Raw genomic sequence first — 57,671 nt, 5'->3', positions numbered from 1 at the left:
AGGCCGAGACTACCGCTGTTTCATTGGATAGATCGACTCCGTCCTCAATCAAGCGCCAGGTAACCGCACGGTACATCGCGCCGGAGTTCACCATGACGAGACCCAGTCTGCGGGCGAGCTCTCTGGCGAGGGTACTTTTTCCCGAAGCAGCCGGGCCATCGATAGCAATTGCGAAATGGGAACTCATGATAACTCTTGGGAACGACTCTTCTGATGAAGGGATTTGGCTTTTTCCAGCCATAGTTTGATGGATTCGTGATCACCTTGCTTGAGTGAGCTCTGGATCTCACCGAGCACGCTCATGGCCTGCTCGACGGAGTGGGAGACCGCATGGCGATTCTCCATCAGGATCTCAGCCCACATTTCGGGATCTCCGCCGGCGACTCGGGTGGTATCACGGAGCCCGCCCCCACCAAACCGTGCATCTGAGGGATCGCCCAAGCTCACCAGGGCTGCCGCGGCGGCAATCACGTGGGGAAAGTGGCTGATCCTCGCAACAAGTTCGTCGTGGCTCGCCGAATCGGTCCAGCAGATCCGGCAGTCCAGACCATTCCAAAATGCCTCAAGTCTCCCGGTCCAGGGTTCACCGACCTGATCGTCATCGGTCAAAAAGCACATCGCCCCAGCAAAGAGATCCTTCCTGCTGGCTTCCACCCCCCGCTGCTCGGATCCCGCCATGGGATGAGATCCGATGAAAGGAATCCCCTTGCGTTTCAAAAGTGAGCCGGGATTTCGATGCACCGCCCTCTTCACACTTCCCACATCGCTAACCAGCGACGACGAATTCAAACCGCATTCCAAAGCCTTTTCGATCAGCGATTCCATCGCACCGACGGGAACCGTCAATATCACGAGATCAGCTGCTGCAATCGTCGATTTGAGATCAGTGCTGGCGCACTTGATTCCCAGTTCGCGAGCGCTTTCCACGGCTTCGGCACGACGAGCCCACAGACACGTTTCCAAACGGTCCTGCATGGCCATCGCCAGAGAGCCACCGAGCAGGCCTCCACCGAGGATTGCGATCTTTTCAATTTCTTTCAATTGCCTTGGAATAGAATGAGCCGGACCCGGAGGCCCGGCTCAAATGAGTCAGGGAAATCCTCAAATTCAATCAAGGCACGCGGAAATACTTCTTCTCGGCAGGCGGATAAGTCGGGTCCGCTACCATGGTGCCGCTCGCGAAGTCCTTCACATCAATCATCTTGTTGTTGTAAGGGCTGAAGACAAATCCTTCACGGCCCGGGACCCGGCGGGCGACAGGCACTGCAGCCTTCGGCTCAGGCGTGCTCGGCTTGGGATCTTCCATGGTCTCAGTGATCTTCTTCTCCGTGCTTTCTGTTTTCTGCTTCAGTTCCTCTCCTTGGGCGGTCGTATCATCGGCCTTCTTCATGGCGGAGTTTGGGGGAACTTCAGACCCCGCAGCACGGTTCGCCGCGACGTCAGTTGGAGGAATCGGCGGTGCCTCGTCTGGAGCGGGCGTGCAGGATACAATCCAACCTGTGAGAAGCACAGTAGTGAGAGTTGAGGCAATTTTCATAGAGTCGAAGATTAGTCGGGCTTCAGCTGGCCTGAAGTTGAAGAAGAGTTTCAAACGTCCTTGGTCCAAGGTCAAGTCGCAGACGGCACGGATATCCTCTGAATTCTGATCGGATCCATGGGCGAGCCTCATCATCCGTGGGAGAAGCGTCCATTTGAGCGGATCGAGAAAGCCGGGGCTTGTCGCCCCCATCAGACAGACTCAGGATTCCCGACATGTATGAAGCCCCCATTCTGGTGACGGGAGAAATCGTGAACGTCCTGAAGCAAGAGCTGGCCGAGGTCAGACTGCCGAATGGCAAAATGACCTTGGGTCACCTATCGAAAACACTTCGCTCAAATGACCAGGAACTCTGCCAAGGTCAGACTGTCGAACTGGAAATGACGCCTTTCGACTTCGATTCGGGGAGAATCGCGCGGATTCTCGATCAAGGGGAATGATCCCCTGAGGGAGCTTCACGGAGCTTCAGAGGCGAGCGCCCTGAAAAATCCCGCAACCCGACCGCTGTACAAAAAAGAAGCGGTCCGACCGATTTACCACTGGAAAAACCCAAAACCAGAAGGCATCTCAGCCGGACCGCCTGCTAGATGTCGCGACACGGCGAACATAGAAACTCACAGGGACTGGTCAACCCTAAAATTGAGAAAAACGCGAAAAAAATCAAATTTCCGAGGATATGCAGTATGAAACGATTCCCCTTTGCCCGGAATCCATTTCCCACCTAGGAAATGCGCAGCATGACACCTGATAAGCTCCTAGCTGCGAACCGCGGCGAAATTGCGATCCGAATTTTCCGCGCTGCCAATGAACTTGGTCTCAAGACCGTTTCCATCTACGCCGAAGAGGATCGATTCTCCCGACACCGTTTCAAAGCTGACGAAGCCTACAAGTTGGACCAGACAAAGGGTCCTGTCGGCGCCTATCTCGACGTCGAAGGCATTGTCGCTCTCGCGAAGTCCAAGGGAGTAACCTTGATCCACCCCGGTTACGGTTTCCTCTCCGAGAATGCGGAATTTGCCAGAGCTTGCGCTCGCGAAGGGATCACCTTTATCGGTCCCTCGCCTGAACTCCTCGAGAATATGGGAGACAAGACGGCGGCGCGCGAACTCGCCCAACGTTTCAATGTCCCCGTTCTTCCCGGAACCGAAGAAGCCATTACCGATCCGAAGATCGCGCTCAAGGTTGCCAAGGAAATCGGCTTTCCCCTGATTATCAAGGCTGCCTTCGGCGGTGGTGGACGGGGAATGCGCGTCGTCGAAAAGGAAGAGCAGCTTGAGTCCCTCCTCGCCGAAGCTCGAAACGAGGCTCAGAATGCCTTCGGCAATCCCGCGGTCTTCCTCGAGCGTTACATCAAGCGCGCAAAACACATCGAAGTTCAGATCCTCGGGGATCGCCATGGCAATGTCGTCCACCTCCACGAGCGCGACTGCTCCGTGCAGCGGCGCTATCAGAAAGTCGTCGAGATCGCCCCCTCGATCGACCTCGATCCGGGTGTCCGCAACGCACTCTGTGATGCCGCGGTGGTCCTCGCCAAAGGCATTGGCTACGACAACGCCGGCACGGTGGAATTCCTCTACGACATGGATCAGAAGGACTGGTTCTTCATTGAGATGAACCCACGCATTCAGGTGGAGCATACCGTTACCGAATGCGTGACCGGCATCGACCTGGTGCGTTCGCAGATCCTCGTCGCCAAGGGCGAGTCCATTCACGGCGACGAGGTTGCCATCCCGCCACAGGATGAAATCCCCTGCAATGGCTATGCCATCCAGTGCCGCATCACCACGGAAGACCCCGAACGCAATTTTGCTCCCGACTATGGACGCATCCTCAACTACCGGTCTGCTGCAGGTTTCGGAGTTCGCCTGGATGCCGGTTCGGGTGATGCCGGTTCGGTCATCACGCCATTCTATGACTCGATGCTGGTGAAGCTCACCACCATGGGTCGCAGCTTCCCCATCGCCTGCACACGCATGGACCGTGCCCTCCGCGAGTTCCGGATTCGTGGCGTCAAAACCAATATTCCCTTCCTGGAAAATGTCATTGCCGACGAAACATTCCGCGAAGGTCAGGCCCACACCAAACTGATCGACAGCAAACCGGAACTCCTGAAGTTCAAGCAACGCCGCGACCGAGCGACGAAGCTGCTTTCCTACCTCTCTGATGTCACCGTAAACGGCAATGCGACTGCCAAGAACTGGAAACCGGAGTCACCCATTCCGCAGCCTCGGGTTCCCTCCGTGGGAAATACCGATCCCAACGCACCGCAGACCAAGCACCTTCTAACAGAGCTCGGCCCCGAGAAATTCTGTCAGTGGATTCTCGACCAGAAGCGTCTGCTGATCACGGACACCTCGATGCGCGACGCGCACCAGTCGCTCATCGCCACCCGCATGCGGACCACTGACATGCTGCGGATTTCCGAAGTCTATGCCAAGGGACTCCCGCAGCTGTTCTCCCTTGAAATGTGGGGCGGCGCGACCTTCGACACGGCGATGCGCTTCCTCAAGGAATGCCCGTGGGAAAGGCTTCGCCAACTTCGCGAAAACATTCCCGGCACCCTTTTCCAGATGCTTTTCCGCGGATCGAACGCCGTCGGCTACTCGAACTACCCGGACAACGTTGTTGCCGGATTCGTCAAGCATGCGGCCGATGCCGGCATGGACATCTTCCGCATCTTCGACTCCCTGAACTACCTGCCTAACATGCAGGTTGCCATGGAAGTTGCGCGTGAGCACGGCAAGGTGCTCTGTGAAGCGGCGATCTGCTACACTGGGGACATCCTCGATGACAAGCGCACCAAGTTCTCGCTGGATTACTACATCAGGAAAGCCAAGGAGCTTGAAAAGATGGGAGCCCACATCCTGGCGATCAAGGACATGGCGGGCCTGTGCAAGCCTCAGGCGGCCTACAATCTAGTGCATGCTCTCAAGCAGGAAATCGGCATCCCAATTCACTTCCACACTCACGACACCTCCGGCCTGAATGCCGCGTCCGTCATTGCGGCATCACGTGCCGGCGTGGACATCGCTGACCTCGCGATTTCTTCGCTCTCCGGTTCAACCAGCCAGCCGAACCTCAACTCGGTATGTGCCACCCTTAAGAACTCCGAGCAGGATCCGGGGCTCGATTTCGACACCTTGAACGACGTCTCCGACTACTGGGAAGAGGTGCTCGCGCAGTACAAGCCCTTCGACTCCGCTCCTCGCGCCGGCACCGCCGAGGTTTACGAGCACGAGATGCCCGGCGGTCAGTATACCAACTTGCGCGAGCAGGCGAATGCGATGGGCCTCGGTCACCGCTGGCGTGAGATCGCCCGCACCTACGCGGAGGTGAACCTTCTCTTCGGCGACATCGTCAAGGTCACCCCTTCTTCAAAGGTCGTCGGAGACATGGCCATGTTCCTCATCACCCGTGGCATCAAGCCGGCCGATGTGCCCAAGCTCAAACCCGGATCCATCGATTGGCCTGAGAGCGTCATCGACATGCTCGCCGGCGGCTTGGGGCAACCCGATGGAGGCTGGCCGGCAGAGCTTCAGAAAGTGGTTCTCAACAACAAACCATCAACCACGAAGCGGCCGGGCGAAATTGCCGAATCCGTCGATCTCGGTAAAACCCGCGAGGAACTCAGCTCGACACTCAAGCGGGAGGCGAGCACCGACGATCTCTATTCCCACCTGATGTATCCTCAGGTCTTTGCCGATTTCGAAGCCTCGCGATGCACCTACGATAACCTGAGTGGTCTTCCAACAGCCGCATTCTTCTACGGTCTGTCGCCAGGCGAGGAAATCGAAGTCGTCATCGACAAGGGCAAGGTGCTCTTCATCAAGCTCGTCTCGATTGGCGAAGCGGACGACGAGGGACGCCGGACACTTTTCTACGAACTCAACGGCATGCCGCGCGAGAGCGTCATCACCGACACGCGCCTCGCAGTGCATGCAGGTCCTTCCCGAGTCAAAGGCGATCCCTCCGATGCCAAACAGGCCTGCGCACCGATGCCCGGCATGGTCACCGAAGTCGCCGTCTCACCTGGCCAGGAAGTGAAGGAAGGCGACAAACTCGTCGTCCTCGAAGCCATGAAAATGCTGACGACCGTTTGTGCGGTCGCGGATGGCACGATCAAAGAAGTGCTCGTCAAGAAAGGAGACCAGATCGACAGCGACGATCTCCTGATCCGACTTGATTGAACGAGAGGAAGGAGCCCTCAACCGAGGCGCTCCTTCAATTTGGCCAACTCGGCCTTCCAGTCATCGAAGTCTTCACCTTCCTCCCATGCTTCACGAAGCTCGGACGGCATGTTGAAGACTCGATCGATGCTGCGGCGCGCTTTTTTGGCGAGGGATTCCGTGAACTCCAGTTCGTTGTCGTCCATCCAGCTCTCGATCGCATCGGAGTAATCCCCACCCTTGCCAGGCTGCCCGGCAAGCCAGGCAACCAGTTCGGCAGCGGCGATGGCTTCCTCTCCTGCTTGCAATTCCACAGGCTCATCTCCAGCGCCAAGCACCGTGTCAAAAGCCTCGAGAATCATCCCAAGATCAGAAGTCTCGACCACTTCGGCCAGCCAATCGGCCGCCGTATCATTTCCAAAAGCATCCGCGTCCCACGCATCCATGCCCATCCCTAGAGTGACGAATCCGGGGCTGTCAATCCGTTCAATCAATCTTAATTGAGCCCGGGTCCCAATCCGGCTCTGGAAACTCGAGATTGAGTCCCTTCAGGGTGTCTCGGAAAAGCCTGGCGACACAGAGGTTCCGGTACCATTTCTTGTCGGCCGGAATGACATGCCAAGGCGCATAGGATGTGCTCGTTTTCCCGATCATTTCCTCATAAACCTCCATGAATTCGTCCCAGCGGGCCCGATCCTTCAGATCATCCGGATTGAACTTCCAGTGCTTCCCCGGGTTCACCAATCGGGACTCGAGTCGACGCTTTTGCTCGTCCTTGGAAATGTGCAGGAAAAGTTTGATGATCGTCGTCCCCTCCTCCGCCAGCATTCTTTCAAACTCAACGACGTGCCGGTAACGGCGCTGCCAAACCTTGTCGTCGTAGAGCTTCTTCACCCGAACCGCGATGATGTCCTCATAGTGGCTACGATTGAAAATCACGATCTCCCCGTTTCCCGGAACGTGGGGATGGACCCGCCAGAGAAAGTCATGGGCGAGATCTTCCTCACTGGGTTTTTTGAATGACTTCACGTGAATCCCCTGAGGATCAACCCGGGAGAACACATGCTTCACGCACCCATCCTTTCCACCCGTATCCATCGCCTGAATCACGACCAGAATGCGATGCTTGCTCTGCGCGTAGAGGGTTTTCTGAAGCACCTGGATCTCGTTCCGAAGCTCATCGAAGAGTTCGAGCGTACTATGCTTGTCTCCATCAGGACAAAGTCTGGAGCTTCCGGGATCGATCTTCCCCAAACTTAGTTTTTCCCCCGCCTTGATTCGATACTCCTTCGCCGGATCTCCGATTTTCATTTCCTCCATCGTTCCCAGCTCGCCGATCAATTAAAGCCTCAAATAGTGGAAATCTTGTAATGTCACTTTTTCCGCATTGCATGCCGGACTCCCTCCATCACTCTTTTTTTCACAATGGCCGACACCTCCGCACCCGAACTTTCAACAGGCTCACTCGCCATAGCCGTGCACGTCGGCGCCAGTTCGGTCTCCATGCTGATTGCCGAGAAGGCCGATGACGGAAGCTATCTGCCACTCGATTTCCTGGAACAGCCAGCCCCTCTCGCTCGAGACATCTTCTGCTATGGCTCGATTTCCGCCTCGACGACCGAGCGGATTGTCGAAGTTCTCGACGGATTTCTCTCAGCTGCGGCGGAAGCAGGCATCAGCCGTACTTCTCGAGCCGTCGCCACCAACATTCTAACCGAAGCGACGAATCACGACGTCTTTCTCAACCGGATCCGGATTGCCTGCGGACTGACGATCAACCCGATCGATGATGGTGAGATGACCCGACTCATCTATCTCAAGACGCGTCGTCGGCTCCGAGACATCCCGGCGATGCAGCGACGGAATACGCTCGTCGTTCACGTCGGACCGGGCAACACCCGGGCGCTGTTCTTTGAAGATGGCGCGATCACTCGCTACACCAGCTACCGCCTTGGCGCCCACCGAACCCGTGAAGCGGTCGAAAGCTCCCACGCTGGGGGTCCGGCGCTTCTCCGGGTGATTCGCGAAAACGCGTCAGGAAACCTCAGCCAGCTTCGATTCGACTACCGCGATGTGGAACTCGAGGCGCTCGTCGTCATCGGATATGAAATCCAGCAGGTAAGCACGTTTCTCTCCCAGCAGAGCGGGATTTGCCCGGTGAAGAACCTCCGCAAACTCTCCGAACAGGCCGCCAACATGAGCGACCTCGAGCTGGTGCAGTATTTCAAGATCGACTATCAAACGGCCGAAGCGCTCGTTCCGGCCCTCGAAACCAATCTTGCCATCGCAGAAATTCTTGGGGTCAAGGAGCTGCACATTCCCCACAGTGACTACGAACAGGGCCTCCTCCAGGATCTGCTGATCTCTGGGAATCTTTCGAACTCGCTCGATGCGGAAGTACTCCGATCCGCCCGCATCCTCGCCTCAAGATATCAGTCCGACCCCCGCCACGGCGAGCACGTCGCCCGCATCTCGCTCCATCTCTTCAACGAACTTCAGGACCTCCACGGCATGGGGCCCCACGACGCGATGCTCCTCAATGTAGCGGCAATCCTTCACGAGGTTGGAACTTTCATCAGCCCCCGAGCCCATCACAAACACTCGGAGTACATCATTCTCAACAGCGAGATTTTCGGACTCGATCGCCAGGACGTCACCACCGTCGCGCTTGTTTCACGCTATCACCGCCACTCCGGACCCAAGCCCAATCATCCAAAATACAACGAGCTCGGCACCCATGAACGCATCCGCGTTTCTAAACTCGCCGCGATCCTCCGCGTCGCCGACGCGCTCGAACGCACCCACGATCAGCGAGTTCACGACATTACCGTGACGCGTCGCGACCGCCGACTCCACCTCAATCTCCCAGGCCTCAGCGACACTGCGGTCGAACGGCTTGCCATGCAGTCGAAAGCCGACCTTTTCGAGCAAGTCTTTGGCCTCGAAGTGGTCATCGATGACCCATCCTAATTTCTGAAACCTCTCTCACGCGACATCGTCCATGCCTATCGCCTACAACAATCGCGAACTCAGCTGGCTTGAGTTCAATCAGCGCGTCCTCAATGAAGGACTTCGCTCGGATCTGCCCCTGCTTGAGCGGGTGAAGTTCCTCGCCATCACCGCCTCCAATCTCGATGAATTTTTCCAGGTCCGGGTGGGTGGGCTGATGCTCATGCGGCGAAGTGGCAGGAAGACACCTGACTTGTCCGGACTCACACCACTCCAGCAGATTCAGGCCATACGGCGGAGGGTGCAGAAAATGATCGATGACCAGTACCGGCTTCTTTCCGACGAACTCCTTCCATCGCTGCACGCAGCCGGCATTCATCCCATGAATGTGGGCGATCTCGACGCCGTTCAGTCAGACCAGGTCTCCGCCTATTTCCATACCAACGTCTTCCCCCTCCTCACTCCCCTTGCGGTGGATGAGGATGGAGTTCCTCCGCTGGTTCCGGCCCTGCAGCTCACCGTCGCCTGCAAGCTCATCGACGAGGAAAGCAAGGAGATCCGCTATGTTTTGATCCCTATTCCTGACAACCTGAATCGACGAATCCCAGTGACGAACAGCTCAGGTGGTCATGCCTTCGTTCTTCTCGAGCAAGTGGTCGCCGCCCATGCAGGAAACATGTTCCCCGGCGAAAAGGTGGCGGCAACCGGGTGTTTCCGCGTGACCAGAAATGGAGACATCGCCGTGCAAGAAGAAGATGCCATCGATCTCGCCGGTGAGATGGAAGACGTGCTCGCGGCACGCAAACTTTCCGACACCGTGCGCCTGGAACTGCAGGTTCCCCTGACCCGCGATCTCACGCGCATCATCCAGCACGTTTGTCAGGCCAGCCCGCAGGAGATCTATCGCATCAATGGCCCGCTCGGCCTCGCGGCCTTCATGGATCTGGCATTCCTCCCCGATTTCGATCATCTGCGCGATCAGGAATGGCCCCCGCAGCAATCATCCTCGATCACGCCCGGCGAATCGCTGTTCGAAGCGATCGATCGTCGCGACGTGCTCCTCCACCATCCCTACGAAAGCTTCGAGCCCGTGCTGCGCCTGATCGAAGAGGCCGCCGACGATCCCCACGTGCTTTCGATCAAGCAAGTCCTCTATCGAACCGCCAAGCAGTCCCGAGTGATCGACGGCCTGATTCGCGCAGCGGAAAACGGCAAGCACGTCACCGTCCTTGTGGAACTCAAGGCACGTTTCGACGAAGCCCGGAACCTCCATCGAGCCGAAGAACTTCAACGCGCCGGCGCCCAGATCGTCTATGGGGTCAAGGGCCTCAAGACTCACGCAAAGATCTGCCTCATCATCCGTCGCGAGGCCGGCCGGATCCGCCGCTATGTCCACCTCGGCACCGGAAACTACAACGAGTCTACCGCCAGACTTTACACCGACATTTCCCTTCTTACCTGCCGTCCCGAATATGGTGCCGACGCGTCGCTCTTCTTCAATGCCGTCACCGGCCGCTCCAAGTTGCTGCGCTTCCAACGCTTGGTTCCGGCTCCAAATACGATGAAGCCGAAGCTCCTCGAGCTCATCGCCTCCGAAGCAGAACGCGCCCGCCAGGGCGAACCGGCACGAATTCTTGCCAAGGTGAATTCCTTGCAGGACCCCGAGATCATCGCAGCCCTCTACGAAGCCTCCAACGCCGGCGTTGAGATCCTTCTCAATGTCCGCGGAATCTGCTGCCTGAAGCCGGGCGGCAAGAAACGGGCAAAAAACATCCGGGTGATTTCCATCATCGACCGCTATCTCGAACACACACGAGTCTTCTATTTCCATCAGGGCGGCGACCCGGAAATCTACATTTCTTCCGCCGACTGGATGAGCCGCAATCTCGACCGCAGGGTCGAGCTGATGATTCCGATCGAGGACAGCCAGGCGAGACGGCAAGTCTTGAAGATTCTCGAGACCTATTTTAAGGACACCCGACAGGCATCGCTCATCCTTCCCGATGGCACTTCGGTGCGAATCGAACCTGAAAAGGGTAAGAAGACATTTCGCGCGCAGGAGTACTTCTTCCGTCAGGCGCGGCGGGCCGCCAAAGCCCGCGAGCACGAGCGGGCGATGATCCTTGAGCCGCACGTTCCTTCAGATTAATCTCAAGACAATTGACTCATCCATCAAAGATGACAGTTCCCTATCGGTCAGCACTCAAGTCCTCCCTTCCCCTCGTTTCGGCATTCCTGATCTGCCAGTGCGGACCGCCCTCACCACCATCCTGCCAGATCCTCCCCTACAAGTCGCGTGGCGACGCCGCCCTTCTCATGAGTGAAGCCCGGGCCGCATGGAACGACTTGGGAAAATCCGACAGCCAAAGCGCACGACAACGCTACAACCTCGCGATCGAGAAACTCATCGACCAACTCCGCTGTGGCCGCGGTAGCCACTACGACAAGGCAGCCGCCATGGGCACGTTAATCGATGATTCCCACTCCCTTGGGGCCGGCGTCACCTTCAAGGATCTGGATGCATTTGTCCCCGCATCCAGCATCGACGTCGATGATGTCGGAGGCCGCCATGTGGATCCGGGCATTGGAATCCCCATGGTTGGATGGGACGCCTACCATAGCGAAAAGATGGAACGCTATCCTTTCGCTCCCCCGACCGGCCTTCCGCTGAACCTCACCACCATCCTGGATTTCGACCAGGAACCGCCTACTTGGCGGGTTGTCTATCCAGGCAAGGCGGAAACGCTCAGTGTCAACGGCCAGGCCCAGGCTCTCGCCATCGATTGGTCAGCGCCCTCCGCGCTCTATTGGCAGATGAGCGACCTGGATGACCTCGACCTTGCCAAAGTCATCCTCCCGGGCCGCTTCACCAAGCAGACCGACCTCTACGCCGCGGCACCCTACGACCCCACGAAGATCCCGGTCATTTTCGTCCATGGTCTCTACTCAAGCCCTGGAACCTATAAGGTGATGTTCAACGAACTCATGGGGGAACCATGGTTTCGTGACAACTATCAGGCGTGGTTCTTCAGCTACCCAACCGGCACCTCGTGGGTCTACAACGCCGCTTTCTTCCGCGACCATCTCAGAAGAGCCACCGAGATGGCGAAGGAGAAAGGTGGGATGAAAACGTGGAACGAGATGGTGCTCGTCGGCCATTCGATGGGCGGCGTCCTATCTCATGCCTCGTTGATCGATCCGGGACACCGCTTCTATGACACCCGCTTTGATGCTCCGATCGATGAACTCAAGGTTTCAAAGGAAACCCGTCGGGCCATCCGCTGGACCACGCTCTACGAACCGGTCACCGAACCTTCACGCGTCGTCTTCATGGCCGCCCCTCACCGAGGCTCACCGTCGGCGAACCGCTTTTTTTCCCGCTTCATTTCGAACATCATCCGTTTGCCCAAAACGATGACCATCGATCTGGTCGACGTCACCATGAGCGAACTCGGAGCGGTTGTTAAGGGAGGGGCTGACGCGCTCCCCGAGAAGACTTCCATCGGCACCCTGGCCCCTAATTTCGACGGCTACCAAGCCCTCAACGACTCCCCCATTCGATCCGACATAGAAATCCATTCGATCATCGGTGACCGCGGGCGGGGCGACTCACCTGAAAGCTCGGACGGCATCGTCCCCTACTGGTCATCTCATTTCAAAGATTCGCGGAGCGAGCTCATCGTGCCCTACGGCCACTCGCTGACGCGAAAACCGGAAACGATTGCTGAGGTCAAACGCATCCTCCAACTCCACCTCAAGGAGCTCTGAGAAAATCAGTCCTGGAGGAAGCGCGTCACGGATGGTCGGTTCAGCAGGATGAGCGCGAGCACCGGGTAGACCATCCCGAAAATTGGCCCCAGCAGAACACCGAGCGAGCTGCCGACGGACATGAAGCCCGCCATGGTATCCGAGCTGCCCGCCATGTCCTTGATCAGCGCCTCCGTCATTTCGCGAGATGCGGGGAGCACGACAAGCAGTCCCACCACGATGCTCACGAGCTTGGTCGCGATCGACATCCACGCGTAGCGATTCGACCAGCGAAGGCCGGAAGCCTTCTTTTTCCACAGCTTGGGCCCGGAGATCAGCAGGAGAACCGAGAGCACGAGGATGAAAATCCCGGTCATGATGCTGACCCACCCCACCTCGGCGAGGTATCTTTGCTGAACTTCCAACAGCCTCTCCCGTTCCGGTCCGGCCGGCATGGCGATTCCATTCATCGATTCCGACAGATAGACGCCCACCACGTTCCAGACACCGATCAGGATCCCGAAGACACCGAAAATGATGTGGATGACTCCGAACGCCTGGGCAGCACCGGACTCCGCTCCTTCGAGCGGCATGGACGGCATGCCTGAGCTTGCCGGTGATTGGTAGGGAGAGGGCTCATCCATGCTGGGAAATGAGCCGCAACTCCCCCTTCATGTCGAGCCTTGAGCACCTCGCCACTTGCCACCTGCCTGATCCTCCCCTATTCCCAGCGCCGTGACGCCAGAAGCACAGCTTGAAATCCTCACCGCGGGCACCGCCAAGGTTCTCTCTGAGAAGGAACTCCTTGAAAAACTCCGACTTGGCCGCCCGTTGCGGATCAAGCTCGGCGTCGACCCGACTGCTCCAGACATTCATTTCGGCCACACGGTACCGCTGGAAAAACTCCGCCAGTTTCAGGAACTCGGGCATCAAGCGGTCCTCCTCATCGGAGACTTTACCGCCACCATTGGCGATCCATCGGGACGATCCGCCACCCGCCCCCCATTGACCCGCGATCAGGTTCTGGAAAATGCCAAGACCTACACCGATCAGGCTTTCAAAATCCTCGACCGCGAGAAAACCGAAATCGTCTACAACGGCGACTGGTTCCGAAAGATGAGCTATGAAGACGTGCTGCGTCTCAATGCCCGGGTGACCCTCCAGCAAATGCTCCAACGTGAGGATTTCCGCACCCGGATCGATTCCGCCACCGAAGTCCGACTTCACGAACTCCAGTACCCCGTCATGCAGGGCTGGGATTCGGTCGAAATTCGCTCTGATGTTGAAATCGGCGGCACCGACCAACTCTTCAACATCCTCGTCGGCCGCGACCTTCAAAAGGAAGAAGGACAAGCGCAGCAGGTCGTCATGCTCGTGCCTTTGCTCGAGGGCCTGGATGGCGTGAAAAAGATGTCGAAATCCTACGACAACTACGTCGGGGTCAACGACAACTCCCTCGACATGTTCGGCAAGCTCATGAGCGTATCGGACGACTTGATGGCACGCTACTACCAGCTGCTGCTCGGCGAATCACTCGACCCGAACACTCATCCGATGGAGGCCAAGAAGACCTTGGCGCAAAAACTCACCAGCCGCTACCACGATGATGCAGCGGGTCAGGCCGCACGTGACGATTGGGACACCCGCTTTTCCAAGAAGGACCTGGCGGCCGCCGAACTTCCCGAACTCAAAATGGCAGAACTGCCCGCGGACTTAACGGTCCTGAGTCTCAGCTCGCACGCCTTCGAGTCCGCATTCGGCATTGCCAAATCGAATGGCGAGCTCAAGAAGCAGTTCATTGCTCCCGGCTCCGTGCAACTCAATGGCAGCAAACTTACCGATCCCAACGCGGTGGTTTCGATTTCCGGCGGGGACGTCCTCAAACTCTCAAAGAAGCACGCTGTGCGATTTATCTGAACCATGAGAACTCTTTACATCAAACCCGGTTGCCCTTGGTGCGACGAGGTGGTCGCTTTCCTGAAAAAAGAGGACATCGAGCACGACACCGTGATCGTCTCGGGCAATCACGTCGCCTTGCAGGAGATGATCAACCTTTCCGGCCAGAGCAAAGCTCCCACCATGAACTGGGAAGGCGAAGTGCTTGCCGACTTCGGGGTCGACGAACTGGTCCCCTTTCTCAAGGAGCGCGGAGTGATCTGATCGCGCGGCGTTGAACGCGCGGTGGTCGGAAGATTTTCCCGACACCGAGAAAAAATTCGCGCCCTCGCGCTGTCTCCGCGCTTCTGGATTGGACCTTCGCGCAGCTTCGAGCATCTTAGCGGCATGCCTCGCATCGCCCTACTGCAATCCCGTGCATTCCCGACGAAGGAAGAATCCTTCGACCATCACGAGTCCCTGATCCGACGTGCCGCCGCCGAGGGCGCGAACATCGTGGTCACTCAGGAACTCTTCCTCACGCCGTACTTCTGCACGGTCGAAGATCCGGCACTCTTTGATCTCGCCGACGCGCTCCCCGGACCGGTCACCGACCGCCTCGGCAAGCTCGCAGGCGAGCTCGGGGTTGTCATCGTCTCGTCGCTTTTCGAGCACCGCGGTCCCGGACTCTATCATAACACCGCCGCCATCCATGATGCCGATGGATCGCTCTTGGGTTTCTATCGGAAATCCCACATCCCCCAGGATCCCGGATTCGAGGAAAAATTCTACTTCACCCCCGGTGACAGTGGCTGGCCCGTCTGGGAAACCAGGTTCGGCAAACTCGGCGTGCTGGTTTGCTGGGATCAATGGTATCCGGAAGCAGCGCGGCTGATGGCACTCGGCGGGGCGCAGCTGCTGATCTACCCCACAGCCATCGGCTGGCTGCCTGAAGAAAAGGAAGAACTCGGGGTCGCCCAGCACTGCGCTTGGGAAACCGTGCAACGCGGACACGCCGTCGCCAATGGCTGCTACCTCGCTGCGGTCAATCGCGTCGGCATCGAAGGCGATAGCGAATTCTGGGGACGCTCCTTCGTTGCCAATCCTTATGGCGAACTGGTCGCCAAGGCATCCACAGACCAGGAGGAAATCCTCCATCACGATCTGGACTTCAAAAACGTCGAGGACTTCCGCCGCATCTGGCCCTTTTTCCGTGACCGTCGGATCGACGCCTACGGCGAACTCACCACCCGCTGGCGCCAATGACCCCTGCATCCCTCGGATTTTCCATGCCCCCGGAATGGGCACCCCAGGAAGCCGTCTGGCTCTCGTGGCCCGTCGACGACCCACGCCATTGGGGCGGCGAAAAGCGCGACACGATCCATTCACGCTTTGCTGCCTTTGCCGCCGGCATCAGCCGCTTCGAAACGGTGCGGATCAACGCTCCCAGTTCCTCACATGAGGAAATCCGGCAGATCTGCAACAAGGCGAAGACCGTTCCGGAGCGCCTTGAACTGTTTGATCATTCGCACGACGATGTGTGGTGCCGTGACCACGGACCCATTTTCGTCAAGCATCGCGAAAGCGGCGAAGTCGCTCTAACAGACTGGGAATTCAATGCCTGGGGCGGCAAATTCAAACCCTGGGATGGCGATAACTCCATCCCCTCGCAGATTGCTGGAACCTTGAAGATCCGACGCTTCGAAGCCCCTATGATCCTTGAAGGCGGTGCCATCGAGATCAATGGATCCGGACAGCTCCTAACAACCGAGGCCGTACTGCTCAACAAGAACCGCAACCCGCAGCTCAGCCGCGAGCAGATCGAGCAGAACCTGCGCGATTACCTCGGCGTGCAGGACATTCTCTGGCTGGCGCGCGGCATCGAGGGCGACGATACCGACGGCCACATCGACGACCTTGCGAGGTTTACCGATGACCGCACCATCGTTGCCTGTGTCGAGAAGGATTCAAACTCACCCAATCATCGCGTTCTGAGCGACAACCTTCAGCGGCTATCCGAGTTCCGCAATGATTTCGGAAAGCCCTTTGAACTCGTCGAGATGCCGATGCCCGAAGCCTGCGAAGTTCCTGGATGGCGACTGCCGGTGCTTCCCGCTGCCTACGTCAATTTCCTCATCGTCAATGGTGGTGTGCTGGTTCCGACCTTCCGCCAGTCGCGCAATGACGACCGCGCCTGCGGGATCCTCCGCGAACTATTCCCCGGGCGCGAAGTCGTCGGAATCGACGCTCTGGACCTCGTCGAAGAAGGCGGAACACTGCATTGCCTCTCCCAACAACAGCCTCTCTAACATGTCTGCTTTCGAAAGCCTCAAACGCCTCGCCACCGAGGCTGCCATCGTTTCATCATCGGCCTCCGTTCTGGGTTGGGATCAGGAAACCTATCTTCCGGAACAGGCCCACGATTGGCGTGCCCGCCAATTATCCTGGTTGGCAGGTCGCAGCCACGAACTCTCGACCTCGAAGGAGCTGGGCGACGCCTTGAAGGCAGCCCTTGACGAAACCGATTCTTCCGACGAGCGCACGCTTGGAAACCTGCGCGAGATGCAGCGTCGTTTTGATCGGTCCACCAAGCTTCCCGCCTCACTCGTCGAGAAGAACTCTGAAATCTCCTCACGCTCCAAGCATGCCTGGGCTACGGCGCGGAAGACTTCCGACTTCAGTCTCTTTGCTCCCCATCTCCAGTCGGTCCTCGATATCAGCCGTGAGAAAGCTGAACTCTGGGGCTATCAGGACGAGCCCTACGATGCCCTGATCGAGACTTACGAGCGCGGTGCCACCACCGCCAGTGTCAGCAGAATTTTCGATGAGCTCGGTCCTGATCTCCGGAACATTGCAGCAGCGGCCGTAGCACGCACCGAGGCAAAGCCCGCGAAGCTTCCGGAGGGTCCCTACCCCATCGATCAACAGATGAGCTTCAACGAGAAAGTCGCGCGCTCCTTTGGCTTCGACTTCGACCGGGGACGCATCGACACCACCACCCACCCTTTCTGCACCACCCTGGGTCCAGACGATATCCGTCTAACAACGCGCTATGAGGTGAGCGACTTCACCTCATCGCTTCTCGGAGTTCTTCATGAAGCGGGTCACGGGCTCTACGAGCAGGGGCTTCGCGCCGGGGACTTCGGCCAAGCCGCCGGGGATTCGGTTTCGCTCGGGATCCATGAATCCCAATCGCGCCTTTGGGAAAATCACGTCGGTCGCTCACGAGAATTCTGGGCCCACTGGCTCCCTGTGGCCGCTGAGCATTTCCCCCAATTGAAGAACACGGATCTGAACGACTTCCTCGCCTACATTCATCGGGCTGAGTTTTCCTTCATCCGCGTCGAATCGGATGAGGCGACCTACGACCTCCATATCCTGCTGCGCTTCGAGCTCGAAAGAAGACTGATGAGGGACGAAATGAAGGTTGCCGACGTCCCGGCCGCCTGGAATGAAGCCTTTGAGAAAAGCTTCGGCCTGATTCCGCCTGACGATGCCCACGGATGCCTCCAGGACATCCACTGGTCAATGGGAGGACTCGGTTACTTTCCAACCTACACGCTTGGAAATCTGAATGCCGCGCAGCTGTTCGCGGCTTCCATGCGGGATGGGTCGATCAGAAGCGCCTTCTCGAAAGCGGACTATGCACCGCTCCTTCAATGGCTGAGAGCCAAGGTTCACGACCACGGCGCGACGCTCGAACCTTCCGAAATCGTCAAGAGAGCGACGGGGAGTGAGCCCAACGCAAGGGCTCACCTGAATCACCTGCGTGAGCGCTACAACCGGTAGCATTACTTGATTTCCATGCCGCTCTTCGGCCAGATCCACTTCTCGACCTTGCCGCCCTTGATCAGGGCTTGAGCCTGGATGTTTTTCACGCCGAAAATGGTCTCAGCCTTATACGAGGCGAGGCCGGTCTGATAGGTCTCGCCGCCGGACTCCTTGTCCTCGTCGGCCTTCCAGCCAAGAACCTGGTCGAAGGCAAACTCCTTGATCTCGCCCGCCTTCACGCTGGCCTGCATGACGGCGACGATCTCCTCCGGAGAAAGTTGCTTGTCGGCCACGGCTGGAGCGGCAGGGGCTGCAGCTTCGGGCGTGGCTGGCTCAGCTGGAGTCGCTGGATCAGCCATCGCCGGAGCCTCCGGAGCCGCGGGAGCCGCGGCCACTGGTGGGGCTGTCGGGGCTTCAGGCGGCTTGTTTCCGAGCACTTGGACCAGATCGGTCGACATCACAGCCACTTTGCCCTCTGCCGTTCCTCCGAAGTTGATAACCAGCTCGTTTCCCTCGACTCGGACGGGTTTAACCTGAACGCCAGCCGGAACAAGCATGGGGGCAGATGCTCCAGCAATCGGGAGTGATGCCTCACTCTTCAGTTTGACCGCCTCCGGAAGTTGTTCCGGGGTCAATGTCGCGACCCAAGCCGGTGGCGCGGGGGCGATCGGGGCCGCGGGAGCTGCGGGTTTCGCGGGTGATTCGATCTCCACCGGGGTGGAGCTGCCGTCGGCCTTCTCGACGACTTTTTTCGGAGTGGGTAGCAGAGCCGGGCGGACCGAAGGCTCTAAAAGATAACCTAAAACACCTGCGATAATGATTCCAATAACTGAGGGACCGAGCTTCATGTGAGGGGACTACGTAAGAAGCTTCGGCATTCTTTGCGAGAGTTTTGTCAGCCAGCTGGAGGCAGGCGTCTTCTTCACTGGACTCCGACCCGCTCGCTCTGGTCTCTTTCTCCCATGCCCCGCCTGTTCCTTCTCGATGGCATGGCGCTCGTCTACCGAGCCCATTTCGCCTTCATTACCAATCCCATTCGGAACTCCAAAGGGGTCAACACCTCCGCTCTCTACGGCTTCACCAATACGCTGCTGACCATCCTTGAGAACGAGAAGCCCTCGCATATCGGCGTCGCCTTCGACACCTCGGCCCCCACATCCCGACATGAGAAATTCCCGGAATACAAGGCTCAGCGGGAGGACATGCCCGAGGAACTCGCCGCAGCCATTCCCCACGTCAAGCGTCTCTGCCAGGCCTTCCAAATCCCCGTCCTCGAAAAGGATGGCTTCGAAGCCGACGACCTGATCGGCACGCTCGCCAAAAAGGCGGAAATTGACGGCTTCGAAACCTACATGGTTACGCCCGACAAGGACTTCGCCCAATTGATCAGTGCCAGTACTTTCATGTGGAAACCCGGCCGCAAGGGCAACGACCACGAAGTCGTCGGACTGCCCGAGCTTTCCTCCATCTGGGGCGTCGAACAGCCCGCTCAGATCATCGACCTGCTCGGCATGATGGGCGATTCGGTAGACAACATTCCCGGCATCCCTGGAGTCGGTCCAAAAACCGCTCAGAAACTCATCTCCGAATACGGCTCCCTCGAAGGCGTTCTCGCCAACACCGACAAGCTCAAGGGCAAGCAGAAGGAGAAAGTGATCGAGAATGCGGATCTCGCACGACTCTCCAAAGATCTCGCCACCATCATCGTCGATGCCCCCATCGACGTCTCCTGGGACGACCTCGTGCTTTCATCGCGCGATGATAACAGGGTCAAAGATCTATTTACCGAGTTTGAGTTCCGAACTCTGAGCAAACGCCTGTTTGGCACTGACACCCAAAGCGAATCCCCCAGCTCGGCCGAGGAGAAGAGCCCCGACATCCAGCCGACGCTTCAGGAAACCTTCAAAACCATTGGCGATGTCGAGCACCACTATCAGCTGGCCGATACTCCGGAAAAGCAGGCGGAGCTATTCAAGCATCTCGCCGCCCAGAAGTGTTTCTGTTTCGACACCGAAACTACCGGACTCGATCGCTTCGAGGCGCGACTGTTAGGCATCGCCTTCTCATGGAAAGCAGGAGAAGCCTGGTATCTTCCCTATTCCAATTCGATCAAAACACCGCTCGAAGAAATTCTTTCCGGCCGCGCCGAAAAGATGGGTCACAATCTCAAATACGACCTCTCGGTTCTCCAGCAGCACGGCATTGCCACCAGCGGGCCTTACTTTGATACCATGCTCGCCCATGCGCTCCTTCATCCCGAGCAGCGTCATGGCATGGACTATCTCGCCGAAAGCCTGCTCGGCTATTCCCCCATCAAACTGGCCACCATCGCCAGCCAGACAGAGCCCGAAGGGGACCCTGATGACCTCTTCGCCCACGCGGCGAAGAAGAAGGCGAGCAAGGAACTCGACATGGCATCGATCCCACTGGAGAGCCTGGCAGAGTATGCGGCGGAGGACGCCGACATCACCTGGCAGCTATCCGAGCACCTCCGGCCCCAACTCCGTACCGCCGGACAAGATGCCATCTTTTCCGATCTTGAAGCCCCCCTCCTTCCCGTTCTCGTGCGCATGGAGATGGAAGGCATTGCACTCGATACCGGGTCACTGTCCGACATCAGCTCTTCGCTGGAATCCCGCATCGGGGAACTGAGCCGTTCCATCTCCGAGCAGGCAGGACGTCCCTTCAATCTCAATTCGCCGAAGCAACTCGGAGAGATCCTTTTCAACGACTTGAAGCTCGTCGAGAAGCCGAAAAAGACCAGGAAAGGTCAGTTCAAAACTGACGAACAAACGCTTTCATCCCTGGCGGGAAAACACCCTATCATCGACTCCATCCTCGAATACCGCGAAGCGACCAAACTCAAGTCGACCTATGTCGACGCACTCCCCGCCCACATCGCTCCATCGACAGGGCGCATTCACACTCACTTCCATCAACTTGTCGCCGCCACCGGACGTCTGGCATCAACCGATCCAAATATTCAGAACATCCCGATTCGCTCCGCTGCGGGACGGGAGATTCGAAAAGCCTTCGTCCCCCGAGAAGGATTTACCCTTTTGAGCTGCGACTACTCCCAGATCGAACTTCGTGTGATGGCCTCGCTCGCCAACGACGAGTCGATGATCGATGACTTCCGCAATCAGCGTGACATCCATACCGCCACGGCAGCTCGGGTCTGGAGTGTCAGGGAGAGCGAAGTCACCCGCGAGCAGCGCAGCGGCGCCAAGATGGTGAACTTCGGGATCATCTACGGCATCTCCGCCTTTGGACTCAGTCAACGACTTGGCATCGGTCGAGCCGAGGCTGCTGAACTGATCGACAACTACTTCAAGGAGTATCCTGCCATCAAGGAGTTCATGGACCGCACCATTGCCGAGGCCCGTGAAAGCGGTTATGTCCAAACCCTCAGCGGCCGACGCCGCTACTTCCCCGATCTAACATCCGGCAACCAGACCATCCGTGGCAATGCCGAACGCGCCGCGATCAACACACCCATCCAAGGAACGGCCGCCGACATGATCAAGTTCGCCATGATCAAGGTCGATGCCTTGCTACGAAAGAAGCAGTACCAAACACGAATGCTGCTCCAAGTTCACGACGAACTCGTCTTCGACCTTCATCCTGCCGAAGAAGCCACCCTCATTCCCGAAATCATCGGGCTGATGGAGACCGCCCTGCCCCTTCCAAACAAAGTTCCCATCCTCGTCGAACACGGAACCGGCGACAACTGGCTCGCCGCGCATTGAATCATCCCGGCAGGGATGAAAGTCGATAGCCGATCATCCCGGCAGGGATGAAAGATGATAGCCGAGCATCCCGGCAGGGATGAAAGATGATAGCCGAGCATCCCGGCAGGGATGAAAGATGATAGCCGGGGGTCAAGCGCAGCGACCACCCCCGGGTTTAAGGCCGGAGAAACCAAGCATCCCGGAGGGATGCCACCCGGATTGCTGAACCTAAAGACCTTCTCATCTATTTAGCGTGGCATGCCATTCACCTACGCCGTTCTTCGCCACCACTTGATCTTCGCGACAGAAAGCCTGGGCCGGGAAGAACTGGTGGAGTTTCGCTCGAAGTCGGGAGTGGGTTTCGAAGAGCGTTATCTCGATTAGGCGACAATAGAGGGCCGGCCCTGATGGCATCCCTCCGGGATGCAATAACTCTCCTCTCGAATCCGGGGGTAGTCGCTGCGCTCGACCCCCGGCTAACATCTGCCATCCCTCCGGGATTCATTCATCGTTCATCTCCGTCCCTGGGGGTGACACGCACCGCACACCGCACACCGCACACCATCCACCATCCACCATCTTCCATCTTCCATCCCTCCAAGACGAAAAAAAGCGCCCGCCCCTTACGGGCCGGACGCTTAAACATCGAACGAGAACGAAATCGATCAGATACCCTTTTTCACGATGTCGTCGAGAAGGTCGACAACACGGTTCGAGTAACCCCATTCGTTGTCATACCAGCTGACCAGCTTGAAGAAGGTGCTGTTGAGTTCGATCGAGGAACCCGCATCGTAGATCGAGGAAAGCGGATCGTGGATGAAGTCGGAGGAGGCCACTTCGTCTTCGGTGTAACCGAGGATGTCCTTGAGGTAAGTCTCGGAAGCCTTCTTGAGAAGTTCGTTGATTTCCTTGAGTGAAGTTTCCTTCTCGGTCTTCACGGTGAGGTCGACAGCCGAAACGGTCGGAGTTGGCACGCGGAACGCCATACCCGTGAGCTTGCCGGCCACTTCCGGGCAAACGAGACCAACGGCCTTGGCGGCACCGGTGGTCGATGGGATGATGTTGATCGCAGCACTGCGGCCACCCTTCCAGTCCTTCTTCGAAGGTCCGTCGACCGTCTTCTGAGTCGCGGTGTAGGAGTGAACGGTGGTCATGAGACCTTCCTTGATGCCGATGCCTTCCTTGAGGAGGACGTGGACAAGTGGGGCAAGGCAGTTGGTGGTGCAGCTTGCGTTCGAGATCAGGTGATGCTTCGCAGGATCGTATTGGTCGTCGTTGACGCCCTGAACGAAAGTCGCGACGCCGTCTCCCTTACCAGGAGCGGAGATGATGACCTTCTTGGCACCAGCGGTGATGTGACCCTGGGCAAGCTTGTCTTCGACGAAAAGACCCGTGCTTTCGATCACGATGTCGACACCGAGTTCCTTCCAGGGAAGGCCTTCTGGAGTGCGGGCGCTGACGACTTTGATTTCGTGGCCGTTGACGACGATGATGTCATCTTCAGCGAGGTCAGGTGAGGACTTCTTCGAGGACACTTCACCCTGGAAGCGGCCTTGGGTGGAGTCATATTTGACGAGATAGGCGAGGTTATCGGCAGGAACGAGGTCACCCACGGCAACCACATTGAAGGTCTTTCCGAGGTGGCCCTGTTCGACGAGTGCGCGGAAGACAAGACGTCCGATGCGTCCGAATCCGTTAATTGCGATGTTAGTCATGATCGTGTTGGTGGGTAATGGTGCCGCCGGATTTGGCAGCTCTGAAAACCCGATGGACACTTATTGCCGCCGGGCGGCGGGATTATTCACCCGGAACCCCATCCGTCAACGCTCCACTTTCCTAGGAGGAAAGCTCGCGCACTTTCCAGGTTCCACAGAGCCAGAGCACCACTGCTGCAAGCATGATCCCGGCCAATCCGACGTGAAGAACCTGAACCACCGCAAATACCCGGATCTGGGACATGACGAGTCCAAGGACCATTTGAACTCCAACCAAAGCCAACAATACTTTGGCGGGCTTTCCCACTTCTCCCCCAGTTGCCTTGCCCGTCTGCCACCAGGCGAAAAAGGAAACGACCACGATCGCCCAGGAAAAGCTTCGATGGATCAGGTACACAGAGGTTCCCTCCAATTCGCCGATCCACTCTTCTCGGGGAGCTCCGTCGTGGGACTTCGCCAGGAGGTCGGTCATTTCCCGAATCTGGGTCCCCATGATCCCCTCGACCACGATCAAGGCAAGCAAGGCAAACACCCAGGCCCGAACGGAGAGGATCGAGCGCGAGTCCAAGCGGAGCGACCACGGCTGATCGGTCCCGCGCCAGGCAGTATAGGTCAGGAGCCCGACCAGCAGCATCGCCAGAGCCATGTGCAGCGTGAGCACTCCGGGTTTGAGCCCGCTGTAAACCACCATCGCTCCGAGCACGGCATTCGCGCCCACAAGGATCAAGGAAACGAGGGCACTCCACCAGACGATCCGTCGCCGTCGAGGCTGCCCGAAGGCCGCCACCATGGTCGCCAGGGAAAAGAAGGCAACCGGTAGAGCAAACAGGCGGTTGACGAACTCCGTCCAGACGTGACGCGGATTGAAATTCTCGAGGATGTGCTCGGGAGTCACGGTTTCGGGATCCCGTCCAAGTCGCTCGGCCTTGCGCTGGAACTTTTCAAAATCAATCCGTCCGAGGTCCACCTGCTCGACTTTCCATGGAGGAATGATGCAGCCCCAGCACTTCGGCCAGTCCGGGCAACCAAGGCCCGCGCCAGTGACTCTCACGATCGCTCCGACGAACAACAGGATGACCACCGAGACGAGCGCGGCGGTGGCGAGCTTTTGGAAACGGTTCATGTGGCGGCGGCAAGATGGAGAGACCGCCGTCACATTCCAGCGGAAAACGCCGCCAATCTAGGGCTGACCCGTAGCTTCGGCCGTTTCGGCCGGGATCGCTTCCCCGTCGCGCTTCTCCGCCGCTCCTTCCTTGAGAATCCGCTTTTCCTCATGAAGACCGTGAGTCTCCTTTCCTATCGCCACCGCGATCCACCGGAACTCATTGCTGTTATCGAGCACCACCTTCACCATCATCGTCAAAGGCACGGCCAGCAGCATCCCAATCGGACCCCAGAGCCAGCCCCAGAAGAGCACGGAGAGCAGGACGATCAAGGTCGAGAGGCCAAAGCGGCGTCCCATCAGCATCGGTTCGATGAAGTTCCCAAGGAAGGTATTGATCAACACGTAGCCGCCCATGATCGCCAAGGCCTCTGGTGGGCCATTGACCAGCAGTGCGAGAATCGTCGGCGGCAAACCGGCAATCACCGAGCCCACCACGGGAATGTAGTTCAGCGCGAAGGCAAGGATGGCCCACAACACATAGAAATCCAATCCCGCCGCCCAGCACAAGGTGCCGGCCAGGACACCAGTCGCCAGACTGATGGCCGTCTTGATCCCGAGATAGCGCTGGGTGTCCTTCAAGGCACTCAGCAGACGCTGAATGTTCGGCCCGCGAGCTTCGCAAATCGCATCGAAACGCCGCCCGAACATGCGCGCTTCGGTCAGCATGAAAACCGTCAGGATCAGGATCACCAGGGAGGTTCCGAAAAAGGAGACCACGCGCGCGACCACATCCGTGCCGACATTCCAAACCTGGGCAAACTTCAGCTCCCGAAGCTGGGCAAGCACTACGCCTGCGGCCTGGGTCAGGCGCGACTCCTTCTCAAGTCTCTCCAGTTCGATCCGTTCCCCTTCCGGAACAGGGATCGCCTTCGGAGCATCGATCTCCGGAATTCCGGAATCGGCGTCCTGGGAGTTCTGACCTTCGCTCCAGAAGCTATTCACCTTGTCCCCCATCGCCGCCACGCCATCGACCGCCTGCTCCAGCCTGGTAATGGTCAGCGCCGAATACTCGGAGTTCCATTTTTCCTGCAGGTCACCAATGATCGAAATGGCCAAAAGTACCAGCCCGGCGAGGAAGGCGAAATCGACGAGCACGGTCAGAAGCACTGCTACGGCCCGCGGCACCTTGTGGTTTCTCAGCCAGTTGGTGATCGGGAAACTCACGGTTGCGAGGAAGAACGCCAGCAGCATCGGCACGAAGAAACCCTGAGCCGCCTTCAGTCCGGCGATCACGACAACCAACGAACCGAGGAGAATCAGCATCTGTGCCGCGCCGGGCTTACGATGTCTTGTTTCCAATCCGCTCATCTCAGTGCGCGGTCAGAGTAGCCCCTTTGTGCGAGCACGACAAAGTAAACCTTTCGACATCAGCGAATTTTCGACGCCCCCCTCATGCCGTCCTCAATCCTTTCCCCGTGGTCCACACTTTCGACCCCGCGGCCCGCCTCTCGGGCACGTGGAAAAACCCCTCCAATCCGCGTCGCGATTCGAGATCAAAAAGTGCCGATCCCATCTCAGGCCAGCGCCAGCGGAAGCCTTCGGCCATCAGCCGACCCGGCTTCACCCAACGGCTCTTCAAAACCAATTCCGTCTCAGTCCCCATCACCAGCGCCCCCAACTCCAGCATCCACTTCGCCGACGGAAGCCCGAGCGGCATTCCAAGCATCTCGCGGAAGCGCTGCATCAACTCCGCATTGGTCGGCGCATGGGGTGCCGTCAGATTATAGACCCCATCAGCAAATCCGTCGGCTTCAAGCCTGCTGATGATCTCCAGCAAGTCATCCATGTGAATCCAACTCACCCGTTGTCTGCCACTGCCCATTCGCCCTCCAAGTCCCCGTTGCACCAGGCCATTGAGCACATCGAAAACCGTCTCGGGCTCGTTCGCCATCACCATCCCGATGCGCAAAGCCAGCTTCCGCGTCCGGCCCGCGACCTTCGCCGCGAAGAACTCCTGCTCCCAACGCTGCGCCACACCAACCGAGAACCCCTCGCCCGGCTCGCCGGTCCATTCATCCTGCGGTTGGTCCTCGGCGTGACGATAAAGCGTCGCCGTCCCGGCATTCATCCACACTACCGGCGGCACCTTGCAACTCGCAATCGCTTCGCCAATCACCCGCGTCGCTGCAACCCGCGACTCCATGATCTCATGGCGGTTCGCCTCGTTGTAGCGACAGTTCACACTCCTCCCCGCCAGATTGATGACCAATCCCGCCCCTTCGAGAGCCAGCGCCCAGGGCCCAATGGTCTTTCCATCCCACTCGAGAAACATGCCATCGCCCGACCAGCCGTCACGCCGCCTCCCCACCGCGACCACTTCCCGACCCTGACGGGCAAAGTATCGACAGAGATAGCGACCGATGAAGCCATTTGCTCCAAAGATGATGACGGGCGTTTTTGTTTCCATGGCTGGTGGTGCCTCCTTGTATTTAATTTTATATTTTCAGTAAATCGTGAAATTGATGGGCAAAAAATAACCGCCTATTTGAGAAGTTTGGCCGCCAATTGAATGGCGAACCCATGCTTCATCGAGGCGATCTTGTCGGCCATCGTCGAGGCGAAACCGACAAACTCCTCCAACTGGCGCATCTGCTCGTGGAAGACCTTCCCCTCCTCGCTCGTCATTTCCTTGCTCTCCTCCGCGCATTGATGAAGGACCGCGATGGCCGGCTCAATCTCGCGACGCTTTCGCTCTTTTGCAACGGTCGTAAAAATGGACCAAACATCCTTCTCTGCTTCGAAATACTCCCGTCGCTCGCCCTTTTTCACGACGCTCCGGATCAGCCCCCAGGCGATGAGCTCCTTCAGGTTCGTGTGAGCGTTTCCCCGGCTGATCTCCAGCTCCGCCATCACATCATCCGTGCTCATGGGGTCCGGGACTGTCATGAGAAGGGCATGAATCTGGGCCATCGTCCGGTTAATCCCCCACTGCGTCCCGAGCGCCCCCCACTGGGACACGAACTGCTCCCGCGCCTGCTTCAACTTGTCAGCCTCGCCCTTCATTGTTTTCTATTATTTCTGAAAACTAAGAAAGCGCAAGAGAAAACCGCGATGAGCGAAAAGCGTAGGCCATTTTCCCATCGCCTCTCCAAGTGCGACGGTCTATGTGTCGTAAAGGCCATAAAGCAGGTCGTGTGTCGATTGCGGCACAGCTCATGCTCCCGGCTTTGAAATCCATCGGAAAGCCAGCAGTTTCATGAAAATCCGCCCCCTTGCCCTCGTCGCCTTCGGTTTGTCCCCCATCAGCGCTTTTGCCCTCGGCCCAGGTGACATCGCCTTCACTGGATTCAATGCGGACGCCAATGACGACCTTGCCTTTGTCGCCATTGTGGCGATTCCCGGGAATGAAGTGATCACCATTACCGACAACAACTGGAACGGAACCGAGTTCGCGAGCAGCGAGGGCTCCGTGATTTGGACAGCGCCTGAGAGTGGCGTGGCAGCAGGAACGGTCGTGACTCTCAACTCCCTCGGCGACGCGCTGACGGCAAACATCGGGACTTTGACGACGGGGGGGAGTTTCAATCTTAGTTCAACGGGCGACGCCGCGATCGCCTTCCAAGGTGAAGCCGCCGCGCCCACGAGTTTTCTCGCGGTCATTTCTAATGGAAATGAGTCCTCACTCGGAACGCTGGAAGGAACCGGCCTGACGATTGGAGTCGATGCCAACTTCACCGCAAACGGTGCCGATGTCATGGCTTACAACGGGGCTCGTACGGGCGAAGCTTCGCTGGCGGACTACCTTACCCTCATCAATGATAGCACCTTCTGGATTTTCGGTGATGGAACAGGTGACCAGTCGAATGATGGGACCGCCCCTGATGTTCCTTTCGACACCACCGCGTTCGTAACGGGCGGCACACGACCCGTGACGGTCTTCCTTGCGCTTAGCGAAACCGAACTCGCGGAAAACGGGCAGTCCACGACGCTTACCATCTTCCGCGACGGCCCGACCACTTCGGCCGCCACGATCGACCTTTCCTCGAGCGACACTGGCGAAGCCATCCTCCCCGCCACCGCTGAATTCCTTGCCGGTGATGACACGGTCGATGTCACCGTCACTACCGTAGACGACTCGATTTTCGACGGCTCGCAGCTCGTCATTCTCACCGCTGGTGGGAGCGGCTTCTTCGATGGCACGGCTGAACTCATCGTTGCGGATGACTTCGCCGACACCACTCCCCTCATCATCAACGAAATCTATCCTAACAACTTCGATCTCGATCTGAATGGGGACGGGATCGCCAATGGGAGCGACGAGTTTGTGGAACTCGTCAATACATCGGGCGGGCCGCTCGACATTTCGGGTTGGACAATTTCCGACGCGGACTCTGTTAGACACACCTTTGAGGCGAATACGATTCTGGATACGGATTGCGCGATCCTCGTCTTCTCCTCGCTCTCTCCAAACATCAGCGGCATCAACGGAACGTCGGCAGTCGCCGCTTCCGCAGGAACCCTGTCGCTCAACTCATCGGATACCCTCACCCTTCACGACGACTCGGCGACCCTGATCATGACCAGTTTCTATGAGTCACCCTTCGTAAGTGGTGTCCCGCTTGACGCGCTGAATCTCGAATCCGAGATCACGCCAAGTGCCTATATCGATCACTCGCTGGTCACGGGGAGCGGTGGCGCCCAGCTTTCGCCAGGCACCAAGGTGGATGGCTCGGCTTTCTGCGCAAGCCCGGCCCTGACCCTGAGCGCCTCTCCAGCCTCGTTCACCGAAGATACCGTGGGCACTGCGTCGACGGGAACCATCGTGGCAAACCCCATGCCGACCGCGGACCTCACGATCAGCCTCGCCTCCAGCGACACTTCGGAAGCGGTCGTCCCCGCGACCGTTACCATTCCCGCCAATACTTCGAGCGTCACCTTCTCCATCACCACCCTCGATGATCTCGAGGTCGATGGAGACATTCCCGTGACGCTTTCAGCATCTGCCCCGAACTATGGCGGCGACACCTTCATCGTCACGGTGCTCGATGACGGCGACTCCGCCATCGCTCCCAACCTGACACCCGGCTCAATCGCCTTCACCGGCTTCAATTCCGACTCTGGAAAAAACCTCGCATTTGTGGTGCTCGATCCCATCGACGAAGGACAGGTAATCTACTTTACGGACGATGAATGGAATGGCCTCGAGATTGGTTCTGGCGGGGGATTTGACGACGCTAATGAAGGCACCCTCAGATGGACAGCTCCTGCCGGCGGAGTGAGCGCCGGAACCGTCATCACTATCGACAGCGTGGATTCCTCCGTAAATGTCACCGCCAATATCGGAGCTGTCGCCCAGGAAGATGCGAGCTTCAATCCCAGTACCAGCGGGGACACGATCTATGTCTATCAGGGCACGGATTTCAGGACGGTCAGCTCCTTCCTCGCCGTGCTTTCCTCAACGACTGGGGCCGAACTCGGAGGAACCGGTCTGAGCGAGGGAACCACAGCGATCATGCTTCCCAACAGCACGGACGGTGCTGCCTACACGGGTTCCAGATCCACCAGTCCCAGCTACTCGGGCTACCTGACATTTCTCGGCAACGTTGACATGAACTGGACGACTGACAGCGACGGCGACTCGCTTGTTCCATTCAGCACTGTGGCCTTCACCCTTGGCACCGGCGACGCCTACGACGCATGGGCCAGCAACGCCGGCCTCACCTCCGGCGTTAATGATGGTGCCGAAGACGATGCCGAAAACGATGGCAGCGGAGACGGCATCGCCAACGTGCTCGAATTCCTCCTCGATGGTGATCCACTCGCCGTTGATCCATCGATCCTGCCCAGTGTTTCGGTCGACGCCACCGACTTCATTTTCGTCTTCAATCGTCGGGAAGATTCCATCGGCACCGTCACGGCGAACTTCCAGTGGTCCACCGATCTGAGCTTCCCTGAGACCCATGACGTGCTGATCACCCAGGATGGCTCGTCGGCCGACGAAAATGGCGTCGTGGTCAGCATTGATGAAGAGAGTACGCCCGACACCGTCACCGTCAGGGTCCCCCGCAGCAACGCTACGGGAGGCAGGATCTTCGGCCGTCTGAAGGCCAGCCGTCCCTGATTGACTCCGGACAAGCGACAACACTCTGGTGCCGCGGGAAACCGGGGCACCTTTTTTGTGGTTCGGAGCGGAAATTGGCGTTTCGGATCCCTCGCGGCAGGTTATCAGTGCGCATGGATTTGTCCGACTTCCGCGAGGAATACTCAGCCAAAGGTCTTCACCGCAAAGACCTCGCCGATCATCCGCTCGATCAATTCGAGCAGTGGTTCGCTCAAGCCGTCGAGCTCAAGCTTCATGAGCCCAATGCCATGAGTCTCGCCACCGTTGATGCCAATGGTTGCCCCCTCCTGCGCACGGTCCTCTTGAAATACTTCGATCGTGAGGGATTCCTCTTCTTCACCAACTACGAGAGCCGCAAAGCCGCGCAAATCGCCGCGAACCCGCAGGTCAGTCTGCTCTTTCCGTGGATCACGCTGGAGCGCCAGGTGATCGTTCAGGGCCGGGCCGAGAAGATTTCGACGGCCGAATCGCTCCGCTACTTCACCAGTCGGCCACGGGAATCGCAGCTCGGGGCCTGGGTGTCGGCTCAAAGCTCGGTGATTTCCTCGCGCAAGTTCCTGATGCAGAAGCTCTCCGAGCTGAAAGAGAAGTTCTCCCATGGTGAAATCCCCCTGCCTTCGTTCTGGGGCGGCTACCGGGTCATTCCCGAAAGCATCGAATTCTGGCAGGGCGGCCCGGCCCGCATTCACGACCGCTTCCTCTATACCAGGGACGGGCAGAATTGGTCGATCGACCGTCTCTCACCTTGATTAGTGTCTTAATCTGCAAATTCGGCATTGGCCCAACCCTAGCCTTCCTTTACCCATTCGCTCCGCCCGCGCTTCCAACCCATGCCAACCCTCTTCATTCTTCTCCGAAAGGAGCTGAAAGCCTTCTTTCTCAACCCTTTCGGCTGGGTGATCCTTGCCGCCGTCGTCGTGGCGAACGGAGTCGGAATCTCCACGGCCATGAAGGGCTTTCTGGACACGCCCTCTCAGGACAGCCTGATTTTTGTCACCTTCCATTCACCGGTTTTCTGGTTCTGGTTCCTCTTCATCTTCCCGCTGATCACGATGCGGTCCTTTGCCGAAGAAGAACGCTCCGGAACGCTGGAAACCCTGCTCACAGCCCCGGTGCGGACCTGGCAAGTGGTCTTGTCCAAGTACCTGGCCGCCTTTCTCTTCTACCTCTTCTTGTGGCTGCCGACTCTCGTCCAGTTTCACATATTCGACTGGATCGCCGAGCTCCCTGACTCGTGGACGCCCGGAGAAGTCGTCGGCACCTACGCCATCCTGATCCTCATGGGCATGGCTTTCACCGCGGTCGGCTGCTTCGCTTCGGCACTGACCTCCAGCCAAATCATCGCTGGCCTGCTGACGATCTGCTTCCTGATGATCCTCTTTTTCGTCGGCTACGTGCCCGTCATTTGGGGCGGTGCGTTCCAAGGCGTCGGGCTTTTCCACTACATCTCCTGCCAGGAGCACCTCGCGCTCTTTGCCAAGGGCTTCGTGGATACTCGGCCCGTGATCTACTACCCCACCCTGACCTTCGTCATCCTTTTCCTCACCTACCAGCTCGTCGACTACCGTCGCTGGAAACGCTAAGCCATGAGCCCTGAATCGAATACCACCGCCCGACCGGTGAAACGCTTCCGCATCGGCTTCCTGTCGGTGCTGCAAGTCGTGCTCGTCGTGGTCATTTTCCTCGCGGTCAATTTCCTCTCCTCCCAGCTCTATCGCCCCTTCGATCTGAGCGAAGACCTGGATTTCACGCTATCGACTTCCACCACCCGCTACCTCGCCTCCGAGAACATCACGGAGCGCGAAGACCCGATCGAGATGACCGTGGTCTTCCGAGCCGATGCGCCCTACTACAGCCGCATCCGGCCGATTGCCGAGGAATACGCCCGCCTTTCGAAGGGAAAGATCAAGCTGCGATTCGTGGATCCCATCCGTGCCAATGACAAGGCCGAGACCCTTGCCGCGGAATATGGCATCATCTTCCAGCAGGACCTCGTGATCATCGATGCGCGCAGCGCGAAAGAGCGCGAGACCTCGACGGAAAAACAGGTCAGCCCCCACGTCAACATCGTCAAGTTCGAGGACATGGTGGTTTACAAGACCGACGCCAACAACCAGCGCCGTGTCGTCGGCTTCCTCGGTCAGGACGCCCTGCGAGCCGGACTTGTCAGCTCCATCGAGGGCAAACCCCGCAAAATGTGGGTGCTTTCCGACAAGAGTGACCTCAATACCGAAGGAAGCGCCACTTGGTCTGTCCTCAGCGCCAACCTCGTCTCTCAAAACATTCTTCCCGAGCGGGTTCCCTTTGCCGGAGTGGACGAAATTCCCGAGGACATCAACTGCATTGCCATCATCGCACCGGCCTACGACCTCAGTGCCGACGAGATCAAGCTGTTAGAGAGCTTTTGGAATCGTCCGAAATCCTCGATTTTCATCACCACGGGAGAGAAGGACGTGCCGCCCCGACTCCGCGCCTTCCTCCGCGGAAACGGCATCACGCCACGCCACGATCGCGTTTTAACCGTCAAAGGCGGAGCGATTCAAACGGCGGTCACCAGCCGCTTCACATCGGGCACCGAGTTCACCCGCGATCTCTGGGAGAAGAACACGCTGTTCGAGGGGCACACCCAAAGCCTCGACGTGCGCGAGGGTGATAACGCCCTTCTGACCAAGGGCATCACTCCGTTGCTTTTGCTCGAAAGCTGGCCGAACTTCTGGGGTGAAACCAAGTTTCCCGCAGAGAAGATCGAGTTCGACCCGCGCGAGGACACGCCCGGTCCCGTGGGGCTCGCTGCCGCCGTCATTCGCGGCGCGCCGAATGACGAACTCCTCGCCAAAGAGATTTCGAAAATGGTCGTCATCTCGAACACCGACTTCCTCGAGCCGAAGAATGCCCAGGTTCAAAATCTGGACTTCCTCGGAAGCTGCGCCAACTGGCTCGTCGGACGTGAGGAACTGGCCGGCGAGGGGCCTCGCAGCCTGCGTCTCTACAAGCTTCCCATCCTCAAGCCACAGGTTGCTTTCATCAACCGCGTGAACCTCATTTTTGTGCCCTGCTTCGCTCTACTGATCGGAGCTCTCGTCTGGTCCTCGCGACGCTCCTGAATCCGTCATGCGCTCGGTCGTCTTCACTCTTTTCCTTGGTCTGCTCGCCTTCATCTCGGTGGGCCTAGCAGCGATCAGGATGGCGGATGGAAGCCTCGCCCGGGTCTTCGGCGCCCCGGCGACAGCCATCGGAGACACACTTTACGACTTCGATCCCGCCACGGTCAGCAATATCGGTCTGCAAGGCAATGGCGTGAAGGCCTACTGCCAACGCACCGAGAACGGTTGGGAAATCGTCTCTCCATGGAAAGACCGGATGGATCCCCGGATTGCCCAGCAGCTCGTTTCATTCACGCTGGGATCACGCGTCGAAGGTGCGCTCCCAATCGAGAAAGTGGAAAGCAACACCCTCGGGCTCGAGGACGGATGGATTGGCATCTGGATCAGGGATCACGATGGCGAAACCCTTTCCAAATATGTGCTGGGTCGTCGGACCGCTTGGCTCGGCACCGAAGCCGAAACCGGAGAAACCATCCCCACCATCTTCGTTCAGCCGCGCGACAAGAACCGCAAGGATTTCATTTACGCCTCCACTGACCCCAATGACATCCACTCGATGCTGACCGATGGCTTCAAGCGCCTTCGCGACCATCACCCCTTCCTTTTTTATCCGCCCCTCGTCCAATCCCTGCGCATCAAGAACCGCAGTGGCGAGATGCTCCTCTCCCGCGACAAGCCGAAGGAGCTTTGGAAAATCGTCAAACCCCTCGAGCTCAAGTCTGACCGCGATTCCATCTACCGCCTCGTTCAGGGCCTCTACGACCTTGAAGCCATCAGGGTAATGAATCGCTCCGAAGTCACCTTGCCTACGGATGACCCTTCGGCCGTCGACCAGATCGCCATTCAGCTCTTCGGCCAAACCACTGAGACCATTCTCGAAATTTACCCACCCGAATCACCCGGCTCTCCGACCGTGTTGGCTCGGATCAGCGATCGCCCGAATGCGGTTTTTGAGCTCCTCAGAAACACGACGCCAGCGACCGAGGATGAAAAAGCCCCCGTCGCCCTCGCCGATCTCCCCCTCTCCGTTAACGAGCTCCGTGACCCGACGCTGACTTCCATCAACCCCGCACAGATCCAGGGCATTCTGATAGCCTCGACCAACAGCGACAACATCTTCATCAAACGCGACGATCCGAAAGCCCGCTTTGAAGTGCTGCTCGACGGCGAAATGCGCGCCCCTAACGAAACCGCGCTCTTCAGTCTGCTGAAGACGATTACGGAAGCCAAAGTGGCGGGATTCGTCTCGGACACCGCCACCGATCTCAGCCCCTACGGGCTCGACCGACCATTCCTCAGCCTGCGCTTTCTTGGCTTCGACGACACCGTCATCCAGCTCGATTTCGCACAGAACAAGGATGGCGAGATCCTCGCGATGCGGGCTGGCACAACCACGGTTTTCAAGATCGATCCGGCGATGCTGGGGCTCATTCCTCTCCAAAGTTGGGAATGGCGGGATACCCAACTCTGGGGCATCTCGGAGTATGATGTTCAGGGCCTCGTCCGAAAGCTCCGCGACAGCCCGGAACTCACTCTGGTATACAAGGCACGCACGCAAACCTGGAGAGCCATCGAGGACGGCAAGGATCGCACTCCGGAGCTTGCCATCGATCGCGCCAATCGATTCCTCAAGCATCTAACAGGACTCAAGGCACGCTCCTGGCTCCGCCCCGATCACGAAGCCGCCCGCAAGGCCTTGGCGGATCCCGACATGGTGATTTCCATCAACGCCAAACTGATCAATGCCCAAGGCGAGGACGCCGGCTTCGGAGTCAAACAGCTCACGGTCGGCTCCGTCCCCGTCGGAACGAACCGCATCTACTACGGATCGATTCAAGGGGAGACCAACCCTTTCACCATCTCTGCCGAGAGCTTCGAACTTCTCAGCGTCGATCTCTTCTCCTTCGACTGAAGAGGATCAGGCCACCGCGGCCTTCACCCGTTCGAGGACTTCCGCGTAGGCCTCCATCACGCCACCGAGATCACGGCGAAAGCGGTCCTTGTCCATTTTCTCCCCGCTTTTCAGATCCCAGAGGCGGCAACCATCCGGGCTGATCTCATCGGCCAGCACGATCTTCGACGGATCCGACTCGAGCCGTCCGAACTCAAGCTTGAAGTCCACCAGCTTCAGACCGCACTCACCGAAAAACTTGCTGAGAATTTCGTTCACCTTCAGTGCCGAGCTTCTGAGAAACGCCAGGTCCTCCGGTGATGCCAGCTTCAGTTCACGAATGTAATCATCGTTCACCAAGGGATCACCCAACTCATCGCTCTTGATGCTGAACTCAATGATCGGCTGGGAAAACGGCGTGCCTTCCTCGACACCCGTCCGCTTGCAAAAACTACCTGCGGCCAGATTCCGAATAATCACCTCGACCATGATGATGTCGACTTTCCGGACCTCGACATTGGTTGGATCGATCTGACGGACAAAGTGTGTCGGCACTCCCTCCTTTTCAAGAAACCCGTAGATCAGTGTGCTGATCTCGTTATTAAGGCGGCCCTTGTCCTCGAACTGAGCCTTCTTTTCGCCGTTGAATGCGGTGGCATCGTTCTTGAACTCCATCCGAAGAATGTCCGGATCTTCCGTGGCCCAAAGTCGCTTTGCTTTACCCTCATACAGCGGTTCCATGCCGTTTCCTAGGGTTCGGCCCCGCCCGGGTCAAGCGCGGCCTCTCAGAAGAGTTCCTACTCGTCGAAGCGCACTCCCGACATCAGCTCCTCACCACTGTTCAGGCGGCTCGAATTCCCATCATATATCTCAGCCCGAAGACCCTGTTCCAGAATCAGTCCAGGACCGGAGTTCTTCTCAATCCTGTTTCCTTCAACGACCATGCTGATCGCGGCGAAGCGCACCACCACGCCTCCCATCATGTTCGCATAGCAGCTGTTGTTCGCGACTTTGCCGGAGGCCCCGGCATTCAGGACGATGCCATACTCGCGGTTCCCGAAAAACTCGCCACCACGAATCTCAATGCCTTCCGCCGCAGAGTCAGCGAGCACGCCATTGCGACTGTTCCGGGATCCCTTGGAATCGCTCAGCACCGCAGACGCTCCATCCCAGATTTCATACCCGTGACCAAAGTTCCCGGTCGACTCGCATTCATGGATCGTCATCCGGCTTCCCGCACCACTCGCCGCAGCGCCATCCCAGCCATTGGTTCGAAAGACGCAGCGTTGGGCAATTGCATGTCCGCCATCCACGACAGCCATTCCATGGCCGGAAGCCTCGAGGAACTCACAGTCGGAAAACTCCATTTCCGAGCCCCGCACCAAAGCGACGGGATAACGGCTTGTGCCGGCGTCGAAGCCCTCGTGCTGAAGAACCACACCTGTCACCGTGGCGCCCTTGGAACCCGGGCCAAATGTCAAAACCGGTCCTTCCTGCGCGGCCATTTTCAGGATCGTTTTCCCTTCGCCCACCCCTTCGAGCTGGACCGCGGAATTCACGACAACACCCGCCTCGAAGCTCCCCTCTGCCAGGACGATGCGATCGCGGTCGCGAGCTTCGCCAAGGGCATCCGCCAGCGACTTGAAATCCTCGGGAATCCGCAGGGTCCTCGAATAGGAAGCCAGCTTTTCATAAAGTGCCTTCATCTCGGCATCATGCGGAGCGAGCGCCACCGCTTCACGCATCCACTCGAGTGCCAAGGGGTCATACTTTCCCTGATCGCGGAGACGAGCCGCCTCCGCCAACTCCCGAGCCCTGGCATGATCTTTCCGCTCTTGTTCCTTCTTTTCGGCAATGAGATCACCCAGCTCTTGAATCAGGGGGTCCTCAGGCAGCTCTGAGGAAAATGATTCCAGTGCGGACTCCGCTTCACTCCATGTCCCGCTCTCGATCGACGCCCTGATCTTGCCCTCCCATTCCTGACGGATTTTCACGAGCTTCTCCGCCTCGATCTTCGAGAGCAGCTCTGCTGCCTCCATTTCTTCGGGATACTTCTTGAGCACCTTTTTGGCGGCGGCCTCAGCCTCATCAATCCGTCCGGCCTCCAGTGCGGCCAAGGATTCGCCCGTCCAGTAGCCGACGAACTGCCTCTGCTCCTCCGCCATGCCCACTTCGATACTTCGAATGCCGTTCTCGGCGAGCTGCGAACCCGGATCCAGATCGGCGATTTCAGAGTAGGCCTGCGTTGCCTCATCCCATCGACGCGCCTCCACCATCTGGGCCCCCACTTCTTCGAGAAGCATGACGCGCTCGAGATTCCGCTGCTTACGCTCGGCCTCCATGCGGGTGTAAACCCAGCCCACACCCAGCCCGCCAAGCAAGAGGATGATCAGCGCATAGCCGGCCATCCGCCGACCTCTCCCCTTCTTTTCAACCTCAGGATCCTCATCATCATCATCGGAAACCGGCGCCGTCGCCGGCTTCCCCAGCTCGCCCGCCGGCTTGGTGGGAGGCGGCGGTGGGAGTTCGGATGGCTTGTCTTCCGGAAGGAGGATCTCCTCCAATTCCCCGGTTTTTGAATCCGCTTCCTCGGCCTTGCTTCCCTGCGAAATCCCTGTCTTCCCGGGTTCCGCCTTCGGCTCTTCCTTTTCTTCAAGGACCTCCGGCTTCTTAAATGAGACCTTCTGATGACCTGCGACCGCCCCGGGCACCAGGATCATGATCTGAGCCAGCTTCTCGCGCCTCTTGCGTTCGATTTCCTCGCGCACTACCGCCAGCGCCTTGTCGAATTCCAGAAGACTATACTGGTAGCGATGCTCAATGGTTTCGTTGGAAGCATTCCGCACCATTTCAGCAATCCGTTCCCGTGCCGCCGTGAATTCCTCCACGTGGCCCGCAGGATCCTCACTGGGACTCAAACCGAGCACCTTTTTGGCCTCATCAAGCGTCATCTGCCGGGGGCTGTATCATCGGCATTCCCACCCGAAAAGAAGCATTCCGGGAAAACACGCAATTTCATCCCAAAAAGCGCTGCACAATGGGCATCCGTCGGCCGATCCCAAATGCCTTCGAGGTCACGCGGATTCCCGGTGCTGCCTGCTGACGTTTCCACTCGTTGAGATCCACCCGCCGCTGGACCCAGCGGACCAAGGTCTCATCGAAGCCTAAAGCCACAATCTCTTCGGCCGAGAGCTGCCGCTCGACGTAAGCTTCTAGAATGCCATCCAGCACATCATACTCGGGCAGTGTATCCTGGTCCTTCTGGTCCGGCCTCAGTTCGGCACTCGGCGGTTTCTCGATGGTGTTCCATGGGATCACCTCACGCTCGCGATTCAACCATCGGCAGACATCGAAAACCCTCGTCTTCGGAAGATCGGAGATCACCGCCAGACCTCCACACATGTCGCCATAAATCGTGCAGTATCCCACCGCCAGCTCGCTCTTGTTTCCCGTCGTCAGCAGGAGATGATTGAACTTGTTAGATAGAGCCATCAGCAGCAGCCCGCGGGTTCGCGCCTGCATGTTCTCCTCCGTCACATCCTCCTTCATCCCCTCGAAAAGCGGAGCCATCGCCCGTTTTACCGCGCCGAAAATCTCCGTAATTCCCACCTCATCGCAGCGGATCCCCAAATTCTTCGCCAGCGCAAACGAGTCGTCCACACTGCCGCCCGACGAGTAGGGACTCGGCATTGTCAGGCCATGCACATTCTCCGGCCCCAGAGCCTCGGCAGCCACCGCCGCCGTCAGCGCGGAATCGATTCCGCCACTCAGCCCGAGACAAACCGAACTAAATCCCGTCTTCCCCACATAGTCCCGCAGTCCCAGAACCAGAGCCTTCCACAGCTGCTCTTCAGCGACCGCCTGCGGCAACAGCGTTTGGGCATTGGAAAATGGATCATCGAAAATTTCGACCACCCTGCACTCCTCCTCAAAGCCCGCCATCTCCACCACCCCGCCATCCGGCCAGGCAACCAGGGAATGTCCATCGAAGACGAGCTGATCGTTCGCCCCGATCGAATTGCAATAGACCACCGGCACGCCCGCCTCCTTGGCAACCCCAGCCAGCATCGCCCTCCGCCCTGCAGGCTTTCCGAGATGAAATGGCGAGGCTGAAAGATTGATCAGGACATCCACGCCTTTCGTCACCAACTCCTCGGCGGGATCGCGATCATAGAAAGGACGCTGAAGAAAATCCTCCGTCCAGATGTCTTCGCAAATCGTCACGCCGAGACGCTTGCCATTCCACTCCATCGGCTCGCATGACGGCGATTCCTCGAAGTAGCGACGCTCATCAAAGACATCGTAGGTGGGCAACAAGGTCTTCCAGACCTTCGCCTTCACTTCGCCATCCACCAACAAGGCCGCGGCATTGCGAAAGGGCTTACCGACCGCATCGCCATCGTTGTGGTCCACGTAGCCGACCAGCAAGGGAACCTCTCGGGTCTCGCTCGCCAGATAGTCGAGCGCCTGCAGGCATTTCGGCACGAACTGGCTTTTGAACACGAGATCCCTCGGTGGGTATCCCACCAAGCTCATCTCCGGCGTCACCACCAGTTCCGCTCCTTTTTCAATGCACTCACGATAAGCCTGGAGCAGGCGTTTCGCATTCCCGGGGAAATCCCCGATCACCGCATTGATCTGTGCCAGCCCGATCTTCATTTCTTTCCTCCCCAGGAATCCCGAAGCGCCACCGTGCGGTTGAATACCAATTTCTCGCCAGCCACATGGTCTCGACGGTCCGCCACGAAGTAGCCGACCCGTTCGAACTGATAGACCGTTTCAGGCTCGGCATCCGCCAGCATGGGCTCCACCCACGCGGTGACCGTTTTAAGGGACTCCGGATTCAACACGGAAACGAAGCCCTCGTCCGCTCCATCGGGGTCCGGGACGGAAAAGAGGCGGTCATACAGACGCACTTCCGCCTCACGACCTTCTTTTGCCGATACCCAGTGAATCGCCGCCTTGCACTTCACGCCTTCCGGCGCATCGCTGCCGATTGTTCCCGGCAGATACTCGCAGTGCACTTCGCTAACATTGCCTTCAGCATCCTTCTCAAATCCGGTGCACTTCACGATGTAGCCACCGCGCAGCCGGACGTAGCGATCGGGTCCTAGACGGAAAAACTTCTTCGGAGGGTCCTCCATGAAATCATCACGTTCGATCCACAGTTCGCGGGTCAGCAGAACATGGCGTTCGCCCATCTCGGGCTTGCCCGGGTGATTCGGCACGGGCACCTCCTCGCTACGATCTTCCTCGTAGTTCGTGATCACGAGCTTGAGCGGATCGAGCACCGCCATGCGGCGCGGCGCGACCTCATTGAGATGGCCTCGCACTTCATGCTCCAGCAAGGCGATGTCGGTCGTGCCCTTGAACTTCGTGATTCCCAGCCCCTTGCAGAAGGAACGAATTGCTGCCGCCGGATAACCGCGTCGACGAAGCCCTGATAGCGTCGGCATGCGCGGATCATCCCAACTATTCACCCGACCCTCCTTCACCAGCGTCAGCAACTTGCGCTTGCTCATCACCGTGAAGTTGAGATTGAGACGGGAAAACTCGATCTGACGTGGCTTCGCTGGAACCGGACAGTTCGCAATCACCCACTCGTAGAACGGGCGGTGAATTTCAAATTCCAAAGTGCACAGCGAGTGCGTGACGTGTTCCTTGGCATCCTCCAAGGGGTGGGCGAAATCATACATCGGGTAAATGCACCAGGCATCTCCCGTGTTGTGATGGTGGGCATGAAGCACCCGGTAGATTACCGGATCACGCATCACCATGTTCGGTGACGCCATGTCGATCTTCGCACGCAGCACCGCTTCTCCCTCCTTGAAATCACCTGCCCGCATCCTGGCGAAGAGCTCGAGGTTCTCATCCACGGATGCATCGCGGCTCGGGGATGCCGTTCCGGGCACTTGCAGATTGCCACGTGTCTCCTTGATCTTTTCTGGCGACTGCCGGTCCACATAGGCCAGTCCCTTCTTGATCAATTCAACGGCGCAGTCATGAAAGTAGTCGAAGTAGTTGCTGGCAAAATAGAGATTATCGCCCCAGTCGAATCCTAGCCACTTCACATCCTCCTTGATGCTCTCCACATACTCGCTTTCCTCCTTCTCGGGATTCGTATCATCGAATCGCAGATGGCACTTCGCTCCCGTCGAAGCATTTTCCTGCGCAATGCCAAAGCTCAAGCAGATCGCCTTCGCATGACCAATGTGCAGGTAGCCGTTCGGCTCCGGAGGAAAACGCGTTATCGTCGTCGCGTGTTTCCCACTCGCCAAATCGGCGGCGATGATTTCACGGATGAAATCGAGCTTCGGTGTTTCAGTTTCGGACATCTTGTTACTTTGAAAGTTCTTCCAGCAGAGCCTGATTCAGACGAATCCCCGACTCAAAGTTTTCGACCGGGAAATTCTCGTTCGGAGAATGGATCTGAGCATCGGCCAACGCCAGCCCCAAGAGCAATGTGTCGGCTCCGAGAATATCCTTCAGGTCCTGGATGATCGGAATACTTCCCCCTTCGCGAATCAACATCGGCTCCTTTCCAAAAGCCGTCTTCAGCGCCCTTTGCGCCGCCTTGCCGAATTCAGCCTGGGGATCGACGTGATAGGGTCGACCATCGTGCCCCGGCACGACTTCGATCCGGACACCCGCCGGGCGGTGCTTATCAAAGTGAGCCTGCACCTTCTTCATGATGTCAGCCGGATCCTGATCGGGAACAAGTCGGAACGAAAACTTCGCCATCGCGCTCGCCGGAATCACCGTTTTGGAACCTTCACCCTGATAGCCCCCGGCAATACCATTCACCTCCGCCGTGGGGCGCGCCCATGTTTGCTCAGCAGCCGAGTAGCCCGCCTCACCAAACGTCGCAGGCGAGCCCGTGACCTCGAGAAAATCGGCATCGGAAACCCCGGGCACCTTCGCCCACATTTCACGCTCCCACGCTTCCAGCGGACGCACGTCGTCGTAAAACCCTTCGACCAGAACCTTTCCCTCGGCGTCGTGCAGGCTCGCGACAAGTTGAGCTACGGCAGTTGCCGGGTTTGCCACCGCACCCCCGAACAATCCGGAGTGCAGATCCTTGTTAGGTCCATGCACGATCACTTCACAGCACGAGATTCCGCGCAGGCCATAGCCCATGGTCGGCACACCGGGTGCCACCATTCCCGTATCGGAGACCGCAATGACATCGCAGGCCAGCATCTCCCGGTGCTCCTTGAGGAAGGGAGCAAGGTTGGGACTGCCGATCTCCTCCTCTCCCTCGAAAAGGAACGTCAGGTTCACCGGCAGGTCACCCTTCTCGGCGATGGTCTTTCCTGCCCCCAACAGATGGGAAAACATCTGCCCCTTGTTGTCCGTGGCACCCCGCGCCCAGATCTTTCCATCGCGAATCTCTGGCTCGAAAGGCCGGCTCGTCCAGAGGTCAAGCGGATCGACGGGCTGCACGTCGTAGTGACCGTAGATCAGAACGGTCCGTCGGCCGGGCTGATGCTTGTTCTTCGCGATCACTACCGGATGGCCCGGGGTTTCGTAAAGTTCGGCTGACAATCCCAGCGCCGTCGATTTGCCAACCAACCACTCGGCACAGGCGCGCACATCACCCGCATGTCGGGAGTCCGTCGAGATACTCGGAAAGCGCAGAAACTCAAAAAGCTGTTCCAATTCAGAAGTCATGGCGCATCCATGCCCCCCACCCTTCGCTCGGGCAAGAGCAAACCCACTGACAGACTTCTTCCGACATCGGACTCATTCTTTCTTTCACCTCGGTCAATCCACCGCTAACATGAACCAAAGATAAAAGCTCAAGTGACTTCTCCAGCCAAACCTCCCGAAAAAACCAGGCCCCGAATTCTCGTCGTTACTCCCGAGATTACCTACCTCCCGGAGGGCATGGGCAATCTCGCCCAGCGACTCTCGGCCAAGGCTGGAGGGATGGCGGACGTCTCGGCCTCACTTGTCAAAGCCCTTTATGATCAAGGCGCTGACGTCCACGTCGCCCTTCCGAACTACCGGAAGATGTTCCACCTCGATGTCGCCCATGTGCACGAATACGAGTTCGGCAGGGTCAGCCGGGCACTCCCGGAACAGCGCATTCACCTCGCCGAAGACCGCGTCTTCTATCACCGCCAGCGAGTCTACAGCGCTAAGGAGAACCACCTCATCTCGCTCGCCTTCCAACGCGAGGTGATCAACCACATCATTCCTCAGGTCCGGCCCCACCTCATCCACTGCAATGACTGGATGACCGGACTCATTCCCGCCGTTGCCAAACGTCACGGCATCAAGTCAATCTTCACCGTCCACAACATCCACACCGAACGGATGACCCTCGAAACCATCGAGGATCGAGGCATCGATGCCGCCGATTTCTGGCAGTACCTCTATTACAAGCATCAACCCCACAACTACGAGGAGTCCCGTAATGCCAATCCGGTCGACCTCCTGGCCACCGGGATCATGTCCGCCGATCACGTCAACTCGGTCAGCCCGAAATTCCTCTCGGAGGTCGTCGACGGTGTTCACAACCACATTCCCGGCCACATCCGCCACGAGCTTTGGGCCAAGTGCCAGCACGGGGCCGCCAGCGGCATCCTCAATGCCCCTGATCCTTCTTTCAATCCGGTCAGGGACAGCTACATCAAGGATCATTTCTCCGTCGACACCGTGATGGCCGGCAAAGCCGCCAACAAAAAGCGCCTCCAGGAAACGCTCGGACTCAAAGTCGATCCCAACGCCCCGCTCCTCTTCTGGCCATCCCGCCTCGACCCGGTTCAAAAAGGCTGCCACCTCGTCACCGAGATCCTTTATCAACTGATCAACGATTATAAGGAGGACGGGCTACAAATCGCCGTCATCGCCAGTGGATCCTATCAACCGCACTTCAAAAACATCGTCGAAACCCACAAGCTTCACGACAAGGTCGCGGTCTGCGATTTCAGTGAAGACTTGTCGCACCTCGGCTATGCCGCTGCCGACTTTGTCCTGATGCCTTCATCCTTCGAGCCCTGCGGACTGCCGCAGATGATCGCACCGAAGTATGGAGCCATGACCATCGCCCACGACACCGGCGGCCTGCACGACACGGTCGAGCACCTCAACGTCGATGCGGAATCCGGCAATGGCTTCCTCTTCCGGGTCTTCGATAACGGCGGATTGCGCTGGGCCATCGACGAAGCCATCAACTTCCATCGACTCCCGGCCGAGGTCCGCGAAGCCCACTTGCAGCGCATCATGCGCGACGCCAAAACCCGCTTCAACCACAAGACCACCGCCGCCGAATACATCCGGCGCTACGAGGAGGTCCTCGGTCAATCGATCAGCGAACCACTTGGCGCCTCCAAGTAGGACGAGTAGGACGGCCCCAGCACCTGTCTCATTGCCGCTCGCGCTCCTCCTTCAATGTCGCGAGGGCATCGAAGAGCGCGAAAAGCAGCACGAACAGACAGAGTAGTCCGCAGGCACCCCAGTAGAGTCCGAAGCGCAGAATCGACTCATTCAACCAGTCGTCGATGCCCCACAGCCCGAGCGCCAGCATCCCGAGCATTCCAAAGGCAAAACCGCCAAGCGCACTCCGCCGCTGCCCGCGATCACGCAGGACCGCTTCCGCGATTCCCTTGTTCACCGCCCATTGACTCCCACGCTTCCGGCTCATCGCCAGAAGCCTAGCGTCACCGACTCAGCTGCCAAGCGGAATGCCCGAGGGTATGACCGATCACTCCTCCTTTTCAGCGAGATAGCGCTCTGCCTCGAGTGCGGCCGCACAGCCTTGGCCCGCAGCAGTAATCGCCTGACGGTAGACGTGATCCGCCACATCGCCGGCGGCGAAAAGACCTTCCGTCTTGGTCGTCGTCTTACCTAGGTTCTGAAGAATGTAGCCGTTCTCATCCTTGTCGACGAGATCACCGAGGAACGCGCTGTTAGGCACGTGCCCGATCGCTACGAAGACACAGGCCACTTCGAGTTCGCTCTCGCTGCCGTCCACCGTATTCTTCAGCTTCACCGCGCGCATTTCACCGGCATCATCGGTGAGGTAGTCGATCACCGTGCTGTTCCACACTGGCTCGATCTTCTCGTTGGCCAAAGCACGCTCAGCCATGATTTTCGAAGCGCGCAACTCGTCGCGACGGTGAATGAGATACACCTTGCTCGCAAATCGCGTCAGGAAGCTCGCCTCCTCACAAGCGCTGTCGCCGCCACCGATCACGCAGACCGGCACATCGCGATAGAAAGCACCATCGCAGGTCGCGCAGGAAGTCAGACCGTGACCGATCAGCTTCTGCTCGCCTTCGATCCCCATGTGACGCGGCGCCGCACCGGTCGAGACAATCACCGTTTTCGCTTCGAGCGTCTTGTCGGCCAACTTCACTTCAAAGTGACCCGCAGGCATCTTCGTGACCCCTTCCACCTGGGCGAACTCGATCCGCGTACCGAATTTCTCGGCCTGCTTTTGCATGTTCATCATCAGCTCGGGACCCATGATGCCCTCCGGGAATCCAGGAAAGTTCTCCACCTCGGTCGTCGTCGTCAGCTGCCCCCCCGGCTGGGTGCCGGTGAGCATGAGGGGATTGAGATTCGCGCGTGCCGTGTAGATTGCCGCAGTGTATCCCGCGCAGCCGGTTCCGATGATGATGACGTTTTCCATTGTTCTGTGAGAGAAATCCGCGGGGAGTATTCCGGGGAAAATCGGCATCGGTCAACCGCCAGTCTCACTCAATTCCTCTCGCGCGCTTCTGCTGGGCGATCCAGTCCTGATCTGCAGGGGAAAGATTCTTCTCCTTGGTCCGCGCGCGGGTTCCATCCGGCTCGACGATGACAAGCTCTCCATCCTTGTAAGCCACCAGTTTGGCAAAAATTTTCCGCCCGCGCGGATCCTTCCAGGTTCGATAACCCTTCTTCTCCATCTTCGACTTCCACGCCTGATGCTTTTTGGATGCCACCTCGGCCGCCTGACGAAGTTGCCCCCATTTGAAATTCGCCTGTCCCCGGACGTAGCCCTTTTCCCGCATGATCACATCCTCGGCGGGAGTCAGGACCACCAGCATCGGTGTGCCGAGCACCTTGAAGCGCTTCTTCAGCTCCTGGACGTAGTCCTTTCTGCGCGCGACCTCGTCCCCATTGTCGCCACTCACCCGGCTGTCCACCTGCAGTCGGACAAATGTTTCCTCTGCCCACTCCTCAAACTCCACATCACCGAAAAGCTCCTGACTCAGCATCTTGCAGTTCACGCTGTTCTGGGAATCAGTGAACCAGATGAGCACCGGCTTGTCTTCACGCCGCGCCCTCTTGAAAACATTCGTGTAACTCTTGCTCCAAGGCCCCTCCTGAGGGGCCTCTGATAGAAGCGTGTCCAGCTCGGTCGGCAAGCTGTCGGGATCCTCCGCATCCGGATCCGTGTAGACGATCTCATTCGGATCCAGTACCACTCCCGGATTGTTTTTCATCTCATCCGAGATCCCGCCCGGTGCGATGGGCGTGCCCCCCTGGCCATCACCCCGGCGAAGCGCCGCCGGTATGCCAGTGGCTCCGAAGGGGTTCGGCTCGGTCTCGAAAGGATCCTCGGAGGTTCCGCAGGAAGCTAGAATCAGGACCGAAGAAAGCCACGAAAGACGACGAATCATGGCGCGAGACTAAACAGCTCCAACGATCGATGCAATCCGGACCCGTTTTCCTTGCGAGATGGAGAATCAAGGGCACACTCGCGCGGTCTTCGTTTCCGGAACTTCCAATGAACACACGTCTCATTATCATTCTCGCCCTGATCTTCGCCTTCCTTTCGCCGTCGCTCTTTGCAGCAGGCGGCATGGCCTCGGAGCACCCCAAGTTTGTCGAACAAATGGGCAACTTCGCCGCCCAGGAGAAGGAGGCGGGCATCGTGAACATCATGGACAAGATCAAGTTCCGTGCCTCGCAAGCTCCCTTCCTTCTGGTTGCGACGATCATCTTCGTCTGTGCGATTATCCACACCTTCTTCGCCGTCCCACTCACCAAGAAGGCCCACCACGTTCAGCACGAACACGATGCCCGAATCCGGCGGGCCATGGAAAAGGAAGGCCTCCCCGCCCATGCCTCGGACATGGTGAGCTTCAAGGCCACCATGCTGCACTTCCTTGGCGAGGTCGAAGCGATCTTCGGAATCTGGGTCATCGCCCTGCTCGGCGCCATGTTCTACTTCTACGATGTCAACGCAGTAGAAGCCTACATGACCGGTGTGAACTTCACCGAACCGATGTTCGTGGTCGTCATCATGGCTCTCTCATCCACCCGCCCGGTTCTCAATTTCGCCGAAGACTGCCTGAGCTTCTTCGCCCGATTCGGAAAACAGACACCTTCCGCCTGGTGGCTTTCGCTGCTCATTGTCGCTCCCGTTCTCGGATCCTTCATCACCGAGCCTGGGGCCATGACCATTGCCGCCATGCTTCTCGCCAAGAAGTTCTACCGCCTCAAGCCGTCACCCAAATTCGCCTACGCCACGCTCGGTCTGCTTTTCGTCAACATCTCGGTCGGCGGTGTGCTCACCAACTTCGCCGCTCCACCCGTCCTGATGGTGGCCTCACCTGAGAAGTGGGATCTGACCACTCCTGAAATGTTCATCCACTTTGGTGAGAAGGCCATCGTCGCCATCCTCGCTTCCACCCTACTTTACTACGCGATCTTCCGCAAAGAACTCCAGGAGATGGGCAAGAAACTCGCCGATACCGATGGCGACGGAAAAGGCGACCTTAACGAAGGCCACGGCCCCATCCCCCTCTGGATCACCCTGGTCCACCTCGGCTTCATGGGCTTCACCGTCTACTTTGCCCACTACCCGCAAATCTTCATTCTCGGTTTCCTCTTCTTCCTCGCCTTCCGCATGGCGACCGCCCACCACCAGCATCCGATCAACCTGAAGGGACCGGTGCTCGTCGGATTCTTCCTTGCAGGACTCGTCATTCACGGCGGCCTTCAGGGTTGGTGGCTCGCTCCGATCATCAGCTCGCTCACCGAGGCCCCACTCTTCATCGGCTCGATCATCCTCACTTCATTCAATGACAATGCCGCCATCACCTTCCTCGCCAGCCAAGTCGAAGGCCTGCCTGCGAGCCTGAAGTATGCGGTGCTTGCAGGTGCTGTCACCGGCGGTGGTCTGACCGTCATCGCCAACGCTCCGAACCCCGCAGGTCAGGCGCTTCTCGGCAAATTCTTCGGCGATGGTGTCTCACCCGGAAAGCTTGCTGCCGGTGCCATCATCCCGACCATCATCGTCGCATGCTGCATGTATTTCTTCCCGGACGCCGGCATTGACGAAATGTTCAGCAAGGAAGTTCCGGGAGAAGCCAAGGTCGAGGAAGTCGCACCTCCCGCCGAAAGCCTCAACCCCGAGTAAAATCGATGTTTACCGGCCTTGTCGAATCCACTGGCCGCGTCCTCAGCCTTGAGGCACGCGGTGACCAGGCCTGCCTGAGAATCGACATCCCCTTCGCCAGCGAACTCACGCTCGGTGAATCCGTCGCCATCAACGGCTGCTGCCTCACGGTCGTCGAATCCTCGGAATCCGAGGCCTCCTTCGATGTCCTGACGCAGACTCTCAAGGTGACCTCCCTCGGGGATCTGGCGGCTGGGCACCGCGTCAATCTCGAACGTGCCCTGCGCGCCGGTGATCGACTCGGCGGTCATTTTGTCCAAGGCCACATCGATGACATCGGCATCATCGAAACGCTTGAGCCACGGGGTCAGGACCACCTGTTAGAGATTCGCCTCCCCGACGCCATCGCCGAGCTTTGCATTGATAAGGGCTCATTGGCCATCGATGGCATTTCCCTGACCATCGCCGAGCTGGAGGGAAGCCTTGCTCGTTTCTGGATCATTCCCCACACCATGGAGCGGACCAATCTCTCCGGGCGAGCGGCGGGACAGCGGGTGAATCTTGAGGCCGACGTTCTCGCCAAGCACGTCGCCAAGCTTCTGCGTCGATGACTCAGTGCGGCGCCAGCAAGCAGAACGGCCAGCTCGGCACGTTACGCAGCACCGTGAAGCAGACCATCATCATCAGCGCCCCCCACAACCAGCGCTCATCAAACGGTAACCTTCGCCAGCGCCACTGAGGGAAGGCCGCCTCCCAACTCGTTCGGAAAACCAGCAGCGCAACACCGAGGACAAACAGCGTCCCAAGTGAGTTCATGCGCAGCGCTCCCATCAGGTCGAGTCGCGCCAGAGCCTGAAAGGCACGGGTGCCACCGCAGCCCGGACAATGCAGCCCCGTCCACTCATGGATCAGGCATGGCGGCATCCTCCCGGAATCCAGAAAACCTCCACCAGCCAAGATCAACCCGATCGCTGTTAGGGCGGGAAAAAGTGCGATGAGAAAGATCCGCCGCAGCATGATTCACTTGATGTCCTTGGCGATTACGAACCCGAAGACCGCGACGGCAATCAGCGTAATCAGAATCGTCAGATAGCCTGTCACGATCCCGGTGATGGCAAAGCCGCGCCCAGTCTGAAACGCGTTAACCTTGAGCTGACCGAGCGAAAGATGTCCGCAAATCACCGCGGGAATCGCCGCGAGAATTCCAAAAGCACATCCCAGCATGATCGGCATCGAAAGCAAACCGAGCACCATGCTTGCGATTGCCAGTCCATTGGTCGGAGGCGCCACGCTGTAGGCTGGAATCGGCGTGCCCATCGGCGAAGCAATCTGGCTCGACCACTCCGGCTGACTCGCCAGCGGTACCCAGCGATCCATCCCATCACGCCAGACCAAGGTCGACGCCTGAATCATTCCGGAAGCCAGCATCGCTCGCATTTCCTCATCATCCACCGGCCCTTGCTGGACGCCATTCAACGAGTAGTACCATTTCGCCATCGCCCCTTGATTTAGATTCATCACCCCTTCGCCACAATCCCGGAATTTTCACCCTTTCCCGTCTACCACTGCGAAGGATCCATCCCGTAGAACTCCACCAGCATTCCGTAAACTTCCGGTTCCTGCCGTTTCATGGCCTTCGCCTTTTCGAAGAAGGTCTCCGTCGCCACCGCAAAAAATTCGGCCGGATTGGTTGCTCCGTAATCATCGAGAACACTTCGCTTCCCCGCATTCACCCGCTCGCAGAAGGCATCATAGGATGGCGTAAATGCCTGTGACCAGCGGCCATAGTCATCGCCGTCATCGAGCTCCGGGACGCCATCGGCTGCGCCGTCTTCCTGATCGAGTTGATGGGCGAATTCATGGAGCACCACATTGTGCCCGTCCTCATCATTTCGCCCTCCTTGCAGGATGCTCTTCCAACCCAAGACCACGCTCCCGGTTCCCCAGGACTCCCCGAGACGCACATCCGAGTCCCCATCTCCATCGAGGGCCCGATAGGCACCCGGGTACAACAGAACTGATTTCAAGCGTTCATAGTAGTCCTGCGGGCGATGCGCGATCAGCAGACATGCTTGCGCCGCCACCGCCAACTTCATTTCGCGGGTCACTGCCTCAAGCTCACCACAGGCCTCGAATGACTTCTCATCGAGAAACACATGCATCCAGCCCTCTGTTTTCATCCGGATTTCCTCCGGAATTTCCGCCCACAAGGCAAAGACCCGCCTGACCGTCTCCCGGTCCTCATCACTCAGGCGCAAGGCACGCAGCGCCGTCCTGCGATCCTTTCGTCTTTTCGAATGCCAGAGCGCAAATCCGATGATCAACGCCACCCCGCCGAGTAATAGCCACAAACCAGTCATTCCCTTCCTCCTGTCTTCCATCCCACCAGAAAGAGAACCACGACTCCCAACAGCAGCCCCCCGAAGAAGATCCCCCAGAACCAGGAGTGCACGAACTCCGGCAAATCAACATTCATCCCCATCAAGCCACCAATGCCCACGAGCGGCAGGAAGAACCCGGCCATCAGGTTGAGGCGAAACGCGATGGTGTTCAGTCGCTCGGTCGCGGCCTGCTGTTCTTCGGCTCGCTCGGCCTGTTGGAAATCCAGAACCAATTTGGCATCATGATAGAGAAGCTCCGCGGCCCGCTCCAACTCCCTCCCTCGGTCCTTTAACGTCATCAGCTCCCGGTTGTCGTCGTCATGAGTGCAGGCCTGTTCAATTGCCACCAGCATGTTTCTTGTCGACCTCGCCAGAGGGCCTGCATGGCGCAAGACCTTGAAAACTTCCGCCGCGCCTTCCGACTCGTCGATCACCGCCTCATACTCATCCACCACCGCATGATAGCGTTCCAGAAGCGCTGACAACTGTCCGAGTCCCTTCCTTGAATCGGGTCCGAACCAGCCCCCTGCCGGCGTCCGCCAAAAAACCAGCGGCTCCCGCTCGGGAACCCCCGCTTGCGGTACCTCATGGACAATCAGCAGCAACTCATCGTGCCCTATCAGACAGCGCTGGATCCCTGAACGGGCACTGATCTGATCAAGAAGCTCAGGCTCCAGATCAAAGCCCTTTGGCAAAAAGCCGAAATCCTGCTTGGCACTCACGGCCACCACTCAAGCCCAGCATCTGAGATCCGCAAAGCCGGAAAACTTGCCATGCAAAGCTTCCAACCCGGCACCCTGGAAACCCCGAAGCCTCAGCAAGCCCAGGCACCAGTCGACTCAATGGTCCGCCGGATTTGACTCAGGCATACCCCTCCGGTTCCACTCGACAATCTCATCGTAGCGAACCCCACATCCGCCGAAAAGATCGAGCGCGGAGCCAACAGTAACATCCACACGACCGCCACTTAGCTCGTCGACCAGACGGACGTCATCCATTGATGCCGCCCCACCGGCATAGGTCACGGGCCGGCCTGCCCAGGCTCCCAACATCTCAACCAGCTCGCGATCAATCCCGCCGCAAAGCCCTTCAACATCCGCGGCATGAATCAGGAACTCGGCGCAATGGGGTGCGAGACGCTCGAGGGTTTCCGCACTTAGCGTCAGATCAGTCATCGTCTGCCAGCGGTTGGTGGCAACGATCCATCCCTCGGCGGTCCGGCGGCAGGACAAGTCGATGACGAGCTTGTCCGCGCCTATCTTCTCGGCGAGCTGCTTGACGCGATCTTGGGAAAATCGGAGGCCGTCCTCAAACAACCAGGAAGTCACAATGATCTGCCTGGCTCCCCATTCCAACCATCCCGCAGCGTTCGAGAGATCGATGCCGCCACCAATCTGCAGGCCACCCGGCCAAGCCGTTAGAGCTGCCCGCGCAGCTTCCTCATTGCCCGGACCGAGCTTGATCACATGGCCGCCTTCCAGTCCGTCGTTCTTGAACTTCTCCGCGAACCACGCCGAGCCCTGCTCCGCGACAAAGTTCTCCTTCGGCCCGGGACCATCGTCACGAAGCGTCCCCCCGACAATCTGCTTCACTTTCCCCGAATGGAGATCGATGCAGGGTCGGAACTTGGTCATGGGATTCGGGCAGGAATCAGCTGGCGACTCAAGTCGCCACTCCTCGGGTCACATCTCCAACAGAAGGCGCGTCGGATTCTCGATGCAGTCCTTGATCCGAATCAGGAAAGTCACCGCCTCCTTGCCGTCGACCAGGCGGTGATCATAGCTCAGTGCGAGATACATCATGGGACGAATCTCGACCTTTCCGTTCACGGCCACGGGGCGTTGCTGGATGGTGTGCATTCCGAGAATACCGCTCTGTGGCGGATTCAGAATTGGTGTGCTGAGCAGGGAGCCGTAGGTGCCGCCGTTCGAAATCGTGAACACACCACCTTGCAGGTCTTCGATCTGCATCTTCCCATCGCGGGCCTTTCCGGCGTAGTCGAGAATATCCTTTTCGATTTCCGCAAAGCCCTTTTCGTCACAATCCCGCAAGACCGGAACGACGAGTCCCTTCTCGGTTCCGATCGCCACACCGACGTCATAGAAATGGTTTTCCACGATGTCCGTCCCTTCGATCTGAGCGTTTACCGCCGGCACATCCTTGAGTGCCTGGACCACGGCTTTCACGAAGAACGACATGAAACCGAGCTTCACTCCGTGCTTCTTGATGAACTCATCCTGCACCTCCTTGCGAAGGTTCATCACCGCCGACATGTCGGCTTCGTTAAAGGTTGTTAGAATGGCAGCGGTCTGCTGGGCATTGACGAGGTGGGTCGCAATCTTGCGACGCAACATGCTCATCTTCTTGCGCGTGGTCCGACCTTCACTCACGGGTGTTAGATCGACCTTTTCCTTGCTGGCAAGAAGTGCCCCGAAATCTGGTTTCGCCTTTTCAGCGGCGGCCGCCGGCTTGGGACTCTCCACCGGAGCGGCCTTCGTTTCAGCTGCGGCGGCAGGCTTCTCAGCGGGCTTTTCCGTAGCCTTGGCACTCGTCGCACCGACGGTGATTCTGGCGATCACGGTTCCAATCGAAACCTCCTCGCCTTCCGGCACGATGATTTCAAGAACTCCGGATTCTTCAGATTCCAGTTCGGTGGAAACCTTGTCGGTCTCAAGAGTTACCAGAACTTCGCCTTTGGAAACCGAATCTCCATCCCGCTTCCGCCAAGCCGCTACATTCGCAGAGGTGATCGACTCACCGGCTGCGGGGACCTTCACTTCGATGACTTTTCCTTCTGCAGAAGTTGCCGGTTCCGAAGCTGCGGGGGCCGCCTTGGGCTCGCTCGGTGCGGATGAGGTCTCATTTGATGCCGCGGCCTTCGATTCATCGATCTCGGCAATGACGGTTCCAATGGCGACCTCTTCGCCTTCTTTGACGAGCACCTTGAGAAGCCCGCCAACATCCGCAACGAGTTCGTTCGAGACCTTATCGGTTTCGATGGTGACGAGGACGTCACCTTTCTCGACGGTATCGCCGTCTTTCTTGTGCCAATTGGCGACGTTCGCACTGGTGATCGACTCACCGGCTGCAGGAACTTTGACTTGTGTGGGCATGGAAAAGGAATTCTGAGGAGGGAGAATGATAGATCAGACGGAAAATTAGATCAGACGGAAAATGCGCTATCGATCAGCGCCTTTTGTTCGCGGTAATGCATTGCCTTGGAACCGGCAGCCGGACTCGACGCCCGGTCGCGGCCCGCGTAGCGGACTTTCTGTCCCAGCACTCTTTCGAGCCTTGGGAAGATATAGGACCAGGCACCCATGTTGAGCGGTTCCTCCTGACACCAGACATACTTCGCGGCGGAAGGATACTGGCTGATGATCGCTTCAAGCATCTCGTTGTGGAACGGATATAGCTGCTCGATCCGGATGATCGCCGAGTTCTTGATATCATGCTCCTTACGGTGAGCCTGGAGATCATAGTAGACCTTGCCCGTGCAGAAGATGATTCGGTTGACTCGGGATGGGTCATCGAAGGTCATCGAATCAGGGAGAATCTCCTGGAAACATGAGCCCTCGCCAAATTCGTCGAGTCGGGATACGGCTTCAGGCCGGGTCAGCAGGCTCTTCGGCGTCATCACGATCATCGGCTTGCGGAATCCGCGCTTCTTCTGCCGGCGAAGCGCATGGAAATACTGCGCAGGTGTGGTGAAGTTCGCGACGATCATGTTCTTCTCGGCGCATAGTTGCAGAAAGCGTTCCAACCGCGCACTGGAGTGCTCCGGACCCATGCCTTCATAGCCATGAGGCAGAAGTAGGACGATGTCGCTCGGGGTTTGCCACTTCGATTCCGCTGAAGAAATGAACTGATCGATGATCACCTGGCAACCGTTCGAAAAGTCGCCGAACTGCGCTTCCCACATCGTCAGCATGTTCGGAGCTCCGAGCGAATATCCGTAATCGAATCCAAGCACCGCGAACTCCGAAAGTAGCGAGTTATAGACGCAGAACTTGGCCTGATTCTCATCGAGATTCTGAAGCGGAATGTAGCGCTCGCGCGTCTCGGAATCGTAAAACACCGCGTGGCGCTGGGAGAAGGTTCCGCGTCGGCAATCCTGTCCGGAAAGTCGGACCTGGTTGCCTTCGAGAAGCAACGCGCCCCATGCCAGTGACTCGGCGAATGCCCAATCGATCGGACCACCCTTTTCAAGAGCCTCGATCCGCCTCGGGACGAAACGTTTTGCCAATGTCGGATGCAGATGGAATCCATCGGGGACCGTGGTGAGCACTTTGCCCACACGCTGAATCACCTCTTTTGAAATCCCCGTGGGCACCGGCGCGTGATTGTAGGACTCCTGCGCAACCGCAGTGGAACCACTGAAGACCGTGCGATCCCCGGCGGCTTCATACTCGAGCATCTTCTTGTAGCCATCTTCGAGCCGATCCCAGATTTTCTTGTCCAGTTCGTCCGCCTCATCAGCCGATATCACGCCTTCCGCAACAAGCTTCTTCTTGTAGATCTGCCCCACGGTATCGCGCCCTTCGAGCTGTCGGTAGATGTGAGGTTGGGTAAAGGCTGCCTGGTCCGTTTCGTTGTGCCCCTGACGGCGGTAGCAATACATGTCGATGACGATGTCCCGACCGAACTTCTGGCGGAACTCGAGCGCAAACATGCCGGCCCAGTAGAGCTCCATGGGCTCTTCACCATTCACGTGAAGAATCGGTGCTTCGATCATTTTCGCAACATCCGTCGCATACGATGATGACCGTGCGTCAGCTGGCATCGTCGTGAAACCGATCTGGTTGTTGACGATGATGTGAATCGTGCCGCCTGTGCGGTAGCCGGGGAGCTGCGAAAGGTTGAGTACTTCGGCCACTGATCCCTGACCGGCAAAAGCCGCGTCGCCGTGCATCAAGATCGGAAGCACTCGCTTGCGGTCGGTGGTGGAGCCGTCGTCTCCAATGAAGCGTTGGCGCGCACGGGCTTTCCCTTCAACCACGGAGTTCACCGCCTCGAGGTGGCTCGGATTTGCAGCAAGACTCACCCGGACTTCACCATCCTCAAGTTTGCGGACTCCCTCATAGCCGAGGTGATACTTCACATCGCCATCACCCGCCACGAGATCGGGCACGTAGTTCGGAGTGAATTCGAAAAGAATGGTCGGCAGCGACTTGGCAAGAAAGTTGGCCAACACGTTGAGGCGGCCGCGGTGGGACATGCCCATTTCAATTTCGAGAACACCCTCGCGCGGGCACGCGTTCAGGATCGAATTGAGGATCACCATGGCACCTTCCCCTCCTTCGAGCGAGAAGCGCTTTTCACCGAGGAACTTCTTGCCGACAAAACTTTCAAAAGCTTCCGCTTCCAGCAACCAAGCCAGCGACTTGTACTGCCTGTTAGGCGGATCCACTTCACGCAGGGCATGACGCTCGATCCGCTCGCGGACCCAGTGACGCACCGTGGTATTGTGGATGTGCATGAACTCAAAACCAATCGGTCCCGAGTAGGTGACGGAAAGTGCGGCGAGCATGTCGCGCAGCTTCATTTTCGCGCCATCGCGGAAAAACGGATTGGATGCCTCGCGATCCAGGTCCGCTTCCGTAAATCCAAACTGCTTGAGCGCCAGCCGTGGATTGTTCTCGGGAGCACCGATCGGGTTGATGTCCGCCTGAGTGTGGCCAAGCGTCCGGTAATTGTAGACGAGGCTGACCACCTTCCCGTAGAAGGCCAAATCCCCATCGGGAGCCGGACCGGAGGCAGATGTGGCGGTAGTGGCAGCAGCAGCCCCACGCGGCTTCAGCTGGGCGCACCCAAGCTCAAAACCTTCGAAAAAAGCCCCCCAAGTTCCGTCCACGGAGCTGGGGTCTTCACTCCAAAGAGCGTACTTTTCTTCCAGAATGTCCGCGTTCAGGCGGGCGGAAACCGACGATTTCATGAGCTATAGTTTCGGATGACGCATCGAAGGTACGGGAATTTCCCGCTTGGCCCCCGGCGCACAACGCTTAGGTAAGAGCAGCGCCGCGCAGCGTCAATCGCGCAGGCACCCTTTTTGCCGGAAAACCATTCATACTGATGATCGAAATCCGTAACCTCACCAAGCGTTTCGCCCGCCACACCGCCGTTCGCGACCTCAGTTTCAGCGTGAAACAGGGCGAAATCGTCGGTTTTCTCGGTCCTAACGGCGCCGGAAAGACCACAACCCTCCGCATGCTGACGGGATACCTCCCGCCGACGTCCGG

General features: G+C 58.2%; 48 protein-coding genes (2 of these 48 cut by a window edge). 21 read left to right on the top strand and 27 right to left on the bottom strand.

All coding sequences use genetic code 11. From position 1 onward, the window contains the following. From cmk to ACFQY0_RS01930, 3 genes are all read right to left on the bottom strand, one after another. Positions 1–187: the start of a (d)CMP kinase gene (cmk, locus tag ACFQY0_RS01940; RefSeq protein WP_379708518.1), read on the bottom strand. It extends 470 nt beyond the left edge of the window; the window shows 187 of its 657 coding nt (coding positions 1–187); its start codon is at positions 185–187; the stop codon falls past the left edge of the window. Continuing rightward, entirely contained in the window at positions 184–1,041 is an 858-nt protein-coding gene (locus ACFQY0_RS01935; RefSeq protein ID WP_379708516.1) for a prephenate dehydrogenase, read from the bottom strand. The genes cmk and ACFQY0_RS01935 overlap by 4 nt, the downstream gene beginning before the upstream one ends. Positions 1,042–1,111: 70 nt before the next feature. Then, a complete protein-coding gene (locus ACFQY0_RS01930; protein WP_379708514.1) occupies positions 1,112–1,390 on the bottom strand; it encodes a hypothetical protein in 279 nt (92 codons plus the stop codon). A gap of 362 nt (positions 1,391–1,752) precedes the next feature. Between ACFQY0_RS01930 and ACFQY0_RS01925 the strand changes: the two genes are divergently transcribed. Then, complete coding sequence (locus ACFQY0_RS01925; protein WP_379708512.1) at positions 1,753–1,977, top strand: S1 domain-containing protein; 225 nt, start codon at positions 1,753–1,755, stop codon at positions 1,975–1,977. Positions 1,978–2,274: 297 nt separating this feature from the next. Further along, the gene (locus tag ACFQY0_RS01920; RefSeq protein ID WP_379708510.1) at positions 2,275–5,724 is read left to right on the top strand and encodes a pyruvate carboxylase; all 3,450 of its coding nucleotides are present in this window, start codon (positions 2,275–2,277) and stop codon (positions 5,722–5,724) included. 17 nt (positions 5,725–5,741) lie between these two features. Here the strand turns inward: ACFQY0_RS01920 and ACFQY0_RS01915 are convergent, their stop codons facing one another. Together ACFQY0_RS01915 and ACFQY0_RS01910 are read right to left on the bottom strand one after the other, a co-directional pair. Next, positions 5,742–6,149, bottom strand: a complete 408-nt coding sequence (locus tag ACFQY0_RS01915) for a DUF4259 domain-containing protein (RefSeq protein WP_379708508.1) — start codon at positions 6,147–6,149, stop codon at positions 5,742–5,744. Between the two features lie 40 nt (positions 6,150–6,189). Next, positions 6,190–7,014 (bottom strand): PPK2 family polyphosphate kinase, encoded by an 825-nt coding sequence (locus ACFQY0_RS01910; protein WP_379708506.1) that lies wholly within the window; start codon positions 7,012–7,014, stop codon positions 6,190–6,192. A 114-nt stretch (positions 7,015–7,128) separates the two neighbouring features. On the opposite strand from ACFQY0_RS01910, the gene ACFQY0_RS01905 reads away from it, so the two are divergent. Genes ACFQY0_RS01905 through ACFQY0_RS01895 form a run of 3 tightly spaced genes read left to right on the top strand, consistent with a single transcriptional unit; the run spans position 7,129 to position 12,420 of the window. Next, positions 7,129–8,673 carry a Ppx/GppA phosphatase family protein gene (locus ACFQY0_RS01905; RefSeq protein ID WP_379708504.1) on the top strand — a complete coding sequence of 515 codons (1,545 nt, stop codon included), beginning with the start codon at positions 7,129–7,131 and terminating at the stop codon, positions 8,671–8,673. A 31-nt stretch (positions 8,674–8,704) separates the two neighbouring features. Next, positions 8,705–10,801 (top strand): polyphosphate kinase 1, encoded by a 2,097-nt coding sequence (ppk1, locus tag ACFQY0_RS01900; RefSeq protein ID WP_379708502.1) that lies wholly within the window; start codon positions 8,705–8,707, stop codon positions 10,799–10,801. Positions 10,802–10,830: 29 nt separating this feature from the next. Beyond that, positions 10,831–12,420 (top strand): hypothetical protein, encoded by a 1,590-nt coding sequence (locus ACFQY0_RS01895; protein WP_379708500.1) that lies wholly within the window; start codon positions 10,831–10,833, stop codon positions 12,418–12,420. Positions 12,421–12,425: 5 nt separating this feature from the next. Here the strand turns inward: ACFQY0_RS01895 and ACFQY0_RS01890 are convergent, their stop codons facing one another. Next, positions 12,426–13,043: a hypothetical protein gene (locus ACFQY0_RS01890; RefSeq protein WP_379708498.1), complete on the bottom strand. Its 618-nt coding sequence runs from the start codon at positions 13,041–13,043 to the stop codon at positions 12,426–12,428. Positions 13,044–13,134: 91 nt separating this feature from the next. Here ACFQY0_RS01890 and tyrS point away from each other — a divergent pair, with 91 nt between their 5' ends. The 5 genes from tyrS (at position 13,135) to ACFQY0_RS01865 (ending at position 18,063) form a co-directional block, all read left to right on the top strand. Next, complete coding sequence (gene tyrS / locus ACFQY0_RS01885; RefSeq protein WP_379708496.1) at positions 13,135–14,316, top strand: tyrosine--tRNA ligase; 1,182 nt, start codon at positions 13,135–13,137, stop codon at positions 14,314–14,316. Between the two features lie 3 nt (positions 14,317–14,319). Continuing rightward, positions 14,320–14,559, top strand: a complete 240-nt coding sequence (locus ACFQY0_RS01880; protein ID WP_379708494.1) for a glutaredoxin family protein — start codon at positions 14,320–14,322, stop codon at positions 14,557–14,559. A gap of 123 nt (positions 14,560–14,682) precedes the next feature. Further along, positions 14,683–15,540 carry a carbon-nitrogen hydrolase gene (locus tag ACFQY0_RS01875; protein ID WP_379708492.1) on the top strand — a complete coding sequence of 286 codons (858 nt, stop codon included), beginning with the start codon at positions 14,683–14,685 and terminating at the stop codon, positions 15,538–15,540. Then, positions 15,537–16,583 (top strand): agmatine deiminase family protein, encoded by a 1,047-nt coding sequence (locus tag ACFQY0_RS01870; protein ID WP_379708490.1) that lies wholly within the window; start codon positions 15,537–15,539, stop codon positions 16,581–16,583. Before ACFQY0_RS01875 ends, ACFQY0_RS01870 begins: the two co-directional genes overlap by 4 nt. Before the next feature lies 1 nt (position 16,584). Continuing rightward, entirely contained in the window at positions 16,585–18,063 is a 1,479-nt protein-coding gene (locus ACFQY0_RS01865) for a carboxypeptidase M32 (RefSeq protein WP_379708488.1), read from the top strand. 2 nt (positions 18,064–18,065) lie between these two features. On the opposite strand, the gene ACFQY0_RS01860 is transcribed toward ACFQY0_RS01865, so the two are convergent. Beyond that, positions 18,066–18,893 (bottom strand): hypothetical protein, encoded by an 828-nt coding sequence (locus ACFQY0_RS01860; protein WP_379708486.1) that lies wholly within the window; start codon positions 18,891–18,893, stop codon positions 18,066–18,068. 114 nt (positions 18,894–19,007) lie between these two features. Between ACFQY0_RS01860 and polA the strand changes: the two genes are divergently transcribed. Both polA and ACFQY0_RS01850 read left to right on the top strand, forming a co-directional pair. Beyond that, the gene (gene polA, locus ACFQY0_RS01855; RefSeq protein WP_379708484.1) at positions 19,008–21,794 is read left to right on the top strand and encodes a DNA polymerase I; all 2,787 of its coding nucleotides are present in this window, start codon (positions 19,008–19,010) and stop codon (positions 21,792–21,794) included. Positions 21,795–22,034: 240 nt separating this feature from the next. Beyond that, complete coding sequence (locus ACFQY0_RS01850; protein WP_379708482.1) at positions 22,035–22,160, top strand: hypothetical protein; 126 nt, start codon at positions 22,035–22,037, stop codon at positions 22,158–22,160. A gap of 281 nt (positions 22,161–22,441) precedes the next feature. On the opposite strand, the gene gap is transcribed toward ACFQY0_RS01850, so the two are convergent. The 5 genes from gap to ACFQY0_RS01825 all read right to left on the bottom strand — a co-directional run bounded on the left by gap (position 22,442) and on the right by ACFQY0_RS01825 (position 27,659). Further along, entirely contained in the window at positions 22,442–23,491 is a 1,050-nt protein-coding gene (gene gap / locus ACFQY0_RS01845; protein WP_379708480.1) for a type I glyceraldehyde-3-phosphate dehydrogenase, read from the bottom strand. Between the two features lie 121 nt (positions 23,492–23,612). Further along, positions 23,613–24,614: a COX15/CtaA family protein gene (locus tag ACFQY0_RS01840; protein WP_379708478.1), complete on the bottom strand. Its 1,002-nt coding sequence runs from the start codon at positions 24,612–24,614 to the stop codon at positions 23,613–23,615. A gap of 57 nt (positions 24,615–24,671) precedes the next feature. Beyond that, positions 24,672–25,964 (bottom strand): AI-2E family transporter, encoded by a 1,293-nt coding sequence (locus ACFQY0_RS01835; protein ID WP_379708476.1) that lies wholly within the window; start codon positions 25,962–25,964, stop codon positions 24,672–24,674. Between the two features lie 82 nt (positions 25,965–26,046). Next, entirely contained in the window at positions 26,047–27,063 is a 1,017-nt protein-coding gene (locus ACFQY0_RS01830; protein WP_379708474.1) for a TIGR01777 family oxidoreductase, read from the bottom strand. A gap of 74 nt (positions 27,064–27,137) precedes the next feature. After that, entirely contained in the window at positions 27,138–27,659 is a 522-nt protein-coding gene (locus ACFQY0_RS01825) for a GbsR/MarR family transcriptional regulator (protein ID WP_379708472.1), read from the bottom strand. Positions 27,660–27,852: 193 nt separating this feature from the next. Between ACFQY0_RS01825 and ACFQY0_RS01820 the strand changes: the two genes are divergently transcribed. The 5 genes from ACFQY0_RS01820 to ACFQY0_RS01800 all read left to right on the top strand — a co-directional run bounded on the left by ACFQY0_RS01820 (position 27,853) and on the right by ACFQY0_RS01800 (position 35,733). After that, complete coding sequence (locus tag ACFQY0_RS01820) at positions 27,853–30,717, top strand: lamin tail domain-containing protein (protein ID WP_379708470.1); 2,865 nt, start codon at positions 27,853–27,855, stop codon at positions 30,715–30,717. Between the two features lie 113 nt (positions 30,718–30,830). Continuing rightward, positions 30,831–31,466, top strand: coding sequence for a pyridoxamine 5'-phosphate oxidase (gene pdxH / locus ACFQY0_RS01815; protein ID WP_379708468.1), 636 nt, complete (start codon positions 30,831–30,833; stop codon positions 31,464–31,466). 81 nt (positions 31,467–31,547) lie between these two features. Then, positions 31,548–32,300: an ABC transporter permease gene (locus tag ACFQY0_RS01810; protein WP_379708466.1), complete on the top strand. Its 753-nt coding sequence runs from the start codon at positions 31,548–31,550 to the stop codon at positions 32,298–32,300. Between the two features lie 3 nt (positions 32,301–32,303). Continuing rightward, on the top strand, positions 32,304–33,821 hold the full coding sequence (locus ACFQY0_RS01805; protein ID WP_379708464.1) for a DUF7088 domain-containing protein: 1,518 nt from the start codon (positions 32,304–32,306) through the stop codon (positions 33,819–33,821). 7 nt (positions 33,822–33,828) lie between these two features. Beyond that, positions 33,829–35,733 carry a DUF4340 domain-containing protein gene (locus tag ACFQY0_RS01800; protein ID WP_379708462.1) on the top strand — a complete coding sequence of 635 codons (1,905 nt, stop codon included), beginning with the start codon at positions 33,829–33,831 and terminating at the stop codon, positions 35,731–35,733. Between the two features lie 6 nt (positions 35,734–35,739). Here the strand turns inward: ACFQY0_RS01800 and purC are convergent, their stop codons facing one another. The 5 genes from purC to ACFQY0_RS01775 form a co-directional block, all read right to left on the bottom strand. Then, on the bottom strand, positions 35,740–36,453 hold the full coding sequence (gene purC / locus ACFQY0_RS01795) for a phosphoribosylaminoimidazolesuccinocarboxamide synthase (protein WP_379708460.1): 714 nt from the start codon (positions 36,451–36,453) through the stop codon (positions 35,740–35,742). 56 nt (positions 36,454–36,509) lie between these two features. After that, positions 36,510–38,663, bottom strand: coding sequence for a right-handed parallel beta-helix repeat-containing protein (locus ACFQY0_RS01790; protein ID WP_379708458.1), 2,154 nt, complete (start codon positions 38,661–38,663; stop codon positions 36,510–36,512). A gap of 64 nt (positions 38,664–38,727) precedes the next feature. Next, the gene (locus ACFQY0_RS01785) at positions 38,728–40,371 is read right to left on the bottom strand and encodes an NAD+ synthase (protein ID WP_379708456.1); all 1,644 of its coding nucleotides are present in this window, start codon (positions 40,369–40,371) and stop codon (positions 38,728–38,730) included. Further along, a complete protein-coding gene (locus tag ACFQY0_RS01780) occupies positions 40,368–42,047 on the bottom strand; it encodes a glutamine--tRNA ligase/YqeY domain fusion protein (protein ID WP_379708454.1) in 1,680 nt (559 codons plus the stop codon). Before ACFQY0_RS01780 ends, ACFQY0_RS01785 begins: the two co-directional genes overlap by 4 nt. Positions 42,048–42,051: 4 nt before the next feature. Next, the gene (locus ACFQY0_RS01775; protein WP_379708452.1) at positions 42,052–43,383 is read right to left on the bottom strand and encodes a dipeptidase; all 1,332 of its coding nucleotides are present in this window, start codon (positions 43,381–43,383) and stop codon (positions 42,052–42,054) included. A 216-nt stretch (positions 43,384–43,599) separates the two neighbouring features. Between ACFQY0_RS01775 and ACFQY0_RS01770 the strand changes: the two genes are divergently transcribed. Continuing rightward, positions 43,600–45,054 carry a glycogen synthase gene (locus tag ACFQY0_RS01770; RefSeq protein ID WP_379708450.1) on the top strand — a complete coding sequence of 485 codons (1,455 nt, stop codon included), beginning with the start codon at positions 43,600–43,602 and terminating at the stop codon, positions 45,052–45,054. 28 nt (positions 45,055–45,082) lie between these two features. Here the strand turns inward: ACFQY0_RS01770 and ACFQY0_RS01765 are convergent, their stop codons facing one another. The 3 genes from ACFQY0_RS01765 to ACFQY0_RS01755 form a co-directional block, all read right to left on the bottom strand. After that, positions 45,083–45,361: a hypothetical protein gene (locus tag ACFQY0_RS01765; RefSeq protein ID WP_379708448.1), complete on the bottom strand. Its 279-nt coding sequence runs from the start codon at positions 45,359–45,361 to the stop codon at positions 45,083–45,085. A gap of 60 nt (positions 45,362–45,421) precedes the next feature. Next, positions 45,422–46,351: a thioredoxin-disulfide reductase gene (gene trxB, locus ACFQY0_RS01760; RefSeq protein WP_379708446.1), complete on the bottom strand. Its 930-nt coding sequence runs from the start codon at positions 46,349–46,351 to the stop codon at positions 45,422–45,424. A 64-nt stretch (positions 46,352–46,415) separates the two neighbouring features. Then, positions 46,416–47,327, bottom strand: coding sequence for a thioredoxin fold domain-containing protein (locus tag ACFQY0_RS01755; RefSeq protein WP_379708444.1), 912 nt, complete (start codon positions 47,325–47,327; stop codon positions 46,416–46,418). Between the two features lie 107 nt (positions 47,328–47,434). Between ACFQY0_RS01755 and ACFQY0_RS01750 the strand changes: the two genes are divergently transcribed. Both ACFQY0_RS01750 and ACFQY0_RS01745 read left to right on the top strand, forming a co-directional pair. Beyond that, on the top strand, positions 47,435–49,072 hold the full coding sequence (locus tag ACFQY0_RS01750) for a putative Na+/H+ antiporter (protein WP_379708442.1): 1,638 nt from the start codon (positions 47,435–47,437) through the stop codon (positions 49,070–49,072). A gap of 5 nt (positions 49,073–49,077) precedes the next feature. Continuing rightward, positions 49,078–49,662, top strand: coding sequence for a riboflavin synthase (locus ACFQY0_RS01745; protein WP_379708440.1), 585 nt, complete (start codon positions 49,078–49,080; stop codon positions 49,660–49,662). Between the two features lies 1 nt (position 49,663). Here ACFQY0_RS01745 and ACFQY0_RS01740 read toward each other — a convergent pair whose 3' ends face one another. From ACFQY0_RS01740 to ACFQY0_RS01710, 7 genes are all read right to left on the bottom strand, one after another. Beyond that, the gene (locus ACFQY0_RS01740) at positions 49,664–50,068 is read right to left on the bottom strand and encodes a DUF2752 domain-containing protein (protein ID WP_379708438.1); all 405 of its coding nucleotides are present in this window, start codon (positions 50,066–50,068) and stop codon (positions 49,664–49,666) included. Between the two features lie 3 nt (positions 50,069–50,071). Further along, positions 50,072–50,569 carry a GYF domain-containing protein gene (locus ACFQY0_RS01735; protein WP_379708436.1) on the bottom strand — a complete coding sequence of 166 codons (498 nt, stop codon included), beginning with the start codon at positions 50,567–50,569 and terminating at the stop codon, positions 50,072–50,074. Positions 50,570–50,610: 41 nt separating this feature from the next. Further along, positions 50,611–51,411, bottom strand: coding sequence for a M90 family metallopeptidase (locus ACFQY0_RS01730; RefSeq protein WP_379708434.1), 801 nt, complete (start codon positions 51,409–51,411; stop codon positions 50,611–50,613). Further along, entirely contained in the window at positions 51,408–52,154 is a 747-nt protein-coding gene (locus tag ACFQY0_RS01725) for a CorA family divalent cation transporter (RefSeq protein WP_379708432.1), read from the bottom strand. The genes ACFQY0_RS01730 and ACFQY0_RS01725 overlap by 4 nt, the downstream gene beginning before the upstream one ends. 117 nt (positions 52,155–52,271) lie before the next feature. After that, entirely contained in the window at positions 52,272–53,066 is a 795-nt protein-coding gene (gene hisA / locus ACFQY0_RS01720) for a phosphoribosylformimino-5-aminoimidazole carboxamide ribotide isomerase (protein WP_379708430.1), read from the bottom strand. Between the two features lie 48 nt (positions 53,067–53,114). Beyond that, the gene (gene sucB / locus ACFQY0_RS01715) at positions 53,115–54,545 is read right to left on the bottom strand and encodes a dihydrolipoyllysine-residue succinyltransferase (protein ID WP_379708428.1); all 1,431 of its coding nucleotides are present in this window, start codon (positions 54,543–54,545) and stop codon (positions 53,115–53,117) included. A gap of 50 nt (positions 54,546–54,595) precedes the next feature. Further along, positions 54,596–57,367, bottom strand: coding sequence for a 2-oxoglutarate dehydrogenase E1 component (locus tag ACFQY0_RS01710; protein WP_379708426.1), 2,772 nt, complete (start codon positions 57,365–57,367; stop codon positions 54,596–54,598). A gap of 137 nt (positions 57,368–57,504) precedes the next feature. Here ACFQY0_RS01710 and ACFQY0_RS01705 point away from each other — a divergent pair, with 137 nt between their 5' ends. Continuing rightward, positions 57,505–57,671, top strand: the beginning of a protein-coding gene (locus ACFQY0_RS01705; RefSeq protein WP_379708424.1) for an ABC transporter ATP-binding protein. 766 nt of this gene lie beyond the right edge of the window; only the first 167 of its 933 coding nucleotides appear in the window; its start codon is at positions 57,505–57,507; its stop codon lies beyond the right edge, outside the window.

Source organism: Haloferula chungangensis, assembly GCF_042664875.1.
In the GTDB taxonomy this organism is placed as follows: Bacteria; Verrucomicrobiota; Verrucomicrobiia; order Verrucomicrobiales; family Akkermansiaceae; genus Haloferula; species Haloferula chungangensis.
Note: the sequence above shows the minus strand (reverse complement) of the source record. Positions and strands in the feature narration are given on the sequence as shown.

Excerpts from the sequence above, each read along its gene's own strand:
- ACFQY0_RS01930 (WP_379708514.1), bottom strand. The coding sequence starts at position 1,390 with ATGAAGAAGGCCGATGATACGACCGCCCAAGGAGAGGAACTGAAGCAG.
- hisA (WP_379708430.1), bottom strand. The coding sequence starts at position 53,066 with ATGACCAAGTTCCGACCCTGCATCGATCTCCATTCGGGGAAAGTGAAG.
- ACFQY0_RS01905 (WP_379708504.1), top strand. The coding sequence starts at position 7,129 with ATGGCCGACACCTCCGCACCCGAACTTTCAACAGGCTCACTCGCCATA.
- ACFQY0_RS01830 (WP_379708474.1), bottom strand. The coding sequence starts at position 27,063 with ATGGAAACAAAAACGCCCGTCATCATCTTTGGAGCAAATGGCTTCATC.
- ACFQY0_RS01910 (WP_379708506.1), bottom strand. The coding sequence starts at position 7,014 with ATGAAAATCGGAGATCCGGCGAAGGAGTATCGAATCAAGGCGGGGGAA.
- ACFQY0_RS01920 (WP_379708510.1), top strand. The coding sequence starts at position 2,275 with ATGACACCTGATAAGCTCCTAGCTGCGAACCGCGGCGAAATTGCGATC.
- ACFQY0_RS01710 (WP_379708426.1), bottom strand. The coding sequence starts at position 57,367 with ATGAAATCGTCGGTTTCCGCCCGCCTGAACGCGGACATTCTGGAAGAA.
- ACFQY0_RS01755 (WP_379708444.1), bottom strand. The coding sequence starts at position 47,327 with ATGATTCGTCGTCTTTCGTGGCTTTCTTCGGTCCTGATTCTAGCTTCC.
- ppk1 (WP_379708502.1), top strand. The coding sequence starts at position 8,705 with ATGCCTATCGCCTACAACAATCGCGAACTCAGCTGGCTTGAGTTCAAT.
- ACFQY0_RS01765 (WP_379708448.1), bottom strand. The coding sequence starts at position 45,361 with ATGAGCCGGAAGCGTGGGAGTCAATGGGCGGTGAACAAGGGAATCGCG.
- ACFQY0_RS01810 (WP_379708466.1), top strand. The coding sequence starts at position 31,548 with ATGCCAACCCTCTTCATTCTTCTCCGAAAGGAGCTGAAAGCCTTCTTT.
- gap (WP_379708480.1), bottom strand. The coding sequence starts at position 23,491 with ATGACTAACATCGCAATTAACGGATTCGGACGCATCGGACGTCTTGTC.
- ACFQY0_RS01880 (WP_379708494.1), top strand. The coding sequence starts at position 14,320 with ATGAGAACTCTTTACATCAAACCCGGTTGCCCTTGGTGCGACGAGGTG.
- ACFQY0_RS01770 (WP_379708450.1), top strand. The coding sequence starts at position 43,600 with ATGGGCAATCTCGCCCAGCGACTCTCGGCCAAGGCTGGAGGGATGGCG.
- ACFQY0_RS01805 (WP_379708464.1), top strand. The coding sequence starts at position 32,304 with ATGAGCCCTGAATCGAATACCACCGCCCGACCGGTGAAACGCTTCCGC.
- ACFQY0_RS01750 (WP_379708442.1), top strand. The coding sequence starts at position 47,435 with ATGAACACACGTCTCATTATCATTCTCGCCCTGATCTTCGCCTTCCTT.
- ACFQY0_RS01850 (WP_379708482.1), top strand. The coding sequence starts at position 22,035 with ATGCCATTCACCTACGCCGTTCTTCGCCACCACTTGATCTTCGCGACA.
- ACFQY0_RS01915 (WP_379708508.1), bottom strand. The coding sequence starts at position 6,149 with ATGGATGCGTGGGACGCGGATGCTTTTGGAAATGATACGGCGGCCGAT.
- ACFQY0_RS01895 (WP_379708500.1), top strand. The coding sequence starts at position 10,831 with ATGACAGTTCCCTATCGGTCAGCACTCAAGTCCTCCCTTCCCCTCGTT.
- ACFQY0_RS01745 (WP_379708440.1), top strand. The coding sequence starts at position 49,078 with ATGTTTACCGGCCTTGTCGAATCCACTGGCCGCGTCCTCAGCCTTGAG.
- ACFQY0_RS01890 (WP_379708498.1), bottom strand. The coding sequence starts at position 13,043 with ATGGATGAGCCCTCTCCCTACCAATCACCGGCAAGCTCAGGCATGCCG.
- trxB (WP_379708446.1), bottom strand. The coding sequence starts at position 46,351 with ATGGAAAACGTCATCATCATCGGAACCGGCTGCGCGGGATACACTGCG.
- ACFQY0_RS01780 (WP_379708454.1), bottom strand. The coding sequence starts at position 42,047 with ATGTCCGAAACTGAAACACCGAAGCTCGATTTCATCCGTGAAATCATC.
- ACFQY0_RS01825 (WP_379708472.1), bottom strand. The coding sequence starts at position 27,659 with ATGAAGGGCGAGGCTGACAAGTTGAAGCAGGCGCGGGAGCAGTTCGTG.
- ACFQY0_RS01925 (WP_379708512.1), top strand. The coding sequence starts at position 1,753 with ATGTATGAAGCCCCCATTCTGGTGACGGGAGAAATCGTGAACGTCCTG.
- purC (WP_379708460.1), bottom strand. The coding sequence starts at position 36,453 with ATGGAACCGCTGTATGAGGGTAAAGCAAAGCGACTTTGGGCCACGGAA.
- ACFQY0_RS01860 (WP_379708486.1), bottom strand. The coding sequence starts at position 18,893 with ATGAAGCTCGGTCCCTCAGTTATTGGAATCATTATCGCAGGTGTTTTA.
- polA (WP_379708484.1), top strand. The coding sequence starts at position 19,008 with ATGCCCCGCCTGTTCCTTCTCGATGGCATGGCGCTCGTCTACCGAGCC.
- ACFQY0_RS01740 (WP_379708438.1), bottom strand. The coding sequence starts at position 50,068 with ATGCTGCGGCGGATCTTTCTCATCGCACTTTTTCCCGCCCTAACAGCG.
- ACFQY0_RS01875 (WP_379708492.1), top strand. The coding sequence starts at position 14,683 with ATGCCTCGCATCGCCCTACTGCAATCCCGTGCATTCCCGACGAAGGAA.
- ACFQY0_RS01820 (WP_379708470.1), top strand. The coding sequence starts at position 27,853 with ATGAAAATCCGCCCCCTTGCCCTCGTCGCCTTCGGTTTGTCCCCCATC.
- ACFQY0_RS01865 (WP_379708488.1), top strand. The coding sequence starts at position 16,585 with ATGTCTGCTTTCGAAAGCCTCAAACGCCTCGCCACCGAGGCTGCCATC.
- ACFQY0_RS01835 (WP_379708476.1), bottom strand. The coding sequence starts at position 25,964 with ATGAGCGGATTGGAAACAAGACATCGTAAGCCCGGCGCGGCACAGATG.
- ACFQY0_RS01790 (WP_379708458.1), bottom strand. The coding sequence starts at position 38,663 with ATGACGCTTGATGAGGCCAAAAAGGTGCTCGGTTTGAGTCCCAGTGAG.
- ACFQY0_RS01785 (WP_379708456.1), bottom strand. The coding sequence starts at position 40,371 with ATGAAGATCGGGCTGGCACAGATCAATGCGGTGATCGGGGATTTCCCC.
- ACFQY0_RS01840 (WP_379708478.1), bottom strand. The coding sequence starts at position 24,614 with ATGAACCGTTTCCAAAAGCTCGCCACCGCCGCGCTCGTCTCGGTGGTC.
- sucB (WP_379708428.1), bottom strand. The coding sequence starts at position 54,545 with ATGCCCACACAAGTCAAAGTTCCTGCAGCCGGTGAGTCGATCACCAGT.
- ACFQY0_RS01730 (WP_379708434.1), bottom strand. The coding sequence starts at position 51,411 with ATGACTGGTTTGTGGCTATTACTCGGCGGGGTGGCGTTGATCATCGGA.
- ACFQY0_RS01775 (WP_379708452.1), bottom strand. The coding sequence starts at position 43,383 with ATGACTTCTGAATTGGAACAGCTTTTTGAGTTTCTGCGCTTTCCGAGT.
- ACFQY0_RS01870 (WP_379708490.1), top strand. The coding sequence starts at position 15,537 with ATGACCCCTGCATCCCTCGGATTTTCCATGCCCCCGGAATGGGCACCC.
- ACFQY0_RS01800 (WP_379708462.1), top strand. The coding sequence starts at position 33,829 with ATGCGCTCGGTCGTCTTCACTCTTTTCCTTGGTCTGCTCGCCTTCATC.
- ACFQY0_RS01735 (WP_379708436.1), bottom strand. The coding sequence starts at position 50,569 with ATGAATCTAAATCAAGGGGCGATGGCGAAATGGTACTACTCGTTGAAT.
- pdxH (WP_379708468.1), top strand. The coding sequence starts at position 30,831 with ATGGATTTGTCCGACTTCCGCGAGGAATACTCAGCCAAAGGTCTTCAC.